The organism is Roseateles sp. GW821-FHT09H10, assembly GCF_059415865.1.
Map to the genome: position 1 here is coordinate 565,689 of NZ_JBWKOB010000002.1, position 53,809 is coordinate 619,497.

Below are 53,809 nucleotides of genomic sequence, written 5' to 3' on the forward strand. Positions count from 1 at the left end.
TGCTGGCCTTCAACAAGCAGACCGGCGCGCTGCTGTGGGCGACGCAGCTGGACAGCCACTACGGGGCCATCATCACGCAGTCGGCCACGGTGCACGGCGACCGCGTCTACGTTGGCGTGGCCTCGCTGGAGGAGGCGCTGGCCGGCACGGTGGGTTTTTGCTGCAGCTTCCGCGGCAGCATGCTGGCGCTGGACGTCAACACCGGCGCCATCGTTTGGAAGACCTATATGGTGCCGCCCGGCTACTCGGGCGGCGCGATCTGGGGCAGCGCGCCGGCCGTGGACACCAAGCGCGGTCAGGTCTACATCGCCACGGGCAACAACTACTCGGTGCCCGAGCCGGTGCGGCTGTGCGTGATCGCGGCGGGCACCAACACCGACGCCGTCAAGGCCTGCCTGGCCGCCGACAACTACTTCGACGCCGTGCTGGCGCTGGACATGAAGACCGGTGCGGTGCGCTGGGCCACCAAGGCCCTGCCAGCCGACACCTGGACGGCCGCCTGCATCGGCTTCGGCGACCCGGCCTTCTGCCCCAGCCCGACCGGGCCCGACTACGACTTCGGCCAGGCGCCGGCCCTCTTCACCGTCAAGATCGACGGCAAGGGCAAGCCCAGCGACGTGGTGGGCGCCGGCCAGAAGAGCGGCAAGTACTGGGCGATGGACGCGGACACCGGCACGGTCAAGTGGGTGACCCAGGCCGGTCCCGGCGGCACGGGCGGCGGCCTGCAGTGGGGCTCGGCGGTGGACGGCAAGCGCGTCTACACGGCCAATGCCAACAGCGACGCGGTGCCCTGGCCCGCGGCGGGTGGCCTGACCAGCGGCGTGTGGAGCGGCATCGACGCCGTCACCGGCCAGCTGCTGTGGCAGACCCGGCCGTCCGGCGGCGGCAGCACCTCGGGCCCGGTGACGACGACCAATGGCGTCGTCTTCGGCTGCTCGCTGGACCGCAGCAACGGCTATATGTATGCGCTGGACGCGGCCACCGGCGTGGAGCTGTGGAAGTTCTCCAGCGGCGGCTCCTGCCTGTCGGGCGCGGCCATCTCCAAGGGCCAGGTGTTCTGGGGCTCGGGCTACAGCAACCTGTTTGGCGCCTTCGGCGGGCCGAACAACAAGCTTTACGCGTTCGAGATCCGGTAGCGCGCCGACGGCTGACCGAGCCGGCGCCGCAACGGCGGCGCCGGCTCTTTTTTGCCCTGCTGTGGCATGCACGCTGCGGATAACGTAGAAACGCAGCCCCACCAACGCCCCACCGGATCACCATGCCCAAGGCCTACTGGATCGCGCGCGTCGACGTCAGCGACGCCGAGCAATACAAGCTCTATGTGCAGCGCAACGACGCGGTGTTTGCCAAGTTCGGCGGCCGCTTCCTGGTGCGTGCGGGCCGCTACGAGAACCCCGAGGGCGCCAGCCGCAGCCGCCAGGTGGTGATCGAGTTCCCGAGCTACGAGATGGCGCAGGCCTGCTACCGCTCGCCCGAGTACGCGCCGCAGATCACGCTGCGCCAGTCCTGCGCCGAGGCGGACATCGTCATCGTCGAGGGCTACGACGGGCCTCAGCCGGGCTGACGCAGCGGCCGCCCGCGTGATCTAACGCCGCTTCGCGGGGGTTTGCACCACCCCTGTCGGCAGGGGCTTTGGCGCGGCGTGGTACATTCGGCGTCATAGATTCGCACAAGACCGTTTTCTCAAGGTCTTATCTGCAGCCCCGCCGGCCACCCCCTGGCCCATTCTCGCGAGCGGCTCGCTACAGCCAACTCCCCGGCAAGTGTTCTTGAGTGTCTCTGTCTCCGCACGGCGCGAAGCTGGCGGAGGGATTTCTCCATTTCAAAATTCCAAAGGAAAACACCATGAACATCGAAACCGGCACTGTGAAGTGGTTCGACGACGGCAAGGGCTTCGGCTTCATCACCCCTGATGGCGGCGGCAAGGACCTGTTCGCTCACCACAGCGAAATCAAGAACAGCGGCGGCTTCCGCTCCCTGGCCGAAGGCGCCAAGGTGGAATTCGAGACCAAGCAAGGCCCCAAGGGTCTGCAGGCCTCGAACATCCGCTCGCTGTAATCGAGCAAAGGGCGCCTGGCGCCCACTCCGCGGCGGCCCTCGATGGCTGGCGCGGCCAACAGAAGAAGAAAATGAACAACAACAAGAACATCGAAGTGGGGCGCTACCTTGTATCGCCCATGACCATGCCTCGGGACGGCGGCGGTTTCACCGCCTCGGTCTCGATCCGATCCGGCCGCGGAATGGCCAGCGTGGACCGCGTCATGTGGTTCAAGCCGGAGTTCCGCAGCTCGCAGGCAGCACTGCACTACGCCACGGCCGAAGGCCTGGCCTGGGCCCGCAGCCACTGACAGCGAGCACCCGTCCCAGGGGCCCCGGCCATGTGCCGGTGCCCCGCCTCACAACTCGCAACGGAGCTTCAATTTGGCCAAGGAAGAACTGATCGAAATGCAGGGCGTCGTGGATGAAATCCTGCCCGACTCGCGATTCCGCGTGACGCTGACGAATGGCCACAAGGTCATCGCCTACACCGGCGGCAAGATGCGCAAGCATCACATCCGCATCCTGGCCGGTGACAACGTGTCGCTGGAGATGTCGCCCTATGACCTGAGCAAGGGCCGCATCACCTTCCGCCACCTGGGCGGTCCGCGTCCCACCCCTGGCGCCGGCGCACAGCGCCGCTGAGCTGGTGCGGGCATGACGCTCGCGCCCTCCCGAATCGGCCGCCATGGCATGCCTGGCGGCCGATTGCTTTTCTGCCGCCAGGCGCACACTCGCGGCATCCAAACCCGCGCGAGCCGCGTAGGCTCGCCATGCCCGTGTTGAAAGCCGGCCTCTATTTGCTGGGCGCCCTGCTGGTGGCGGGCGTGCTGGTGGCCTGCGCGCCGGTGGCCACGCTGAATGCGCTGGCCCCCGGCCACACGCACACGCTGACGGCCGGTGTGGCCTACGGGCCGGGCCCGCGCCAGCAGCTGGACATCTACAAGCCGGCGCGCGCCGCGCCGCGCGGCGGCTGGCCGGTGGTGGTGTTCTTCTACGGCGGCTCCTGGAACCGCGGCAAGCGAGCCGACTACGCCTTCGTCGGCGAGGCCCTGGCCTCGCGCGGCATCCTGACGCTGGTGGCCGATTACCGCCTCTACCCCGAGGTGCGCTACCCCGACTTCCTGCGCGACAGCGCCGCCGCCCTGGCCTGGGGCCTGGGCCATGCCGGCGAGCTGGGCGGCAACCCGCGGCGGGTCTTCGTCATGGGCCACAGCGCCGGCGCCTACAACGCGGCCATGCTGGCCCTGGACGCGCGCTGGCTCAAGCCCACCGGCCGCAGCCCGCGCGAACTGGCCGGCTTCGTCGGCCTGGCCGGGCCCTACGACTTCCTGCCCATGACCAACCCGGACGCCCAGCCGGTGTTCTTCCACCCCAACTATCCGCCTGGCACCCAGCCGCTGGAGCACGCCAGCAAGGCCGCGCCGCGCAGCTTCCTGGCCGCAGCGCGGGAGGACTCGCTCGTCAACCCGCAGCGCAACACCCAGGGGCTGGCGACCAAGCTGCAGGGCCTGAAGGTGCCGGTGACGCTGAAGTTCTATGACCGCGTCGGCCACATGACGCTGATCGCCACCTTCGGCGCGCCGCTGCGCTGGCTGGCGCCGGCGCTGGACGACGTGGCCGTCTTCATCAACGGCGTGGACGGCGAGGGCTGATCAGCCCGCCACCGCCACGCGGTTGCGTCCTTCACGCTTGGCCGCATACAGCGCCCGGTCGGCGCGGCGCATCAGGTCTTCATGGCTGGCGTCGGCCGCGCCCAGCTCGGCCACGCCGATGGAGACGGTCAGGCGCAGCGGCGTGCCGTAATGCAGCTCGATGACCAGGGCCTCGATGTGCTGGCGCAGCCTCTCGGCCACGTCCAGCGCGTCGGCCAGGGTGGTCTCGGTCAGCAGGGCGGCGAACTCCTCGCCGCCCAGGCGGGCCGGCAGGTCGATGACGCGCAGCGCATGGCGGCAGCTGTCGGCCAGCCGGCTCAGCGCGAGGTCTCCCACCTCGTGGCCGTGGCGGTCGTTGACCTGCTTGAAGTGGTCGATGTCCATCATCAGCAGCGACATGGGCTTGCCCAGGCGGCGGCAGCGCGCCAGCTCGGCCTGGGCGCGCTCGTGGAAGTCGCGCCGGTTGCTCAGGCCGGTCAGCGCATCGGTGCGGGCCTGCTGCTCCAGGCGCTGCTCCAGCTTCTTGCGCTCGGTGTTGTCGAAGACGGTGGTGCGGCTGCGCAGGAAGCGGCCCTGGGCGTCGCGCACGGCGGTGGCGCTGACGATGACGGGCAGCACGCTGCCGTCGGCGCGCCTCAGCTCGTACTCGACGTCCTGCAGCTGGCCGCTCTCCAGAAACTGCGGGAACTCCTGGTGGAAGCGCTGCTGGCTGGTCATGGTGAGGAAGTCGGTGAAGGGCCGGCCCAGCACCTGCTCGGCGGGCAGGCCCAGCCAGCCCAGCTCGGTCTGGTTCATGCGCACGACGCGGCCCTGGTCGTCCACCGAGTGGTAGCCGCAGGGCGCGCGGTCATAGAGGTCGGACACCTCGCGGCTCTTGGCCTGGATCTGGGTCATCAGCTCGACGACGGCGCGCTGGTACATGCCGATGGAGCGCAGGCACAGGAAGAGGAAGGTGCCGGTGGCCACCAGCAGCGTCAGCCAGGCGCTGACCTGGCGGTGGTAGACGGCCTCGGGGATGAGGGTGTTGAGGCGCCCGCTGACATAGCCGGCCCCCACCGCCAGCACGGCCACGCCCGCCGCCAGCGCGAAGGCCAGGCCCACGCGCGTCGAGTAGAGGTTGCTGGCCACATAGCAGCTCAGCACCAGCCAGAAGGTGCTGGCCGAGATCAGGCCGAAGGACAGCACGCCCGGCAGGCCGACGGCCCACAGCAGGGCCAGGAAGAGGCCAGACAGCCAGTGGTAGGACAGGCGGCGGCGCAGCAGATAGATGCCGCCCACCAGCAGGGCCAGCACGACGTGGGAGGTGTAGACCGGCAGCCAGCCGCTGATCAGGGATCGCGACACCGAGATGGGCACGCCGATCAGGGCCACGACGACCATGCCCTGCCAGAGATCCTCGATGAACTCGCGCTTCAGCCGGGCGAGCTGGGGCTCCAGCAGCAGGCCGATGTCCACGTCGGCCGCGGCGGCTGCCGTGGCCGATGCCTCGGCGGCAGCCGGCAGGGCGTCAGCGCGGGACAAGCTCGTCTGCATGGCAGGGGCCTCCGTCGGAAGGACTGCCATTCTGGGCCCGCCCGGCGCTCAGCCCTGGGCCAGCGCCAACGCAGTGCGCCAGGCCGTGACGGCTTCCTCATCCGTCCAGCCCTGCGCCGCATCGCCGATGACGATTTCCACCATCGCGCCGCCCTCGATGAGGTGGGAGGCCACGGCCCGCGCACCCAGCCAGAAGCCTTCGCGCCGCGCCACCTCCAGCAGGGCCTGGCGCAGCGCCTCGGGCGCGGCCGGCAGATGCAGCTGGAAGGCGTTGACCTGGGGTGGCTCGGGCGCCACGCGCCAGCCGGGCTCGGCGGCCAGCAGCGCGGCCAGGGCCCGCGCGCGTTCGCGGTAGGCCGGCATCTGGGCCAGCTGGCTGCGCAGGCCCTGCAGGGCGCTCAGCACCATGGGGTAGGCGGTGAAGAGATTGCCGCCCAGGCGGGTCTGCCAGGGGGTGATGCGGGCGATGAAGTCCTCGCTGCCGGCCAGCACGCAGCCGGCCAGGCCGCCCAGGCCCTTGTAGAAGGAGACATAGACCGAATCGGCCAGCGCGGCGATCTCGGCCAGCGAGCGGCCGTAGTGGGCCGAGGCCTCCCAGAGGCGGGCGCCGTCGAAATGCAGAGGCGTGCCGCAGTTGCGGCACCATTGGCTGAGGCGCTGCAGGTCATCCCACTCCGGCAGGCGGTAGCCGCCACGGCGCAGCGGCAGTTCCACGGTGACGACGGCCGGCGCTCCGGGCAAGGCCTCAAGCGGCACGTGCTCCAGGTCGGGCACGGTCAGGGGTACATCGCGCCTGCCGAGGCGCATGCCGCGCAGGCCCATCAACTCCTCGAAAGCCTCGGCCTCGTCGATGGCGATATGGCTTTGCGGGTGCAGGACGACCGGGCCGTCGCGGTCGCCGCAGTGCACGCGCAGGGCGGCCAGCTGGGCGGCCACGCCCTTGTGCATGAAGCGCGCGGCCGGCTTGCCGAGCAGGGCCGCGACCTCGGCCTCCAGCGCCTGGATGGCCTGGCCCTGGCCGTAGACGTCCAGCGGCTGGTCGGCTTCGGGCAGCTCCGCCAGGGCGAGCAGGGACTCACGCATGGACAGCAGCGGGCGGTGGCCGCCGAGCCAGCGCGTGCAGCGCTTGCGCAGTTCGGTGTCGGCGTGGAGGGTGGTGTTGGAGTAGCTGGCGGCGGGCATGGGCGGCAGTGTCGCCCGGGGTGGGGATGCCCCTTCCAGCGGGCCTCACTAAAATCTCGCCCTTTTTCCTCGCGCGCCCGCGCAGGTGCGCCTTCCATGCAAGCCCTCCCCCCGCAGCTTCCCGCCGCCGAGCCCCTGGCCCGGCTGCTGCTGCAATGGGGCGTCGCGCCGGTGCCGGCGGCGCCCGTGGCCGAACGCCTGGGCGGCTGGCTGGGCTGGGCCGAGGCCATCGGCCTGTCCCAGTTGCTGGCCACGGCGCCCGCGGCCGGCGCCAACGAGGCCGCCGGCCGCGAGGCCCTGGACTGGGCCCACGCCGCGCTGGACCGGCTGCAGACCGAGCTGACGGCCGCCTTCGACGACGCCCTGCTGGCGCGCGACTCCGCCGAGATCGCCCCCGAAGGCGTGCCCCTGTCCGACCTGCTGGCGCCCTACCGCCTGCACCACGCCCAGCAGCAGCGCAGCATGGCCGCCCGCGTCGCCACGCTGCGCGAACGCCTGCGCCCGCGCCTGGCCGAGGCCTCGGGGCCGCTCGCGCGGCTGGCCCAGCTGGACGCCGTGTTCGAGCGCGCCGTGGTCGCCCAGGAGCGCCCGCTGCTGGCCGGCCTGGCCGCCGTGCTGACCCGGCGCGCCGAAACCCACCATGCCACCGACCCGCGCCGCTGGCGCGCCCGCTTCTGGGCCGACCTGCAGCGCGCGCTGCGGGCGGAACTGGACCTGAGATTGCAACCGGTGCAAGGCCTCATCGAGGCCCTGCACCCCGCCGATTCCCGATGAACCGCTTCCTGAACGCCCTCTATCCCCTCGCCCTGGCCGCCGGCCTTGCAGGCATTGCCGGCGCGGCCCTGGCCGCCGCCCGCCACCACCCGGTGGCCCTGGCGATGACGCTGCTGATCGCCGCCTTCTTCGCCATCGGCGTGTGGGAGCTGACGGCCTTTCGCCGCAGCAGCCGCGAACTGGACGCCGCGCTGCAGGGCGAAGACTTCGCCGCCCGGCTGCCCGCCACCTTGCGCGCCGCCGTGCAGCAGCGCCTGGACGGCCTGCGCGTGGCCCTGCCGGGCCTGTCGCTGGCGCCGGCCCTGGCCGGCCTGCTGGTGCTGCTGGGCATGCTGGGCACCTTCATCGGCCTGGTCATCACGCTGAGCAGCACGGCCTCGGCCCTGGGCCAGACGGCCGACCTCGCCGCCCTGCGCAATGCCCTGGGCGCGCCGGTGCAGGGCCTGGGCCTGGCCTTCAGCGCCAGCGTGGCCGGCGTGACCGGCTCGGCCATGCTGGGCCTGATGGTGGCCCTGGCACGCCGCGAGCGCGCGGCCGTCGTCGCGCTGCTGGACACCGCCCTGCTCGGCAAGCTGCGGCCGCTGACGGCGGCCCACCGCCGTGAGGTCGCGCAGCAGGCCGCCGAGGCCCTGGCCGCCGAGACCGCGCGCAGCCACCAGCTCGAGCTCGTCGCGCAGCTGCAGGCCCATGCCAAGCACATGGCCGACCAGCTCGCAGCGCAGAACGATCGCTTCCACGGTGAGACCAGCAAGGCCTACACGGCCCTGGCCGCCAGCGTGGACACGACGCTGCGCACCAGCCTGGCCGAGAGCGCCCGCCTGGCCGGCGCCGCCATCCAGCCCGCGGCCGAAGCCGCCATGGCCGGCATCGCCCGCGAGGCCGCCGCCCTGCATGAGCGCGTGGGCACTCAGGTGGGCGAGCAGCTCGGCGCGCTGAGCAAGCGCTTCGAGGCTGGCGTGAGCCAGATCGCGCAGCAGCAGGCCGCTGCCGCTCAAGCCCAGGGCGAAGGCCTGGTCCAGCAGCGCGAGGCCGCGCTGAAACTGCTGGCCGACACCGCCGCCACCACCCAGCAGGCGGTGGACCGCCTGGGCGATCGCTGGGCCGCCGAGGCGCAAGCCCTGCTGGCTGCGCAGGCCGAGGCCGACAACGCCCGCGCCGCCACGCTGCGCGGCCAGATCGATGCCCTGGCCGCCCAACGCAGCGCCGCCCAGCAGGCCCTGGCCGACGCCGCCGAACGCTTTGCCGCCCAGTCGCAGGCCCTGCTGGACCGCGTCGCCGCGCAGGACGAACAGCGCCGCGCCGAAGCCCGCGCCGATGCCGACGCCCTGGCCCGGCAACGCGCGGCCAACGAGCAGCTGCTGTCCACCCAGCGCGAAGCGGCCCAGCAGCTGCTGGCCGACAGCGGCGCCCGCGCCCAGCACGCGCTGACCGAGCTGAGCACCGGCTTCGCCGCCCAGACGCGCGATCTGCTGGACCGCATCGCCGACACCCAGACCCGCCACGCCGCCCTGCAGGCCGAGCTGGAGGCGCAAGCCCGCGCCGAGGCCCGTGCCGAGGCCGAAGCCCTGGCCCAGCAGCGCACCGCCAATGAAGCGCTGCTGTCCGCCCAGCGCGAGGCCGCGCAGCAGCTGCTCGCCGCCAGTGGCCAGCGCGCGCAGGACGCGCTGACCGAGCTGACCGCCGGCTTCGCCGCCCAGACCCAGGCCGCCGTCAAGGCGCTGGCCGAGGCCCACACCCAGCTGCAATCGGCCCATGCCGCCAACGACGCCGAGCGCCTGTCCGCCTGGCGCAGCGAGCTGCAGGCCGCCGGCGCCACCCAGCTGGCCCAGCAGCAGCAGCTCGCCGACGGCCTGCTGACCCACACCCGCGAGCTGGTCGCGCAGACCGAGGCCCAGGCCAAGACCACGCTCAGCGAGGCCGGAGCCCTGCTGCAGGCCGCCGGCGAGGCGCCGCGTGCGGCCGTCGAGGTCGTTGCCGCGCTGCGCGAGCAGTTGGCGCAAAGCCAGGCCCAGGACCGCGCCGCGCTCGCCGAGCGCGCCGAGCTGATGCAGACCGTCTCGACACTGCTGGCCTCGCTGCAGCAGGCTGCCGGCGAACAGCGCGCCGCGCTGGACACCCTGCTGGGCGGCGCCGGCTCGCAGGTGCAGGCGCTGATCGGCGGCGCGGCCACACAGGTGAGCGCGCTGCTGGACGGCACCGCCTCCCACGTCAGCGCACTGACCAGCAGCGCCGCGGCCCAGGTGGAGGCCCTGGTGGGCAGTTCCGCCACGCAACTGGAGGCGCTGGGCCAGCGCTTCACGGCCCAGGCCGACGCCACCGGCCAGACCCTGTCCGAGGCTGCAACGACGATGGCCGCCAGTGCCGCCGAGATGGGCAGCCTGGGCGAGGGCTTTGGTGCAGCGGTCGAGCAGTTCCAGGGCGCCAATGCCCAGCTGGTGCAGCACCTGGCCGCGCTGGAGGAGCGCCTGTCGGCCGCGATGTCGCGCAGCGACGAGCAGCTGGGCTATTACGTGGCCCAGGCACGTGAAGTGATCGACCTCTGCCTGGGTTCGCAGAAGCAGGTGCTGGACGCGCTGCAGGGGGCCACCGCGAATGGATGAGCCGCTGGAGATTGAACAGGAAGGTGTCGGCACCCCCGCCTGGGCCGCCTTCGGCGACCTGATGGCCGGCGTGCTGGGCGCCTTCGTGCTGGTGCTGGCCGCGGCCCTGGTGGGCCAGCTCGACCTGGCCAACAAGCTGGCGGCCGAAGTGGCCCAGCGCCAGGCCGAGCAGGCGCGGCGCGAGGCGCTGGAGCGCGCCCTGGCCGGGCCGCTGGCGGACGGGCGCATCACGCTGTCGGACGGCCGCATCGGCATCAGCGGCGCGGTGCTGTTCGCCATCGGCTCCGACCAGCTGCATGCCGACGGCCGCGCGCTGATCAAAAGCCTGGCCCTGCCGCTGCGCACCTATCTGGCCCAGCGCGACGAGATCCTGATGGTGAGCGGCTTCACCGACGACCGCGGCTTTCTCACAGGCAAGGGCGGGCTCAAGGGACGACGGGCCGCTCCCGAGTCCCTTGACCCCCTCGGGGGGCAGGCCGGGCAGGCGCCCGGCCTTGGGGGCTCCAAGACCTTCGCCGACAACTGGGAACTGTCGGCCCAGCGCGCGCTGACCGTCACGCGCACGCTGATGGCCGAGGGCCTGCCGCCCGACGCCGTGTTCGCCGCCGCCTTCGGGCCGCAGCAGCCGGTGGCGTCCAATGACGAGGCCGGCGGCCGGGCGCTGAACCGCCGCGTCGAGATCGCCCCCACGCCGCGGCCGCAACGGGCCGCCGCCTCCGCGCCGTGATCGACGACCCCGTCGCCTGGGTCCAGGCCCGCGCTGATGCCGGGATGGAGGCCGACCCGGTGCGCCGCCGCGTGCTGGAGGCGCTGGCGCGGCGGGCGGCCGCCCAGCAGGGCGCGCTGCGTGAGCGCCTTGTCGCCCGGCTGGTGCAGCGCGCCGAGGCCGCACCCCTGCCGCTGCCCGCACCCCGCGCCGCGAACGCGGCAAGTCCACTGACCGAGCTGCTCGCCCAGCTGCAGGCCGGGCCCGAGCTGCGCAATGTGCATGTCCATCGCCGCACCTGGAGCGCGCTGCGCCTGACGCGCCGCCTCGCCGAGGTCAGCGCGCCGGTGCCCGAGCATCTCGGCCCGCTGAACAGCCAGGTGCTGGTGGCGCGCGCCCTGCAGCAGGTGCAGGGCCTGTCGCCCGACTATCTGCAGCGCCTGCTGACCCAGCTCGACGGGCTGGCCGCGCTGGCGCCGCTGCAGGTGGCTGGAGAAGCGGAGAAACCGGCCCGCCCGGCCGCGCGCAAGACCGCGTCTTCACGCAAACGCTGAGGGCGGGCCCTAACTCCGCGGTTGAATCGTCGGACGAGTTTGCAGACACTGCGCAGCGCCGATGACAACGCTGACAGCCATGAAGCCCATCCTCTATTTCTCGCGCAACCCCAACCCCCGTCTCGCCGTGGCGGCGGCGAAGTACCTGGGCGCGCCGGTCAGCTACGAGTTCGCCGCGCCGCTGGCCCCGGACCAATCCGACAGGTTCAGGCCGCTGAACCCCTCGCTGCGCATTCCCATCCTGGTCGAGGCCGACGGCAGCTCGCTGTTCGAGGCCGATGCCATCGCCTGCCGGCTGTCGCAGCTGACGGGTTCGGAGTTCTGGCGCACGGGGCCTGAGCTGCCGGACATGATCCGCTGGATCAGCTGGAGCCGCGACAACTTCATGAGCGCCTGCGACATGGTGCATTTCGAGCGCGGCACCAAGCAGCGCTACCGCCTGGGCGCGCTGGACGAGGGCCTCGTGAAAAGCGGCCTGCAACGCTTCCAGGAGACGGCGGCCATCCTGCAGGCCCATCTGTCCAGGCAGGACTGGCTGCTGGCCAGCGGCCTGTCCTATGCGGACTTCCGCATGGCCGTCTTCCTGCCCTACAACGACGTGGCCCGCCTGCCCCTGGCCGACTACCCGGCCGTGGCGGCCTGGCATGAGCGCCTGCTGGCCCTGCCGGCCTGGCGTCATCCTTTCGAGGGACTGGCGGCGCCCGAACTGCCGCCCATCCCGGCCTGAGCGCCAAGCATGATGCCGCCCATGGCGAAGAAAGATCCCGCGTCGCAGCTCGACCGCATCAGCTTCCAGGACTGGGCCCTCGCCGTCATCGGCGGCGTCTTCACGCTGGCGGCCCTGGTCATCATCCGCAAGGACTTCAAGACCGGCATCGTCACGCTGGGCTTCTTCGGCCTGTGCTTCGCGCATGCCGTCAGCGTCATCCTGCGCAAGCGCCGCGCGCGCCGCCAGGTGGCGATGAAGGCCTCGGTGGCCGGCGGCGTGCCGCTGCGCCAGTCGCGCCTGCGCATGGGCCTGCTGGGCGGCGCCCTGGGAGTGCTGGGCGCCCTGCATGCGGCCTTCACGACGAATCTCGTGCAGATAGCCATCGGCTGGTTCCTGGTCGCCGTGGGCGCCGTGATGCTGATCGGCCTGGCCTCGGGCCTCATCTACACGGCCTATGTGCAGTTCGACCCCGAGGGCCTGAGCTTCGGCGACCGCCACGGCAAGGCCCTGGTGCCCTGGGACGCCGTGACCGGCCTGGCGCGCACGGACATGAGCAACAACCCCGTCGTCCTGGTGTCCGTCGATGTCGATGCCATCGCGATCCTGCCTCCCTCGCGGCAGTTGCAGCTGTTCAAGCAGATCGGCCGCACGCGCGGCACTTTCGGCGCTGACTTCGCCATCATGAGCACAGTCTATGGCATCGACGCGCCGGTGCTGCTGGCGGCGCTGGAGCGCTATGTGGCCGAGCCCGGGGCGCGTCAGGAGCTGCAGCGCCTGCCGCGGCTGCGCGGCTAGGCCCAGGGGCCTTCGATCAGCGCCCGCGTCTCCTCGACGGCGATGCGCCACATCTCCAGCACCTCTTCGTCCGGCCTCTCGTAGGCGCCGCCGAAATTGCCATCGCCGGCCAGCTCGCGCGCCGCATCGGGCGGCAGCACGGCGTAGCGCTGGTAGTCCACCGGCGCCTTGCGGCCTTCGGGCTGCACGACGCCCGCCAGGCGCGTCCACGGCAGGTTCTCCATCCACGAGGCGTGGGCCGACTGCGGATCCCTGGCCTTCACATAGGCGAGGGTCCTCGGTGAGTTCCACCAGTTGTGAAAGCGCACCCGCGTGCACGGACGCGCCGCCATCCATTCGGCCACGGCCGCCGCGACGGGCTGGTTGCCGCCATGGCCGTTGACGATGAGGATGCGCCTGAAGCCCTGGTGGTCCAGGCTGTCGAGCAGGTCCTGCACGACACGCACCAGGGTCTCGACCTTCAGCGTGACGGTGCCCGGGTAGCTCATGAAGCTGGGTGTGATGCCGAAGGGCAGCACCGGGAAGACCGGCACCCCCAGCGGCTCGGCCGCCTCGACGGCGACGCGCTCGGCCAGGATGGCATCGACCGCAAGGCTGAGGTAGGCGTGCTGCTCGGTGCAGCCTATGGGCAGCAGGCAGCGGTCGTCGGCCTTGAGGAAGGCCTCGACCTGCATCCAGTTCATGTCCGCAATTCTCATTGGCAGTTCTCCGGTGTGTACTCGCGGCATTGGCCGCGCGCGAAACCTGCGGGCCGAGCGCCGGGCCGCTCCCTAGCCGGCCCGCGCTGGCAATGTGCTTGCAGCTCGATGCCGCAAGCATCGTCGTCCCTTCGGGGGATCGGTCAAGGTACTCCTTGGACGAGGGGCTTCAAATCAACCTGTGAGTAGTTGTTGAGGCCGAAGGGGCTGACCTTCATGCCCACGACGCGCTTGCTCGTGGCGATGGCCGTCGTCGGGTAGGTCAATGGCACCCAGGGCGCGTCGTCGCGGTAGAGGGCCTGGGCGCGACGGTAGAGGGCGTCGCGCCTGGCCTGATCAGCCACCTCGCGCGCCTCGGCCAGCAGGGCGTCGAAATCCTTGCGGCACCAGCGCGCCACATTGCTGCCACCCGCCACGGCCGCGCAGCCGAAGTTGGGGGTCAGGAAGTTGTCGGGGTCGCCGTTGTCCGACGCCCAGGCCAGCAGCGTCGCGTCATGCTCGCCGGCGCGGGTGCGCTTGAGCAGCTCGCCGAACTCCAGCGTGACGATCTCGACCTTGACGCCTAGGCGCGCCCAGTCGGCCTGCAGCAGCTCGGCGGTCGCCTTGGGGTTGGGGTTGGTGGCGCCGGCGCCGGCGCGAATCCACAGCTTGAGCGCGAAGCCGTTGGCGAGACCGGCAACCTTCAACAGCTCGCGGGCCTTGGCCAGGTCTTGCGGCGGGGCGCCGAACCTCTCGTCGTAGCTCCACTGCGACGGCGGGAAGGGGTTGCCGGCCGGCATGGCGGCGCCGCCGTAGACGGCACGGACGATGGATGCGCGATCGGTCGCGAGCACCAGCGCCTGGCGCACGCGGCGGTCGTCCAGCGGCTTGTGCTCGACATTCAACGCAACAAAGGTCGTGACCAGGCCGGGACCGGTCAACAGCTGGAGCTTGGCGTCGCGGCGGATCTCGTCCCAGGTCTGGGGCAGGGGGTAGAGGCCGATGTCGCACTCGCCGGCCTTGAGGCGCTGCAGCCGCGTGGCGGGATCGGGCGAGATGGAGAAGAGGAGCTTGTCCAGCGCCACCTTGCCGCGGAAATAGCCCGGGTGGGCGTCATAGCGGACGACGGCGTCCTTCACATAGCTGCGGAACTGGAAGGGCCCGGTGCCGACAGGCTTGGTGTTCATCTCTTCCATGCGGCCCGCAGCCTGCAGCTGCTGCGCGTACTCGCCGGACAGCACGCTCAAGAAACCCATGGCCAGGTCGGCCAGGAAGGGCGCCTCCGGCCTTGTGAGCTCGATGCGCACGGTGCGCGCATCCACCGCGGTGACGCTCTTGACCAGCTGGCCGAACTGCATGGCCGAGGCGTAATACCAGCCCTGGCGCGGCTGCCCATGCCAAGGGTGCTTGGGGTCGATCTGGCGCGTGAAGCTGTAGACGACGTCGTCGGCCGTCAGCGGCCGCGTCGGCTTGAACCAGGGCGTGGTGTGGAAGGCCACGCCGGCACGCAGATGGAAGGTGTAGGTCTTGCCGTCGGCGCTCAGCTCCCAGCGTTCGGCCAGGGCGGGCACCAGCTTGGTCGTGCCGGGCTCGAACTCGACGAGGCGGTTGTAAAGCGCCTCCGACGACGCATCGGCCGTGGAGTTGGCATGGAACAGCGAGTAGTCGAAGCCGTCGGGGCTGGCTTCGGTGCAGACGGTCAGGGTCTTGGCGCTGGCGTGGGCGGCCCCCAGTGCAAGGGCAAGCGCGATCAGGCGTTTCATGTCAGTCATCCATTCAGCACCACGGCACCCACGCCGAACAAAACCGAGTATTCCGGGCCGAGCGCTGGGCCGCTCCCGAGCCGGCCCGTCTGGCGATGTGCTTGCGGCTCGATGCCGCAAGCATCGCCGTCCCCTCGGGGGACCGACCAGGTTCGCGCGCGTTCAGCGCAGCGAGACTGGGCGAGGGGCATCATGGCTTCCAGGCCATGCCAACGGTCTTCGGCGCGGTGTGCACAAAGCCGAACTGCGCATAGAGGGCATCTGCCGGCACGTCGGCCAGCAGGCTGACATAGCCGCCCTCGGGCACGTTGTCGCTCAGCCAGCTCGCGATCTCACCCATGATCAGCTTGCCCAGGCCTTTGCCCTGGTGCTCGGGCAGCACGGCGATGTCGACGACCTGGAAGGCCGTGCCGCCGTCGCCGATGACGCGGCCCATGCCGACGGGTTCGTGGTTCATCATGACCTGCACCCCGAACAAGGTGTTGGGCAGGCCCCGCGCGGCAGCCTCGGCGGACTTGGGGCTCAACCCCGAAGCGACGCGCAGATGGCGGTAGGTGTCGGCCGTGGGCGTGACGTGCAGCGTCGTGTAGGGGCTCATGGCAGCCATTCAACCATCACCTGCAGGCATACCCGCATGGGCCTCCGACATGACCCCTGCGGGCTGGCCCGGGGCCGCCGGCGCGAGTGCGCTGCAACAATCCGGGCTTGGCCAAGCCTTCCCACGCATGAAGTCCACCTCCCTCGTTGCCGCCACCCTGGCCCTGCTGCTCAGCGCCTGCGCCAGCGTGCCGACGCCGGCGCCCGCCCCCGCCGCACGCGTCACGCCGGCTGAATCGACGCCCGCCGCCCCCGTGCGCGCGCCCCAGATCGACCGCAGCTACACCTCGCAGAACCAGGACAGCCGCAGCCTCTTCATCGTGCTGCACTACACCGTGCTGGACTGGGAGAAGTCGCTCAAGGTGCTGACCACCGGCGGCCAGGTGTCCAGCCACTACCTGGTGCGCGACAACCCGGCCATCAGCTACGCCCTGGTCGACGAGAACCGCCGCAGCTGGCATGCCGGCGCGAGTTTCTGGGGCGGGCACACCAACCTGAACTCCTCGTCCATCGGCATCGAGATCGTCAACGCCGGCTGGGTGGACGGCCCCGGCGGCCGCGTCTACGCGCCCTTCCCGCAGGCCCAGGTGGACGAGGTCATCGCCCTGGTGCGCGACATCCAGAAGCGCCACAACGTGCGGCCCGAGCGCATCATCGGCCACGCCGACATCGCCCCTGGCCGCAAGCAGGACCCGGGTCCCAGTTTTCCCTGGCGGCAGCTCGCCGACGCCGGCCTGATCCCCTGGCCCGACGGCCCTTCGGTCATGGTCAAGACGCTGGAGCACGAGGTCGCGCCGCGCGACGTGGCCTGGCTGCAGGAGCGCCTGAACCGCATCGGCTACAACGTGTCGCGCAGCGGGCAGATGGATGTGCTGACCCGCGAGACCATCGCCACCTTCCAGATGAAGTACCGGCCGCGCGACTATTCCGGCACGGTGGACGCCGAGACCGCCGCGCTGATCGAGGTCGCCTCCACGCCCAGCGCCATGCGCGTGGCCGGCGCTGGCGACAGCGAGACCCGGCCCTACACCTCACGCTGGTAAGACGTGCTCGCCTTCCTGCTCAAGCGCCTCGCGACCCTGGTGCCGACATTGATCGGCATCACCCTCGTCGCCTTCGGCCTGATCCGCCTCGTGCCCGGCGACCCCATCGAGGTCATGATGGGCGAGCGCCGCCTGGACCCCGAGGCCCACGCCGCCCTCGTCAAGCGCATGGGGCTGGACCAGCCCCTGCCGGTGCAGTACGCGGACTATGTCGGCAAGCTGCTGCAGGGCGACCTGGGCCAGAGCCTGGTCAGCCGCGAGCCGGTCAGCAAGGAATTCGCGGCCCTGTTCCCGGCCACGGTCGAGCTGGCAACCGCCGCGCTGATCTTCGCGGTGGGCTTCGGCCTGCTGCTGGGCGTCAGCGCCGGGCTCAAGCGGGGTTCGCTGCTGGACCAGGGTGTGATGGGCATGGCGACGGTGGGCTACTCCATGCCGGTGTTCTGGTGGGGGCTGATCCTCATCATGTTCTTCTCGGTGCAGCTGGGCTGGACGCCGGTGTCAGGCCGCATCGGCATCGAGTTCGACCCGCCCCGCGTGACGGGCTTCATGCTGATCGACGCGGCCCTGAGCGATGAGGAAGGCGCCTTCAAGTCGGCCCTGATGCACCTCATCCTGCCGGCCCTGGTGCTGGGCACCAGCACGCTGGCCGTGGTGGCGCGCATGACGCGTTCTTCCATGCTCGAGGTGCTGCGCGAGGACTATGTGCGCACGGCCCGCGCCAAGGGCCTGTCGCCGACGCGGGTCGTCGTCGTGCACGCGCTGCGCAATGCGCTGATCCCGGTGCTGACGGTGGTGGGCCTGCAGACCGGCAGCCTGCTGGCCGGCGCCGTGCTGACCGAGACCATCTTCTCCTGGCCCGGCATCGGCAAATGGCTGATCGACTCCATCGGGCGGCGCGACTATCCCGTCGTGCAGGCCGGCATCCTGATCTCGGCGCTGACCTTCATCGGCGTCAACCTGATCGTGGATGTGCTGTATGGCGTGGTGAATCCGCGCATCCGCGGAGGGGGTCACTGATGAGCGCCGTCCTCGACAAACCCATCGAGCCGCCCGGCCCCCTGCGCGAGTTCTGGCAGGGCTTTGCCGCCAACCGCGGCGCCCTCATTGCGTTGATCGTCTTCGCGTTGATCGCGCTCGCCTCGCTGCTCGCCCCGCTGATCGCGCCCCACGACCCCATCGAGCAATACCGCGACTTCATGCTGACGCCGCCCATCTGGGCCGAAGGCGGCAGCACGCGCTTCCTGCTGGGCACCGATGAGCTGGGCCGCGACATGCTGAGCCGGCTGCTGCATGGCGGCCGTGTGTCGCTGGGCATCGGTCTCGCCGCCGTCCTACTGTCGCTGTTGCCGGGTGTGCTGCTGGGCCTGCTGGCGGCCTTCTTCCAGCGCTGGCTGTCGCCGGCCATCATGCGCGTGATGGACATCGTGCTGGCCCTGCCGGCCCTGCTGCTGGCCATCTGCGTCATCACCATCCTCGGCCCCGGCCTGGTCAACACCGTCATCGCCATCGCCATCGGCGCCCTGCCGGGCTATGTGCGGCTCACGCGCGCCGCAGCCCTGGGCGAGATCGGCCGCGACTATGTGACCGCCAGCCGCGTCGCCGGCGCCGGCGTGTGGCGGCTGATGTTCATCACCGTGCTGCCCAACTGCATGGCACCGCTGATCGTCAACGCGACGCTGAGCTTCTCGTCGGCCATCCTGGAGACGGCCGGCCTGGGCTTCCTGGGCCTGGGCGTGCAGGCACCCACACCCGAATGGGGCACCATGCTGTCGTCGGCCCGCGACTACATCACCCGCGCCCCCTGGGTCGTCACGCTGCCGGGCCTGACCATCCTGGTGTCGGTGCTGGCCATCAATCTGATGGGCGACGGGCTGCGCGATGCGCTGGACCCCAAGCTGAAGAAGGTGGCGTGATGGGCTCGCGCGGATGCGATGTGTTGACGAATGGACCCATCCGGGATTTCGCCCCGGCGGCGGACTCACTTTCTTGGGCGACCTCAGCCAAACCCGATAGCCGTTTGTGCCGAGGTATTTCTCTTCCCCCCTCTGAGCCCGCCGAGGAGCGTACGGCCTTGAGGCCGCATGCGCAGCACGCATCAAGCTCTGACTCCGCGCAACTGTTTGACCAGAGCGTAGCGGCGGGAGTTTTGCGCGGGGCCTCAAGGATGGCGCACCGCAGGGAACCCCTCGCATGGCGAGGGGCGGGCGGTTCGGGGGCGCTTTCTTTGGTTACTTTCTTGTGCGCACAAGAAAGTGACTCGCCCGCGGGGGCGAACTCCCCGCTGGGCCTGGCCATCAACCCACAGCACCGATGAGCCTCCTTCACATCAAGAACCTCCGCGTCCAGTTCGGCGCCTTCCCCGCCGTCGACGGCGTGGACCTGACGCTGGAGCCGGGCGAGCTGCTCGGCATCGTCGGCGAGTCGGGCTCGGGCAAGTCGGTGACCATGCTCGCGCTGATGGGCCTCATTGATGCGCCGGGCAAGGTGGTGGCCGACGCCATCGAGTTCGAGGGCCGCGACCTGCTGAAGCTGTCAGCCAGCGAGCGCCGCGCGCTGATCGGCCGCGACGTGGCCATGGTCTTCCAGGACGCGCTGACCAGCCTCAACCCCAGCTACACCGTCGGTGCCCAGATCGCCGAGGTGCTGAAGGCCCATCTCGGCCTGCGCGGCGCGGCCGCGAAGCAGCGCGTCGTCGAACTGCTGGAACAAGTCGAGATCCCCGACGCGGCCAGCCGCGCCAATGCCTATCCGCACCAGCTGTCCGGCGGCATGAACCAGCGCGTGATGATCGCGATGGCGATTGCCTGCGGACCCAAGCTGCTGATCGCCGACGAGCCGACGACGGCCCTGGACGTGACCATCCAGGCCCAGATCATGGCGCTGCTGCTGAAACTGCAGCGCGAGCAGGGCATGGGCCTGATCATGATCACCCACGACCTCGCCGTCGTCGCCGAGATGGCCCAGCGCGTGGCCGTCATGTACGCCGGCCAGATCGTCGAGACCGGCCCGGTGCCCGAGCTCTTCGACGCGCCGCGTCACCCGTACACGAACGCTTTGCTCGCAGCCATTCCCGAACACAACAAGGGCGCGACGCGCCTGTCCGCCCTGCCCGGCATCGTGCCCGGCGCGCTGGACCGGCCCGCGGGCTGCCTGCTGAGCCCACGCTGCCCGCGCGTGCAGCAGCGCTGCCGAGGCGAACGGCCGGCCCTGGAGAACGGCGTGCGCTGCTTCTTCCCCGTCGAGGAGGCCGCCCATGTCTGAGCTCCTTCTCGAAGCCGATGACCTGGCCCGCCACTACAGCGTCAGCCGCGGCCTCTTCAAACCCAAGGCCACGGTGAAGGCGCTGAATGGCGTCAGCTTCACGCTGGCACCGAAGAAGACCCTGGCCGTCGTCGGCGAATCGGGCTGCGGCAAGAGCACGCTGGCGCGCCAGCTGACGCTGATCGAGCCGCCGACACGCGGCGCGCTGAAGATCCGTGGCACCGATGCCGCCCACGCCGACGCGGCGACCTTGAAGGCCCTGCGCCGCGATGTGCAGATGGTGTTCCAGAACCCCTTCGCCTCGCTGAACCCGCGCAAGACCGTCGAGACGACGCTGGCCGAGCCGCTGCTGATCAACACGCCGATGAGCCTGGCCGAGCGCAAGGAGCGCGTCGCCGCCCTCGCCGCCAAGGTCGGCCTGAGGCCTGAGCATCTGCGCCGTTATCCGCACATGTTCTCGGGCGGCCAGCGCCAGCGCATCGCCATCGCGCGGGCCATGATCCTGAATCCCGGCATCGTCGTCGCCGACGAGCCCGTCAGCGCGCTGGACGTGTCCATCCAGGCCCAGATCCTGAACCTCTTCATGGACCTGCAGGACGAGTTCGGCACGGGCTATGTGTTCATCTCGCACAACCTCTCGGTCGTCGAGCATGTGGCGGACGAGGTCATGGTCATGTACCTCGGCGCGGCGGTGGAGGTCGGCGACAAGAAGACGCTGTTCGCCCGGCCCCTGCACCCCTACACGCGGGCGCTGATGAGCGCGACGCCAGCCCTGCGCAAGACCGACCGGCGCGAGCGCATCGTCATCCACGGCGAGTTGCCCAGCCCGCTGAACCCGCCCAGCGGCTGCAGCTTCCACAAGCGCTGCCCGCTGGCCGTGCCGCGCTGCTCGCAAGAGGTGCCGCAGCTGCGTGAAGTGGACGGCCGGCGCGTGGCCTGCCACGTCGTCTGACTGAGATGACCCGCAGGGCATAACCGCCGCACATGCCCGGCGGCCATTCCGTGATGCGCGGAGTGTTGCTGCGGTGCCGACTGGGCCGCGTCATCTGACGCTCGCATCGCAAGAATCTTCGCGTTCAGCAAAACGCGGAGAAACAGCGATGAAAAACTTCAAGCCCACCCCCGTGAGCCTCGGCCTGGCCGGCCTGCTCTTCATGTTGCAGGGCGCCGCCCTGGCCCAGCAGACGCCCGCCCAGGACGCCAAGGCCAAGGCCGATGCACAGGCGCTGGAGAAGGTCGTCGTCACCGGCATCCGCGCCTCGCTGGAAAGCTCGCTGGACGCCAAGCGCAATGCCTCAGCCAACGTCGACGTCATCACGGCCATCGACGTGGGCAAGATGCCCGACAAGAACCTGGCCGACTCGCTGCAGCGCGTCGTCGGCGTGGCCGTTCGCACGGACTACGACGAGGCCGAGAAGGTCGCCATGCGCGGCACCAACCCCGACATGTCGCTGATCCTGTTCAACGGCCACACGGTCAGCGGCGGCGACTGGTACCTGTCCGACCAGGCCTCCAGCAGCCGCTCCACCAGCCTGTCGCTGATGCCCTCCTCGGTGCTGAACTCGGCTACCGTCTACAAGACCTCGCGCGCCGACATCCTGGACGGCGGCCTGGCCGGCACCGTCAACGTGACGACCCGCAAGCCCCTGGACAGCCCCAAGGGCTTCAGCGGCGTGGTCAGCGCCGGCGGCGTGTACGCCGACCTGCCGGGCAAGACCAGCCCGCAGATCAACGCCAGCCTGAACTGGAAGAACGAAGCCAGCACGCTGGGCTTCATCGGCCAGGTCTTCGCCGAGAAGCGCTACATCCGCCGCGACACCGCCTCGCGCTTTGCCTATGGCGCCAACTCCGGCTGGGACCAGATCAACACGGCCACCATGCTGGGCATCACCGACGCCTCGCTGGCCGGCACGCCCTACAAGGCCGCCGACCTGAACGGCGTGCGCCTGCCGGGTTCCATGTCCACCGAGTTCGTCGAAGGCGTGCGCGACCGCAAGGGCGGCATGTTCTCGGGCCAGTTCAAGCCCACCAACAGCACCGAAGTCGGCATGACCGGCTTCTATTCCAAGATGAACGCGGCCAACTTCGGCCGCGCCACCATGGGCGCCATCTACCAGATGCTGGCCGGCCAGGCCGGCCCGCTGGGCGGCACCGCGGCCACCAGCGCCAACGGCCAGCGCGTCTACGCCTCGATCAAGAACCCGGTCATCGTCGAGGAAGAGACCATCTACGGCCACAAGCTGCGCGTGCTGAAGTCGGCCGAGATCTCCTACGCCAACGGCCTGCCGGCGCAGTACGTCGGCGACTCGGAAGGCTTCTACCGCAGCGGCGCCTATGCCAGCTCCGGCTTCCTGGACTTCGACGCCAAATGGGCCGTCACTGACAAGCTCACGCTGAAAGGCCTGTTCAGCACGACCAAGGGCATTGGCCACACCGACATGGACCGCGGCCTGACCTATTCGCGCTACGGCCAGGGCATCAAGTACGACATCACAGACCTCGAGAAGGCGCCGGACTTCAGCTGGATCAATGCCGGCAGCGGCACCATGCCCCTGGCCAGCACAGCGGCCGCCGGCACGCCGGGCTACCGCCTGACTGGCCGCAGCGGCATGAACCGATATCACACCATCGACAGCGAAAAGAGCTTCGCCCTCGACGGCGAGTACAACCAGGACGCCGGTTTCTTCAGTTCGATGAGCTTCGGCTTCCGCAACGCCGACCACCGCCGCCAGTACGGCCTGTCCACCGTCGCAGCCAAGACCGGCACCATCACCGCACCGGACCCGTCCGCGGCCGTGGCCTATCCCGGTGACTTCGGCCAGTTCCTCGGCGGCAACTTCGACAACACGGGCTTCTACTTTCCTCGCGAGTACCTGACGACCTACTTCAACACGAATCTGGCAAAGGAGACCAACTCCCAGTGGGAGCGCCGCATCTCCGGCTCCATCGACCTGCGCGAAATCCAGAGCTCCGCCTATCTGATGCAGAACCTGGACGGCGAGAAGCTGTCGGGCAATGTCGGCGTGCGCCTGGTGCGCACCACCGTCACCTCGCGCACGCCCGTGCCGATTCCGGCGGGAGCCTGCGTGCGCATCGAACCGGGCAAGCCCTATGTGCCCTGCGCCGCTTACCCGGACGCCATCCTCGACGTCAGCGAAGGCCAGCCTTACTACGACAACACTCCCTTCAACGGCACGACCGGCGTGATCTACCGCAAGGAGACCACCCGCCGCGTCTTCGACGACATCCTGCCCAGCCTGAACCTGCGCTACGAGATTGCCTCGGGCGTGATTGGCCGCCTGGGCCTGTCCAAGACCATCGGCCGACAGAACTACAACCTCTACGGCGCCACCTACTCGGCCCAGGCCTGCAATTCGCAGGGCTGCACGGTCACCGGTCCCAACCCCAACCTGAAGCCGCTGAGCGCACGCAACCTGGACCTCTCGGTGTCCTGGTTCTACGACAAGCGTGCCGTGGTGACGCTGTCCGGCTTCAGCTCGCTGATCGATGGCTATGCCAAGACCGGCGGCACCGCGTCGGGCCAGACCGTCGAGTTGTACGACGGCACGACCAACACCTACCGGACCTACATGATCAACAGCTCCACGCAGCAGAAGGCGCGCATCCGCGGCCTCGAGCTGGGCTGGGAGCAGCCGCTCCTCTGGGGCTTCGGCTTCCAGTCCAACGCCAGCTACACCGAGACGCGCGTGGAAGACGGCCGCCCGATGACGGGTGCTTCCAAGGTCGCCGGCAACCTCGGCGTGTACTGGGAAAACGACGTGTTCAGCGCCAAGCTGGTCTACAACTACCGCAGCGAGTACGTCTCGAGCACCACGGCGCCGGCGCCCACGGCCAACAGCCAGGGCAACTCGACCATCGGCGGCATCCTGATGCCTTCCGCGCCGACGATCGCCGCACCGGTGTCGAAGGTGGACTTCACGGCCAACTACAACATCACGCCGGAACTGCAGATCGCTTTCAGCGCCCTCAACCTGACCAACCCGGTCCGCGCCACCTATCGCTACAGCGAAGCGGAGCAGCAGAAGGTCGACGCGTCAGGCCGCCAGTACTACCTGGAGGCGCGCTACAAGTTCTGATGGAACAACGGCAGCGCGATCAAGGCCGGCTCCCGCCGGCCTTTTTCATGCGCGTCTTAGCGATTGCGCTTCTTCGACACCTCGTTGCCGATGACGCCACCGGCGGCGGCGCCTACGGCGGCCCCGGCAGTCGTGCCGGTCACGACGCCGCCGACAACCGCGCCGGCCGTGGCACCGACGACGGTGCTGGTCTCACGCGCCGACATGCCGGCACAGGCCGTCAGGGCCAGCGTGGCGGCGGCGGCCAGGGAGACGACCGTGACGCGCCAGTAGGCGCCGGTGGAAGGGGTATTCAGTTCGGTGGTGCTCATGGTTTGCTCCTGAAGGGATGGCAATCCCGTGAGCCAACTTTCGGCGCTGGCCGCCGCGGCCGGAACCAGCCTGAGGGCCGAATGGAAGTGGGAACCGGCCTACCCTCGCGCAGCAAAAAGCCACCCGCAGGTGGCTTTGGTCCTACAGCTCCTGTCGGAGCACGACGTCAGCGCCTCATTTGGGTGCCGAGGCGGCCGCATCGGCCGTGCACTTCTTGATGTGGGCCTTGGCGGCGGCACCATGCAGCTTCTTGTCGGTCGCCGACTTCTCGCAGGCCGCAGCTGCCGGCGTGGCGGCTGCACCCCCGCCGGCATCCTTCTCGCATTTCTTCAGGAAGCTGGTCTTGGCGGCGCCCGCCAGCTTCTTCTCCGCGGCCTTGGCATCACATTCGGCATTGGCGGCCATGGCCTGGCCGGCCATGCCGGTCAGCGCGACGAACAGACCGGTCCACAGGATCTTCTTCATGCAGCTCTCCTTCCTCGGGCTTGAGGCGAGTCGATTCAAGCATGCGCCCATGACGCCCGCCAAGCCCTGTTTCATCGGCGTCACAAAATGCGCCGCGGGTGGTGCAGGGCCTCGTGCGCGGCATGCAGACGGCGCACCAGCACGCGGATGAAGCCGCGGTCGAAGCGGTGCTGGCATTCGGGGCTCAACTGACCCACAGACTCGGGCGTGAAGCAGATCGTCGTGCACTCCTGGCTGACGCGGATCTCGGCGCTGTGGCGGCGCAGGTCGGGGTTGGGCGCCAGATAGGCCATCTCGCCCACCGACGTGCCCTGGCCCAGCGATGCGACGAGGCGCCCCTCGCGGAAGACCTGCACCTCGCCCTGGGCAATGATGTGGAAGCTGTTGCCCTCCTGGCCACGCCGGAACAGCGCATGGCCGACGGGGTAGCGCTTCCAGCGCGCCCGCCTCACCACCTCCCACAGCTGCACATCGCCGAAGTCGGCAAAGAACTCCAGCGAGCGCAGCAGGTTGAAACGCTCGGAGTCGCGCACCTCGCCGAGGCGGTTCAGCGGCACCTGCTGGCTGGCGACCAGGGCCGACAGGGCCTGGGCAAAGCTCTCCCAGTCGGCGAAGCGCTCGTGCGGGTTCTTGGACAGGGCACGCAGCACGACGGCATCCAGGCCCTCGGTGACGCCCTGGCGCTGGCCCATCAGCGGCAGCGGCGGCTGGTGGTAGATCTGGTGCATCAGCGCCATCTGGTGCGGCGCATCGAAGGGCGGGCGACCGCTGATGAGGTGGTAGAGCACGGCGCCCAGCGCATAGATGTCGGCCCGGCAGTCGACGTCGCCGCCCTCGATCTGCTCGGGCGGCATATAGGCCAGCGAGCCGACGCGGTGGATCTGGGTCGCGTCGGCATGCAGGTTCAGGGCCGAGCCGAAGTCGCTGACCTTGACGTCGACGACCTGGCCGCCGGGGTCCAGCACGGCCAGCAGATTGGCCGGCTTCACATCGCGGTGGATGACCCCCTGGCGGTAGACATAGCTCAGGGCCATGGCGCACTTGAAGCCGAGTTCGACGACCTGGTCCAGCGGCAGCAGGCGGTCGCTGCGGCAGAAGTGCTTCAGCGTGACGCCGGGCACGTACTCCATGACGAGATAGGGCGCCTCGCCCTCGGAGACGGCGTCGACGATGGCGACGACATTGGGGTGGTGCAGCCGCCCGGCCAGGGCCGCCTCGGCGCTGAAGAAGCGGTTGCTGAAATCGCTGTTCGGCGCATCCGGCGGCGGCGCCCAGGCGCGCATGCGCTTGATGGCGACGTCCTGGTTCTGGAAAGGATCGCGGGCCAGGAAGACATCGCTGGTCGCCCCCTCGCCCAGGCGCTTGAGCACCTGGTAGCGGCCGATATGCGGAGGCAGGTCTTCAGCGAGGGCGCTCATCGCGGGGCATGATACGGACGACCCACGGAGGTGCACCCCCTTGTTTTCTCACGTATTTCTCGCCACGCGTGACTTTGAGCGCGCCCTGGCCTTCTACCGGCCGCTGCTGGCCCTGCTGGGTGTCACCGAACGTTTCTGCGACCTGTCCCAGGGCTGGGCCGGCTGGCAGAGCAGCCCCGGGCCGCGCCCGCTGCTGGTGCTGGGCAAACCCTTCGACGGCGAGCACGAGCCCGGCAACGGCCAGATGGTGGCCCTGCTGGCGACGAGCCGGGCCCTCGTGGACCAGGCGCATGCCCTGGCCCTGGCCCAGGGCGGCCGCTGCGAAGGCCCGCCCGGACTGCGGCCCCACTACCACCCCAACTACTACGGCGCCTACTTCCGCGACACCGAGGGCAACAAGCTCTGTGTGGCCTGTCACGACGCCCCTTCACCCTAGGTCAGCGCAAAGCCCCGGCCATGCGTTCTGGCTGTCCGAGGCCCGCCTCCTAAAATCGCCCCCATGATCCAAGCCAAGCAGGCGCTGCTCGCCGCACTCGCCGACTCTCTCCAGGAAATCGCCCCGGGCTCCAACGCCCCCGTGGCCTTCGAATCCCCCAAGCAGGCCGCCCATGGCGATTTCGCCTGCACGGCCGCCATGCAGCTGGCCAAGCCGCTGAAGGCCAACCCGCGAGAGCTGGCCACCCGCCTGATCGCCGCCCTGGAGGCCAAGCCGGCCTTCCAGCAGTGGGTTCAGGCCCTGGAGATCGCCGGCCCGGGCTTCATCAACATCCGCCTGAAGCCCGAGGCCAAGCAGGCCGTCGTGGCCGAAGTGCTGGCCGCCGGTGCCAAGTTCGGCCACCGCCCGGCCACCGGCAAGCACGTGATGATCGAGTTCGTGTCGGCCAACCCGACCGGCCCGCTGCACGTCGGCCATGCCCGTCAGGCCGCCCTGGGCGACTCGCTGTGCTCGGTGTTCCAGAGCCAGGGCCACGACGTGACCCGCGAGTTCTATTACAACGACGCCGGCGTGCAGATCGCCACGCTGGCCCGCAGCACGCAGCTGCGCCTGAAGGGTTTCAAGCCGGGCGACGACTGCTGGCCGACCGATCCCAAGAACGAAGAGAGCAAGAAGTTCTACAACGGCGACTACATCCAGGACATCGCCGACGCCTTCCTGAAGAAGGAAACCGTCAAGGCCGACGACCGCGAGTTCACCGCCTCGGGCGACATCGACGACCTGGACAGCATCCGCCAGTTCGCCGTGGCCTATCTGCGCCATGAGCAGGACCTGGACCTGCAGGCCTTCGGCCTCAAGTTCGACAACTACTTCCTCGAGAGCAGCGTCTACGCCGGCGGCCAGCTCGACGCGGCCGTGCAGCGCATGGTGGCCAGCGGCAAGACCTACGAGAAGGACGGCGCGCTGTGGTTCCAGTCCACCGACTACGGCGACGACCAGGACCGCGTCATGCGCAAGTCCGAGGGCGGCTACACCTACTTCGTGCCGGACGTGGCCTACCACGTCAACAAGTTCGAGCGCGGCTACACCCAGTGCATCAACATCCAGGGCACCGACCACCACGGCACCATCGCCCGCGTGCGCGGCGGCCTGCAGGCACAGAACCTGGGCATCCCGCAGGGCTTCCCGGACTATGTGCTGCACAAGATGGTCACCGTCATGAAGAACGGCGAGGAGGTCAAGATCTCCAAGCGTGCCGGCAGCTACGTGACGCTGCGCGACCTGATCGACTGGACCAGCCGCGACGCGGTGCGCTTCTTCCTGATCAGCCGCAAGGCCGACACCGAGTTCATCTTCGACGTCGACCTGGCGCTGAAGGCGAATGACGAGAACCCGGTGTTCTACGTGCAATACGCCCACGCGCGCATCTGCTCGGTGATCCGCAAATGGGGCGGTGATGTGTCGGCAATAGCCGGCGCCGACCCCAGCCTGCTCACCGCGCCGACCGAAGAGGCGCTGATGCTCAAGCTCGCCGCCTACCCCGACATGCTGACCGGCGCCGCCGCCGGCATCGCCCCGCATGACGTGGCCTTCTACGCCCGCGACCTGGCCGGCGCCTACCACTCCTATTACGCCGCCGAGCGCGTCATGGGCCAGGCGCCCGAGCTGAGTCGCGCCCGCGTCGCCCTGCTGGCCGCCACCCGCCAGGTGCTGGCCAATGCCCTGTCCATGCTCGGCGTCAGCGCGCCCGAGCAGATGAACCGCGATATTCCCGACACCACGGAGACCGAATGAGTTCTGCTTCCAAACCCGCCGGCCAGAAGAACCAGAAGGGCGGCTTTGTCCTCGGCCTCATCGTCGGGCTGCTGGTCGGCCTGGCCGTTGCGCTGGGCGTGGCCCTCTACATCACCAAGGTGCCCATTCCCTTCGTGAACAAGGTGCCGCAGCGCACCGCCGAGCAGGACGCCCAGGAAGCCGAGCGCAACCGCAACTGGGACCCGAATGCGCCCCTGGCCGGCAAGGCCGCGCGCAGCGCCAGCGGCGTCGTCAACGCGCCGGCCGTGACCTCGCCACCGCCCGCCACGACGACGGCCAGCACTGCCGCCGCGACCGCCAGCGCCGCCGCCGCAGCGGCCCTGCCCCCGCCCAAGCCGGCCGCCGCCAAGGCCGAAGCGCCGGCAGCCGCCTCCGCCCCCACGGCGGTTGCCGGGGCCGACGCCTATGTCTACTTCGTGCAGGCCGGCGCCTTCACCCGCCCCGAGGAGGCCGAGGCCCAGAAGGCCAAGCTGGCCATCCAGGGCTTCACCGCCAAGGTCATGGAGCGCGAGCAGAACGGCCGCACCGTCTTCCGCGTGCGCCTGGGGCCCAATGACACCCGCGAAGCCGCCGAGGACCTGCAACGAAAGATTGAGGGTGCCGGCTTCGAGGCCAATCTCGTTCGTGTACAACGCTGACCGCAATACCGCCTGAAGGATGACTGCCGCCATGAAGCGCCGTGATTTCTCCGCTCTGATCGCCTCCGCACCGCTCGCCGGTGCCGCCTCCCAAGCCCTCGCCCAGGGCGGCCCCGTCGAAGGCCGCCACTACGCGGTGCTGAACCCGCCCCTGCCCGTCACGCCCGGCAAGATCGAGGTGGTCGAGTTCTTCTGGTACGGCTGCCCGCACTGCTATGCCTTCGAGGGCGCCGTCGAGGCCTGGGCCAAGCAGCTGCCGGCCGACGTCGCCTTCCGCAAGGTGCATGTGGCCTTCCGCGCCAACGTCAAGATCCACCAGCGCATGTTCTATGCGCTGGAAGCCATGGGCAAGGAAGCCGCCGCCCGCCCGGCCATCTTCAAGGCCATGCATGAGCAGGGCCTGACGCTGGACGACGCCAAGAGCCAGGCCAAGTTCCTGAGCCCGCTGGGCATCGACCCCGCCAAATACCAGGAGGCCTACAACTCCTTCGGCGTGGTCACCAAGTGCACCCAGGCCGAGAAGCTGTCCGAGGCCTACCGCATCGACGGCGTGCCCAGCATCGGCATCGCCGGCCGCTTCCTGACTTCGCCGAGCGACGCCAACAAGGGCCTGGCCCAGCGTCTGCCCGAACAGGAGCTGGGCCAGCGGGCCCTGCAGATCGCCGACTTCCTGATCCAGCGCGCCAGGACCAAGGCGTGAGCACCGCGCCGGGCCGCCCCAAGCAAGCTCGCTCCTGCTCGGCGGGACAGGCCACCAGGCTGAAGGGTGGCTTCATGACCCGCCGCGATGCCGCCGCGGCGCTGATGGCCGCCGGCCTGGCACCCGCCGTGCTCGCCCAGGGCGGGCCGGTGGAAGGCAAGCATTACGCGCGCCTGGCCCAGACCCTGCCCGGCACGCCCGGCAAGATCGAGGTCATCGAGTTCTTCTTCTACAAGTGCCCGCACTGCAACGCCTTCGACCCGTTGCTGGAGGCCTGGGTGCACAAGCTGCCCGCCGACGTGAGCTTCCGCCGCGTGCCGGTGGGGCAGCAGCTCGTGCTGAAGCTGCACCAGCGCATGTTCTACGCGCTCGAGTCCATGGGCGCGCTGACGCCGCCCGTGCACAGCGGCATCTTCAACGCCTTCCATCGCGGCGGCGTCGAGGCCCATGACGAGGCGGCCATCGCCGCCCTGGTCGGGCAGCTGGGCGTGGACGCGGTCAAGTTCAGGCAGGCCTTCAACTCCTTCGGCATCCAGGCCAAGGTGCAGCAGGGCATGAAGCTGGCCGAGCTGGCCGGGGCCAGCGAGGTGCCGGCCCTGGTCATCGCCGGCCGCTGGCGCACCAGCCCCAGCCAGGCCGGCACGCCGGGCCAGAGCGAGGCCGCCCAGGGCCAGCAGGCCCTGGCCGTGGCCGACCATCTCGTCAAGATGGCACGGGGCAGCAAGGTTTCCTGACACGCTTGCCGCGCGGGAAAGGCTCGCGACGGAAACCGGCCCCTAGAATGGCCTGCAACTTCCGTGCCGCCATGTCCCGCCACCTGATCCCGCTCGCTCTCGTGCTTGCCCTGTTCATCAGTGGTGGCACCGCCCACGCTGAGAAGGCCGACCGGCTCAAGCCCATGGTCTTCACGGCCGACAAGGAAGGCCGGATCGACAGCGTCAACCAGCGCACCGAGCTGTTTGGCAACGTCATCATCACCAAGGGCAGCCTGATGCTGCGGGCCGAGAAGGTCGACGTGCGCGAGACCCGCGACGGCTACCACCAGGCCTATGCCAGCGGCGCCACCGGCCAGCCGGTCAGCTTCCGCCAGGCGCGCGACACCCCCGGCGAGGCCATCGAAGGCCATGCCGACCAGCTCGAGTACGACACCCGCACGGAGACCGTGCGCTTCATCGGCAATGCCAATGTGCGCCGCACCCGCGGCTCGACGGTGGCCGACGAGGTCACCGGCGCCGTCATCGTCTATGACAGCCGCACCGAGGTCTTTGCGCTGGAGGGCGGCAACGCCTCGCCCAACCCGAATGGCCGCGTGCGCATGGTGCTGATGCCGCGCGCCCAACCCGACGCCCCCGCTTCGGCGCCGCCGGCCGTGCTGCCCCTGCAGCCGTCGACGACGATCACGCCGACGAAAAAGCCCTCATGACGACGGCCGCCGAGAGCGTCACCCGCGCGGCCGCGGAATGCGGCAGCCGCCTCGAGGCTGAGGCGCTGGCCAAGACCTATGGCGTGCGCAAGGTCGTCAAGAACGTCCATGTGCGCGTCGACTGCGGCGAGGTCGTCGGCCTGCTCGGCCCCAACGGCGCCGGCAAGACGACCAGCTTCTACATGATCGTCGGCCTGGTGCGCTCCGATGCCGGCGTCATCCGCATCGACGGCGCGGAGGTGCAGCGCCTGCCCATCCATGCGCGCGCCCGCCTGGGCCTGAGCTATCTGCCGCAGGAAGCCTCCATCTTCCGCAAGCTGACCGTCGAGCAGAACATCCGCGCCGTGCTGGAACTGCAGCAGGACGAACGCGGCAAGGGCCTGTCCAAGGCGCGCATCGACGAGCTGCTGAACGGCCTGCTGCACGACCTGTCCATCGAGGGCCTGCGCGACAGCCCGGCGCCGGCCCTGTCGGGCGGCGAGCGCCGCCGCGTCGAGATCGCCCGCGCCCTGGCCACCCAGCCGCGCTTCATCCTGCTGGACGAGCCCTTCGCCGGCGTCGACCCCATCGCGGTGCTGGAGATCCAGCGCATCATCAGCTTCCTGAAGGCGCGCGGCATCGGCGTGCTGATCACGGACCACAACGTCCGCGAGACCCTGGGCATCTGCGATCGCGCCTACATCATCAGCGAGGGCGCCGTGCTCGCCGAAGGCACGCCCGACGAGATCGTGGCCAATGCCGACGTGCGCAAGGTCTATCTCGGCGAAAACTTCAGAATGTAGGCCCGGGCGCCATGAAGCAAACGCTCCAGGTACGCCTCAGTCAGCATCTCGCGCTGACGCCCCAGCTGCAGCAATCCATCCGGCTGCTGCAGCTGTCGACGCTGGAGCTGCACCAGGAGGTCGAGCAGATGCTGGCCAGCAACCCGCTGCTCGAGACCGAAGAGGAATTCACCGTCAGCGCCCCCGAGCTGGCCGCCAATGCGCCGGCCGAATCGGGTGCCGAAAGCGGCAATGACAGCGGTGCCGAATCCGCCGACACGCCCGAAGCGCCCGAGCTGAGCGGCGAGGACTTCGGCGGCACCGAGCGCGAGGACTGGGAGAACGGCACCGAGCGCGACGACTTCGACGGCATCCGCGAGCTGCCCAGCGGCTCCGGCAGCGGCGGTGAGGATGACGGCGAGCGCGAGAGCCAGGAGTCGGCCGAGACGACGCTGGCCGAGCACCTGGCCCAGCAGCTGGCCGGCCACCACCTGTCGCCCGAGGACCGCGCCGCCCTGCATGTGCTCATCGAGTCGCTGAACGAAGACGGCTATCTCGAGGATGCGCTGGAGGAGATCGCCGCGGCCTTCACGGAAGACCCCGAGGAGCTCGAGGACCTGCAGGACCGGCTGCGCATCGCGCTGCGCCTGCTGCAAAGCCTGGAGCCCGCCGGCATCGGCGCGCGCGACCTGTCGGAATGCCTGACGCTGCAACTGCGCGCATTGCCCAAGAGCCCGGCCCAGGTCATCGCCATCTTGATCTGCAAGGGTCATCTGGAGCTGCTGGCCCGGCGCGACATGCGCCGGCTGATGAACGAGACCGGCGCCGACGAGGCCCTGCTGCGCGAGGCCCAGGGCCTGATCACCCAGCTCGAGCCCAAGCCCGGCCGCCGCTTCGCCCAGGGCGCCGCCGCGGCCATCGTGCCCGACGTCATCGTGCGCAAGAGCGGCCGCGAGTTCCGCGTGCTGCTCAACCCCGAGGTGGCGCCCAAGCTGCGCATCAACGAGCTCTACGCGAATGCGCTGCGCGCCACGCGCGGCGGCATCAGCAACTCGCCGCTGGGCGGCCAGCTGCAGGAGGCGCGCTGGTTCATCAAGAATATCCAGCAGCGCTTCGACACCATCCTGCGCGTCAGCCAGGCCATCGTCGAGCGCCAGCGCGGCTTCTTCACGCATGGCGAGCTGGCCATGAAGCCCCTGGTGCTGCGCGAGATCGCCGACGAGCTGGGCCTGCACGAGTCCACCATCTCGCGCGTGACGACGGCCAAGTACATGGCCACCAGCTGGGGCACCTTCGAGCTGAAGTATTTCTTCGGCTCGGGACTGTCCACCGAGACCGGCGGCGAGGCCTCCAGCACGGCGGTGCGCGCGCTGATCAAGCAGTTCGTCGCGGCCGAAGACATCAAGAAGCCGCTGTCGGACAGCGCGCTCGCGGCCATGCTCGAGGAGCAGGGCATCCAGTGCGCGCGGCGCACGGTGGCCAAATACCGCGAGGCGATGAAGATCGCGCCGGCGAATCTGCGCAAGGCGCTTTGAGCTGACGCCTCAGTCCACCGGCAACTCCGCCTTCCGCCACTCCCGCGGCGACTGCCCCGTATGCGCCCGGAAGGCGCGTGACAGCGCCGCCTCGCCGCCGTAGCCCACATCCATCGCGATGTGCTTGAGGGCCTTGCCTTCGCGCAGGCCCTTTTGCGCCAGGCCGATGCGCCAGCGCTGCAGGTAGACGCCCGGCGTGCAGCCGACGACGTCGCGGAAAGCATTGGCGAACACCGTGCGTGACATGCCGGCGGCCGCCGCCAGTTCCTCCAGCGGCCAGTCGCGCCGCGGCGCCTCGTGCAGGGCCACCAGGGCGCTGCGCAGCTTGGGATGGGACAGGCCAGCCAGCATGCCGGACTCGACCTGGCCCTGGCTCATCAGCTCGCGCAGCACCCAGATCAAGAGCACCTCGAACAGCCGGTCCAGCATCAGCTGGCGGCCGCAATGCGTGGCCTCGGCCTCCGCGAACAGCTGCTCCAGCACCGGCGCACAACCAGGCACAGAGGCCAGCGGCAAACAGACCCAGGGCGGCAGCGCCGCAGCGATGGGGTGGCCGGCGCCGCCCTCGAAGGCCATGTGGGCGCACAGGAACTGGGCGCCGCAGCTCGGGTCGGTCACGAAGCGATGCGCCAGCGGGCGCGGGTAGAGCAGCAGGCTGGGCTCGGCAATCCGCAGCGGCTCGGGCGTGCCGTCGTTGTGCACCTCCACGCCGCCCTCGCGGATCAGGTGCAGCTGGCCGCGCCCCGCCTGCGGTTCCAGGCTGTTGACGCCGCACAGCGGCCCGACCTGGAAGGTCTCGGCGCGCACGGCGAAGTGGGTGAAGAGGGCGGCAAGTCGATCGGCCATGTTCGGTACGAAATGCAAAGTTAAACGTACTTTATGGCATTTCAGGTACGCGCATCGTCGGCACAGTTCATCCCTGTCGCAAGACAGAAACCACCCACCTCACCGACACCGACAGGAGCCCCCCATGACCCGCCAACCCGCTTTCAACCGTGCCGTCCTGCAACTGCTGACCGGTGCCGCCGTCTTCGTCGCCGCCGCCTCGGCCCAGGCCCAGTCCCATGTCAGCGATCTCGAGACCGGCCAGAGCGTCAGCGTGACGTCCACCGTGTCGCGTGCCGAGGTGCTGGCCGATCTGAAGATCTTCCAGGAGTCGGGCCTGGCCGCCGCCGAGCGCATCGCCAGCGAGACCGGCCAGCCGAACAGCCCCGCCCTGCAGGCCGCCCGCGAGCGCTATGCCGCGCTGCGCCAGGGTGAGCGCTACGCCACCCTGGTGGCCGAGTACGCAGCCCGCCGTGGCGAAACCGTCCGCCCCGCCGCCAAGGCCTGATCACCCCTTCAGCTTCCAGGAGAACCCGCCATGTCCGCCTTCACCCGCCTCGCCCTCGCCGCCTCCATCGCCCTCGGTGGCTTCGCCGTGCAGACCCAGGCCACGGCCGCCCCGAATGCCTCCGCCGCGGTTGCCAGCCAGTATGTGGCCGCCGCCGACGGCACGCCCCTCTATGTCAAGGACTGGGGCCCGAAGAACGGTGCTGTCGTCGTCTTCAGCCATGGCTGGCCGCTGAATGCGGACAGCTGGGAGGCGCAGATGCAGTTCCTGGCCGACAAGGGCTATCGCGTCATCGCCCATGACCGCCGCGGCCACGGCCGCTCGGGCCAGCCCTGGGCCGGCAACACCATGGACCAGTACGCCGACGACCTCGGCGCCGTGCTGACGGCCCTGGACGTCAAGCGCGCCACGCTGGTGGGCTTCTCCACCGGCGGCGGCGAGGTGGCCCGCTACATCGGCCGCCACGGCACGGCGCGCGTCGCCAAGGTCGTGCTGGTGGGCGCCGTGACGCCCATGCTCGGCGCCAGCCCCAGCAACCCGAGCGGCGTGCCCGAAGCCGTGTTCGACAGCCTGCGCAAGGCATCCCTCGACAACCGCGCCCAGCTCTACAAGGACATCGCCGGCGGCCCCTTCTTCGGCTTCAACCGCCCCGGCGCCAAGGCCTCCGCCGGCCTGGCCGACAGCTTCTATGTGCAGGGCATGCAGGCCGGCTCCAAGGCGACCTACGACAGCATCGAGGCCTTCTTCCACTCCGACTTCCGCGCGGACCTGAAGAAGGTCGATGTGCCGACCCTGGTCATCCATGGCGCCGACGACCAGATCGTGCCCATCGAGACGACGGGCCGCGCGACGGCGAAGCTGGTCAAGGGCGCACGCCTGATCGAGTACGCCAACGGCCCGCACGGCATCACCGACACGCACAAGGACCGTCTCAACCAGGACCTGCTGGACTTCGTGCGCCAGTGAACGCAGGCCGCGGCCCTGCGGCCCTGGTTTTCGTCTCGGAAATGAAAAAAGGCAGGGTCGCAACCCTGCCTTTTTGCCGTGCGCGCGGAGCGCTTACTTGCGGCGGCGGGCGAAGCCGGCGGCAGCCAGGGCCAGGCCGCTCAGCAGCAGGCCGGCGGGCTCGGGCAGGCGGGTGCCCTGGCCGCTGAACGTCAGGTCGTCGATGACGCCGACGCCGCCGACCAGGCGGAAGGCGTAGATGTCGGCCATGGCGCGCGAGATGCCGCGGAACTCGCCGCCATTGCCGGCGTTGGGCGTGCTGATGGCGGCCAGGGCGTGGATGTCATAGGACTCCAGCACGGCGTTGGAAGCGTCCAGGGCTTCGATCAGGAAGGCGCCCGAGCTGCAGCCGATGTTGTTGCCGAACAGGCAGTAGTTGACGAAGCCGCCCACATTGGCCACCGGGCCGTCGTTGAAGGTGAAGGTGATGCTGGCGCCGGCACCGTTGTTGATGAAGGCATAGGTCATGTTCGACCAGAAGCCGTTGTCGCCCAGGCCATAGCCGCTGGCGGAAAGGCCGGCGCTGGGGGCCGCAGCGGTGAACACCACATCGGCGCCGACCAGGGCGCCCACTTGCACGGGGCCGCTGGTGAACTGCTGCGGCTGGTCGCTGAAGTCGATGACGGAGGCGGCACCGAAACCGGCGCTGGTCGTCACCAGGGCGGCCTGGCTGGCACCCGTCAGGGCGAGAGCCGCGAGGGCTGCGATACGAGCGAATTTGGACATGACTGCCTCCTCAATGAATTGATTTCTAGGGATGCAGGAACCGAGCCAGCCTATTTTTTTCATAAAAATCAACAACTTACGTCTTTTCAAAAATTTCCAGGAAAAGAATGTAAAGTTTTTCGACAAACTAGGGGTGTGCGCGGCGTCAGTCCTTGGACGGCCCCTTCTCGGGCGCCAGCGGCTCGAACACGAAGCGCATGCCGCGCGTGTAGCTCTCAGCCTTGGTGCCGGCATGGCGCTCGCCGTCGATGCTGCGGTTCTGGAACACCAGCTCCGGGTGCTTCAACTCGGGCAGCAGGGCCTGGTAGCGCTTGATGCCGGCCAGAAAGCCCGGCCACTCATGCTCGGCGCCGGTCACATAAAGGCGTGCCCTGATGGACTTGCCCGTCGCGGCATAGGCCTTGGCCTGGCCGATGATCCAGTCGCCGCCCACGACGACGGCCGGGCTGGCCGCGATATAGCCCTTGAAGAGCTCCGGCCTGGCATACATCGCGTGCAGCGTGAACAGGCCGCCGAGCGAGCTGCCGGCGAGATAGCGCTGCGCCGGGTCGGCCCGGTAGTCGCGCTCCATGAGCGGGAAGATGTCCTTCTCCAGCGCGGCGATGAACTTGTCGGCGTTGCCGGTGCCGAAGGCCAGCGGCCCTAGCTTCACCGGCGACAGCTCCCAGCCGCGCAGATCGCCGTAGTCGAGCTTGTCGCCGGCATAGCCCAGGCCCACCGTGATGAACTCCGGCACGACCTTGTCGTAGTTCAGGTTGTTGTACGAAGCCACGACGGTGGCGAAGTCCCAGTAGCCGTCGGTCACATAGAGCACCGGGTAGCGGCGCTTGGGCTCCTTGGCAAAGGAGGCCGGCAGGTGGATGTGCAGCTGGTAGGTCCGGCCGTCGGCGTTCTTGGGCAGGGCGCGCAGCTGGGTGTTGGGGATGGTGTGTGCGGGGTAGGCCGGCGCCGGGTCGGCGGCCTGCACCTGAAGCGCGCTGAACAGGAAGGCCAGGGTCAGGACGGTTCGCTTCATGGCTCGCGTGAAGTTTGGGATAACGCTGTCCAGTTTATGGGCGGCGACAATGCAGCCGTGAGCCTGCCCAACAAACTTTCCCTGTTCGTGTCGTGCGCCGGTGGCGTCGAACCCCTGCTCGAAGAAGAACTCAAGCGCTTCCTGCCGCCCGGCGTGCGCAGCAAGGTGGAGCCCCTGCGCGGTGGCTGCGGCCTGGTCGGCGGCCTGGAAGACGCGATGCGCATCAATCTCGAGAGCCGGCTCGCGCAGCGCGTGCTGATCGAGCTGATCGAAGGCCCCTACCGCCACGAGGAAGACCTCTACGCCCTGGCCCGCCGCGTCGACTGGCGCGACTGGATCACGCCGCGCGAGACCATCCGCGTGGACACCATCGCGCAGCGCTCGCCGCTGAAGAGCCTGAACTTCACGACGCTGCGCATCAAGGACGCGATCTGCGACCAGCTGCGCGAGCACACCGGCGAGCGCCCCAGCGTGGACACGCACTCGCCCGACCTGCCGGTGCTGCTGCATGTCGGCCCCGAGCGCGCGGCCATCTATGTCGACACCTCGGGCGAGCCGCTGTTCAAGCGCGGCTGGCGCGTCGACAAGGGCGACGCGCCGCTGAAGGAGACGCTGGCCGCCGCCATGCTCGCCGCCGCCGGCTGGCGCGGCGAGAGCGCGCTGCACGACCCCTGCTGCGGCTCCGGCACCATCCCCATCGAGGCCGCACTGATCGCCTGCGACTCGGCACCCGGCCTGGCGCGCCGCTTCGCCTTCGAGCGCCAGATTCCGTTCTCGACGCCAGCCATGAAGACGAGCTGGGCCCAGCTCACCCAGGCGGCGCGCGCCCGCATCCATGCGCCCGCCGTGCCCATCTACGCCAGCGACGTGGCCTTCCGCATGGTCGACTTCGCGCGTCGCAATGCCGAGCGCGCCGGCGTCGCCGCCTACATCCAGTTCAACGGCGGCGACGCGCTGGAGCGGCCCGCGCCGCAGCTGCCCGAGGGCATGCCGGGCGCCATCGTCATGAACCCACCCTACGGCGAACGCATCGAGGTGCGCGGCAAGGCGGCAGCAACGCAGCCCCCCGCCGCCGGGTACGGCGACGGCCCCCCGGGGGGGCCAGGCCGCCCTTGGGAGCGGCCCGGCGAGCGGCCTGCCCGCGACGCCGGCCGTAACGAAGAGCGCGACGCCGGCGACGATTTCTTCCCGCGCCTGGCCGCGCACTGGAAGCGGCAGTACACCGAGAACCCGGCCGGCTGGACGGCCTGGATGCTCAGCCCCGACATGAAGCTGCCCACCAAGATGCGGTTGAAGGAATCGCGCCGCGTGCCGATGTGGAATGGCCCCATCGAGTGCCGGCTGTTCCGCTTCGACCTCGTCAAGGGCTCGGCGCGCAAGCCGGCTGAAGGCGATGCGGCTGCGTGAGCTGATCGCCGCCGCGGTGCTGGGGCTGTCCGCCCTGGCCGCGCAGGCCCAGTCCTGCACCCTGGTCTTCGGCCAGGGCCGCAACCCACCCTTGAAAGGCGGTCCCGACTGGGACGGGCTGAACCAGCGCTTCAATGCCGCCGTCGCCACCGCCCTCGATACCGAGGGCCGGCGCATCATCCCGATGACGGCCTCCGCCGTTCAGATCGACCCCGAGGCGGCCGGCCTGGCCCTGCTGCAGGAGGCCGACCGCCTGCGCTGCATCACCCTGGTCGAGACGGCGCTGTTTGCCGACGAGAACGACACCCTGGTGCTGCGCCTGCGTGTCTACCCGCTGCTGCCCACGCTGGGCGAGAACGGCGGCATCGCCGGCATCCGCATCGGGCCGCCGCTGTTCGTCACCCAGCGCGACCTGTCACTGGCGGCGATCACGCGCCTCAAGCCCGATCTGGTCGGCCAGCAGATGGCCGCCGAATACCTTCAGCACGACCGGCGCTGATGCAGCGCGAGCGCTGCAAGGCGGTCCGTTAGGCCGCCTTTCAGGGTTGATACGCGCCGCTCAACGCTCCATCAGACTCTCGTCCATGTGCTGCCGCACAGGGCTGAGTAGGTAATCGATGACACGGCGTTTACCGGTCTTGATCTCCGCGGTCAGATTCATGCCGGGCGCCAAATTGATGCGCTTGCCGTCGACGTTGATCGCCGACCGGTTCAACACCAGGCTGGCTGGAAAAATCGCACCGCGCTTTTCGTCCTGCACAGCATCTGCCGTGATGCTTTCGACGCTTGCGTGAACCGTGCCGTAGCGCGTGTACGGGAAGGTCTCCAGCTTGATCGTTGACAAGAAGGCGAGTGAAAATTCTGCAGCACACCATGAGGCGCAATTGCTCGTTTCTGCAATGGCAAGCTTCAGTCCCCCCATGCCATTGGCTGACCAGAGGCATATCGACATCCGTATGCAACAGCAGTTCGCAGCGTCAATCTAGCCATTCAGTGCCCCCCGCTTCGGTCTATTGCGGAAAACGTCTCACAGCCGCTGGGGTCGCCTTAGTTGCTACCTTCGCGGCGACCGGCATCGCAAATGGAGCGGTAGTCGAACAAGTTGTGGTTACCGAGTATGCGGTTCGTCCCGACCGCGGCATGTCATTGGCGAATGCTTTGGATAAGGCGTCACCAGTCCGTATCGATGGCCGCTTGCTGCATGGGAAGGCCGATTGGAAGATAAGTTGGAAATACCGGCTAGCTAGCTCGTCGCAGGGTTGTCAGATCCTTCACGTAGAGACGCGCCTGGGGGTAGCGATCACTCTGCCTAGGTTGGTTTCCGAAGAGCGCCACGTTCAATCTCAATTCAAGCAATACTTGACGGCACTCCGGAGGCATGAAGACGGCCATGTCGATCTCCTGCGGCGTGGCGCCCTTGAAATCGACAATGCCATTTCCTCGGTCTCGGAGATGGAAAGTTGCAGCCTTTTGAAGTCAAGAATTCAAGAGGTGGCCGAAGAGAAGCTACGACATGTGCGCCGCATGAACCACCTCTACGATCTGGAAACAAGACATGGCGCGACACAGGGTGCGCGAATTACCAGATAGCGTTCGAGACATCCCATCGAGCGCGACCTCGACATGAAGTCACTGCCCCGCGTCAAGCCCGATCTTGTCGGCCCGCAGATGGCGGCCGAGTACCTTCAGCACGACCGGCGCTGATGGATGAACAGACCGGCCAACGCCAGCGCGCACATCGCGATGGGCACGAGGCTGGCCCAGTTCATCCACTGCCAGCCGCCCGTCGTCACCAGGGCGCCCGATGAGAACGAGGTCAACGTCATCGTCGCGTAGACGCCCGTGTCCAGCAAGCCCTGGGCGCGCGTCTTCTCCTCGGGTCGGTAGGCCTGGGTGAACAGCGTCGTGCCGCCGATGTAGAGGAAGTTCCAGCCCACGCCCAGCAGCAGCAGGGCGCCGAGGAAGTGGTCCAGGTCCTGGCCGGACAGCGCGAAGGCCACGCAGCCGAGGTTGAGCAGCACGCCCACGGCCATGACCGGCAGCACGCCGACACGCTTGATCAGCGGTCCGGTGAAGAAGCTCGGCACGAACATGCCCAGCACATGCCATTGCAGCACCTTGCCGGCATCGGCAAAGGGCAGGCCGCACTGGCCCATGGCGATGGGCGTGGCCGCCATCAGCAGGTTCATGACGCCGTAACCGAGCGCACTCGCGGCCAGGGCGACCATGAAGACGGGCTGACTCAGCAGCTCGGCACCATTGCGGCCGCTGGCACCGGGCGCGGGCTGGGCCAGCGGGGGAAAGTCGATCAGGGAGATCACCAGCAAGCCCGCCAGCGCGACACCGATCAGCAGCAGATAGGTGCCGGCAAAGGGCGCGACCAGCAGGCTCTTGCTGGTGCTGGCCAGCCACGGCCCGAGCACGGCGCCCAGGCAGCCGCCGCCCAGCACCCAGGAGATGGCGGCCTCGCGCTGGTCGGGCGCGACGAGCTCGGTGGCGGCAAAACGGTAGAGGGCACCGCCCGCCGTGTAATAGCCCGCCACCAGCGTCGCGAGGACGACGCCCCAGAAGTTCTGGTTCAGCACGCTCCAGAAGGACACGGCACAGCTGGCCGCCGCCACGAGCAGGCCGATCTGAAAAGCCCGCCGGCGCCCGAAGCGCAGCTGGTGCCGGCCCACCATGCGCGCCATCAACGCGCCGCCGGCGACATAGGCGCAGATGGGCAGCGTCGCCATCCACGGCCGCGGCGCCAGCGCCAGGCCGACCAGGCCATTGATGGCCATGAAGCAGATGTTGTTGGTGAGGAAAAGGCCCTGCGCCAGCACGAGCAGCGCGAGCTTTCTGTTCATGACAGGGCCAGCCAGGACAGCACGGCGAGCGGTGCGGTGTCGGCTCTCAGCACGCGCGGGCCCAGCGTCACGGCGGCAAAGCCGCGGGCGCGGGCGGCGTCTTCCTCGGCGTCGCTCAGGCCGCCCTCGGGGCCGCTGAGGAAAAGCGCTCGCTGCTGAGGAAAGGCGGCCAGCGGCGAGGCCGCGCGCGGGCTCAGCAGGCCGCGCCATTCATCGCCAGGGTCGGCCAGCGCGGCCAACCAGGCCGACAGCGACATGACGGGCTCGATGCGCGTCGGCACCGTCCGCCCGCATTGCTCGGCCGAGGCGATGGCGACACCCAGCCAGTGGCTGCGCTTCTTGTCGGCCCGCTCGCCATTCAGGCGCAGCACCGAGCGCTCGCTCATCAGCGGCTGGATGGCCGCCGCGCCGAGCTCGGTGGCCTTCTCGACGAGGAAGTCCATGCGGTCATTGGCTGGCATGACGACGGCCAGCGTCACGGCGCGGGCCAGCTCGCGCAGCGGCTGCCCGGAGGAGATGAGGCGTGCGCGCACCTCGCTGCGCCCCATGGCCGTCACCTCGGCCTGCCACTCGGGGCCGCTGCCATCGAAAAGGGTCAGGGCGTCGCCGGGCTGCAGGCGCAGCACCTGCACATGGCGGGCGGCGCCAGCCGGCAGAGCGAAGTCGCCGTCGGTCGCGACGAGAGGGGTATCGACGAAGAAGCGGGGCAAGGCGGGACGATCCGGGTCTGAGACCCGTCAGTGTCCCAGATCAGCGCAGGATCAACGCAAACCCAAGGCGTCGCGCACGGCCTGCGCGGCGGCTTCGCCCTTGGCCTTCTGCACACGCTCCACCATTTGCAGGGCCAGAGCCTGCAGGGCCGCGAGGCTGTCGGCGCGCTCGACCTCGAGGGCGAAGGCATAGCCCTTGAAGGGGCCCAGCAGCTTGGTCGCCTCGCCGCTCAGATAGGTGTACAGGGCCGCGCGGTCCAGCAGCGGCGAGTGGCCGGCCGCCGCCGGGGCAGGCGCCGCCGGAGCCAGGGGTGCTGGCGCGGTCGCCACGGCTGCCGGCGCTGCCGACACCGCCGCTGGCGGCTGCGCGGCAATGGGCTGGCCCGCGGCGTTCTGGGCCGCGATCAGCCCATGCTGGCGCAGGGTTTCGAAGTCAGCCTCGGCGGCACCGGCCACGAGGCGCACCCACTCGCTGGCCGGCTTGCTCGCGTCCAGCACGAGCAGCAGGTTGCGCGCGGTGCGCGACAGCGGAAGGGTGCGCGCACGAATCTCGGCGCGACCAGCATCGGTCTTGGAATACAGCAGCTCGATCACGTTTTCTGGCCTCACCCCTGGTCGGCATCACAGCCCGCAGGGCATCGGGAAGCAATCAGCTCTTGTCCCGCAATTCCCTGCGCAGGATCTTGCCGACAGGCGTCTTGGGCAGTTCGGTACGGAACTCCACAATCTTCGGACGTTTGTAGCCCGTCAGGTTGGCTTCGCAGTAGGCGCGAACGTCCGCTTCCGTGACATTCGGGTCTTTCTTCACGATGACGACCTTCACGGCCTCGCCGGCCTTGCTGTCCGGCACGCCGACGGCGGCGCATTCCAGCACACCGGGCATCTGCGTGAGGACGTCCTCGACCTCGTTCGGATACACGTTGAAACCGCTGACCAGGATCATGTCCTTCTTGCGGTCGACGATCTTGAAATAACCGCGTTCATCGACGGTGCCGATGTCGCCGGTGCGGAAGAAGCCGTCGGCCGTCATGACCTTGGCGGTTTCGTCCGGGCGCTGCCAATAGCCGGCCATGACCTGCGGGCCCTTGATGGCGATTTCGCCGGGCTGGCCCATCGGCACTTCGTTGCCGTCGTCGTCGAGCAGCTTGAGGTCGGTCAGCGGCATGGGCAGGCCGATGGTGCCGCTGTAGGCGTCGCTGTCGGTCGGGTTGCAGCTGGCCGACGGCGAGGTCTCGGACAGGCCATAGCCCTCGACGATGGGGCAGCCGGTCTTCTCCAGCCACAGCTTGGCCGTGGCCTGCTGCACGGCCATGCCGCCGCCGACCGAGATGACGAGCTTGCTCCAGTCCACCGTGCCGAACTCGGCATGGTTGGCCATGGCCATGAACAGCGTGTTGACGGCCGGGAAGCTGTGGAAGCGGTGGTTGGCCAGCTCCTTGAACACGGCCGGCAGGTCGCGCGGATTCGGAATCAGCACGTTGGCGCCGCCCATGTGCATGGACAGCATCATGTTCGTGTTGAACCCGAAGATGTGATACAGCGGCAGGGCGCAGATGGTGACGACCTGCTCGCCAGCCGGGATCTTCTTCAGCGCGGGCTGGTACCAGGCTTCGCTCTGCAGGATGTTGGCCACCAGGTTGCGGTGCAGCAGCACGGCCCCCTTGGACACGCCGGTGGTGCCGCCGGTGTACTGCAGCACGGCGATGTCGTCCGGGCCCAGCTTGGGCGCCTTGTAGGTCAGGCCGCGGCCCTTGGCCAGCGCATCGTTGAACTTGACGGCGCCCGGCAGCTCGAAGGCCGGCACCATCTTCTTCACCTTGCGCACGACGTAGTTGACGATCGTGCCCTTGAGCATGCCCAGCATGTCGCCCATGGCGGCCAGGATGACGTGCTTGGTGGGCACGTTCTTGATGACCTGCTGCAGCACCGAGGCGAAGTTCTCGATGATGATGATGGCCTTGGCGCCCGAGTCCTTGAGCTGGTGCTCCAGCTCTCGCGGCGTGTACAGCGGGTTGACGTTGACGACGACATAACCCGCCCTCAGCACGGCAGCCACGGCCACCGGGTACTGGAAGAGGTTGGGCATCATCAGGGCGACGCGGTCACCCTTCTCCAGGCCCAGGCTCTGCAGATAGGCGGCCATCGCGCGCGAGGCCTCGTCCACCTGGCCGAAGCTCATGCTCTTGCCCATCATCAGATAGGCGGGCTTGGCGGCGTTCTTCTTGAACGAGGATTCCAGCAGGTCGACCAGGCTGGGGTAGAGCGACACATTGACGTCGCGCGGCACGGCGGCCGGGTAATGCTTCAGCCAGATCGGCTCCATGGCCTTGTCTCCTGTTTTGCTTGCGGCGATTCTGACCGAAGGCTGACAGCCCTCGGGTCAGGGGATTCGATAGCGCTCTCTAGGGGGAGCGTTCCGCGGGATTATTCGACGGCCTTCAGCATGTCCTCGACGACCTTCTTGGCGTCGCCGAAGACCATCATGGTCTTGTCCATGTAGAAGAGCTCGTTGTCCAGGCCCGCATAGCCGGCCGCCATCGAGCGCTTGTTGACGATGATGGTCTTGGCCTTGTAGGCCTCCAGGATGGGCATGCCGTAGATGGCGCTGCCCTTCACATGCGCGGCGGGGTTCACGACGTCGTTGGCGCCCAGGATGATGGCCACGTCGACCTGGCCGAACTCGCCGTTGATGTCTTCCATCTCGAAGACCTGGTCATAGGGCACCTCGGCCTCGGCCAGCAGCACGTTCATATGGCCCGGCATGCGGCCGGCCACCGGGTGAATGGCGTACTTGACGGTGATGCCCTTCTCGGTGAGCTTGGCCGCCAGCTCCTTGACGGCATGCTGGGCGCGCGCCACCGCCAGGCCATAGCCCGGCACGATGACGACGCTCTCGGCGTTGCCAAGCACGAAGGCCGCGTCGTCGGCGCTGCCGCTCTTCACATTGCGCTGCGCGCCGCCGCTCGACGCCGCAGCTGCGGCGTCGCCTCCAAACCCGCCCAGGATGACGTTGAAGAAGCTGCGGTTCATCGCCTTGCACATGATGTAGCTCAGGATGGCCCCCGAGCTGCCCACCAGCGAGCCGGCAATGATCAGCATGCTGTTGTTCAGCGAGAAGCCGATGCCCGCCGCCGCCCAGCCGGAATAGCTGTTCAACATCGAGACCACGACCGGCATGTCGGCGCCGCCGATGGGGATGATCAGCGTCACGCCGAGCACGAAGCCCAGGGCGACCACCAGCCAGAAGTCCATCGCGCTCTGGCTGTGCCAGAAGCCGAAGATGAAGAACACGGCCGCCAGGCCCAGCAGGGCGTTCAGCGCGTGCTGGCCCTTGAAGACCACCGGCGCGCCCTGGAACAGGCGGAACTTCGATCCGCCCGACAGCTTGCCCCAGGCGATGACGGAGCCGGTGAAGGTCACCGCGCCGATGAAGGCGCCCAGGGCCAGCTCGATGCGGTTGCCGCCGGGGATCAGGCCGCCCTTGGCCGTGATCTGGAAGGCCCAGGGCTCATAGACCGCGGCCACCGCGATGGCCACGGCCGCCAGGCCGATCATGCTGTGGAAGAAGGCCACCAGTTCGGGCATCTTGGTCATCTCGACCGTCTTGGCCTTCCAGGCGCCGAAGCCGCCGCCGACGACCAGGCCCAGCAGCACCCAGCCCAGGCCGACGAAGGAACCGCCGGCCAGCTTGACGATGAGGGCCGCCGTCGTGAAGGCCGCGATGGCCATGCCGATCATGCCGAAGAGATTGCCGCGGATGGACGTCGTCGGATGCGACAAGCCCTTCAGCGACTGGATGAAGCAGACGCTGGCGATCAGGTACAGCAGCGTGACGAGGTTCATGCTCATTGCTTGCCCTCCGTAGCCGTGGCCTTCTTTTCCTTCTTCTTGAACATCTCCAGCATCCTTCGCGTGACCAGGAAGCCGCCGAAGATGTTGACCGCCGCCAGCGCCACGGCGATGACACCCATGGTCTTGGCGAAGTCGGTTTCCGTCAGGGCCGCGGCCAGCATGGCGCCGACGATGACGATGGCCGAGATGGCATTCGTCACCGCCATCAGCGGCGTGTGCAGGGCCGGTGTCACCGTCCAGACAACGTGGTAGCCCACGTAGATGGCCAGCACGAAGATGATGAGATTGATGATGGTGTGGTCTACGGCGTCCATGCTCAGCTCCGGGTCACTTGACCGTCTTGCGTGACGCGGCAGGCCGCGACGATGTCGTCATCCAGGGGCACCTGGAAGGCGCCCTCCTTCGAGATGACCAGCTTCAGGAAGTCCAGCACATTGCGCGCGTAGAGCGCCGAGGCGTCGGCCGCTACCAGGGCCGGCAGATTGGTCTCGCCGACGATGACGACGCCGTGTTTGGTGACGGTCTTGCCGGCCTCGGTCAGCGGGCAGTTGCCGCCCGCCGGTGCCGCGATGTCGACGATGACCGAGCCTGGCTTCATGGCCTTGACCATGTCCTCGGTGACCAGCACCGGTGCCGCGCGGCCGGGGATCAGCGCCGTCGTGATGACGATATCGGCTGCCGCCACGCGCTTGGCCACCTCGACCTTCTGGCGCTCCAGCCAGCTCGGCGGCATGGGGCGGGCATAGCCGCCCACGCCCTCGGCGGCTTCCTTCTCCTCGGCCGTCTCGTAGGGTACGTCGATGAACTTGCCGCCGAGCGACTCGACCTGCTCCTTCACCGAGGGCCGCACGTCGGAGGCCTCGATGACGGCGCCCAGGCGCTTGGCGGTGGCGATCGCCTGCAGGCCCGCGACACCGACGCCGAGGATGACGACGCGCGCCGCCTTCACGGTGCCGGCCGCCGTCATCAGCATGGGGAAGAAGCGCTGGTAGCGGTCAGCCGCGATCATGACGGCCTTGTAGCCGGCGATGTTGGCCTGGCTGGACAGCACGTCCATGCTCTGGGCCCGCGTGGTGCGCGGCGCGGCCTCGAGGGCGAAGCTGGTCAGCCCGGCGCCCGCCAGGGCCGTGAGACCTTCGCGGTCGAAGGGATTGAGCATGCCGACCAGGGCCGTGCCCGGCTTCATCAGCGCGAGCTCGTCGCCGCCAGGTGCACGCACCTTCAGCACCAGCTCGGCGCCGAGGGCCGCCGCCTGGTCGACGATCTCGCAGCCCACGGCCTCGTAGGCGGCATCGGTGACGCTGGCCGCGACGCCTGCCCCGCTCTCGATGCGTAGCGTGTGGCCAGCGGCCTTGAGTTTCTTGGCCGTCTCGGGCGTGACGGCCACCCGTGTCTCTCCGGCCGCGCGTTCGCGCGGGACGCCGATCTGCATGCGAGCTCCTGTCGGGGGCTAGGGGGTGCGCGGCAGCTTACACAATGGATGCGCCACCCTGGTGCGGGAATTCGAGAGGAAGTTTCATGGCTGGTACAGATAGGTTTCGCCCCAGCGTCACTGTCGCGGCGGTGATTGCGCGCGGGGACCACTACCTTTTGGTCGAGGAAGACACCCCCGAGGGCCTGAGGCTGAACAACCCGGCAGGCCATCTGGAGCTGGGCGAAACGCCCATCGAGGCCGTCGTGCGCGAGGCGCTGGAGGAGACGGCGCGCGCCTTCACGCCCGAGGCTTTCCTCGGCGTCTACCTGGCCCGCTTCGTCCGCCCGGCGCGATTAGAGGATGTCACCTATGTGCGGCTGGCCTTCAGTGGTGCAGTCGGCGAGGAAATCGCCGGCCGCGCGCTGGACCAAGGCATACGCCGCACGCTGTGGCTGAGCCTGGACGAGATCCGCGCCTGCCCCGAGCGCCACCGCAGCCCGCTGGTGCTGGCCTGCATCGAGGACCACGCCGCCGGGCGTCGGCTGCCGCTGGACAGCGTGAGTTCCGACGCATCCCTGGCCGCTCCACGCCGCCTGGGCTAGGACCACAATCCCGCGACATGCCGCATCCACCCTTGCGATTCCCCTGCCGACGCCGCAGCGCCTGCCTGGCCCTGCTGGGCTGGGCCGCGGGTGCCGGGGCCCAGCCGCTGCCGCTGCAGATCGCCAGCTGGGACCGCGCGACCAACCCGCTGATTGGCGTCAGCGAAGCCGTGCTGGCGCGCCTCTACGCCGACGCCGGCCAGCCCGTGCAGTTCGTCGACCTGCCCGCCCGGCGCGCCGGCCTGATGCTGGCCAGCGGCGAGACCGATGCCAACACCCACCGGGCGCGCGACTACCTGGAGGCCAACCCCGGCGTCATCGCCGTGGCCACGCCGCTGGGCCAGGTGCAGCTGCGTGCCTACACGCGCGACCCGACGCTGCGCATCACGGGCTGGGCCGACCTGCCGCGCTGGCGCGTCGCCCATTTGCGCGGCATCGTGCGCGTGGAGCAGCTGATGCCGGCCGGCGTGCACCGCGTCGAGGCCGGTAGCCTGCGCGAGCTGTGGCGGCTGCTGGCGACCGACGCGGCCGATGTCGCCATCGTCAGCGAACTGGCCGGCAGCCCGGCCCAGAGGCCCGTTGGCATCGCGGGCATCGCCGGCCTGCAGCGCCTGGACCTGGTGCTGGACGAGCACACCGTCCACCATGTGTTGGCCGCGCGGCACGCGGCCCTGGCCCAGAAGCTCAATGCCGCCCTGCAGCGCCTGCAGGCCAGCGGCGAGCTCGAGACCCTGCGCCAGGCCACGCTGCAGGCCCTGCTGAAGCGCCAGGGCGGCGGCTGACAATGCGGGCATGACATCGCCCGATTTCATTGAGGTCTACGACCAGGCCCTGAGCCCCGAGGCCTGCCGCGCGCTGATCGAGCGCTTCCAGGCCAGCAAGCACCTGCAGCGCGGCGAGACCGGCAGCGGCGTCGACCTGGCCATGAAGGACAGCTGGGACATCGCCATCAGCCGCCATCCCGAATGGGCCGACGCCTGCGCCCAGCTCAACAGCGCCGTGCTGAAGGGCTTCCGGCACTATCTGCGCCGCTACGCCCACCTGGCCCTGGCGCCGCTGAAGCTGCAGATGCAAAGGCCCGACGGCACGCTGGCCCTGCTGGATGCCGACGGCGTCGCCGCGCTGAACGACGAGATGCTGATGGGCCTGGTCGCCAAGGTCTTCCGCCCCGGCGCCATCAATCTGCAGCGCTACACGGCCGACCAGGGCGGCTACCCCTACTGGCATTGCGAGCAATACCCCAAGCGGGACGAGGGCGAGGCCCTGCACCGCGCGGTGCTGTGGACGATCTACCTGAACGACGAGTTCGGCGAGGGCGAGACCGAGTTCCTCTACCAGGACCGCAAGATCCAACCGCGCACCGGCAGCCTCTTGATCGCGCCGGGCGGCTTCACCCACACCCACCGCGGCAACCGGCCCCAGGGCGGCGACAAATTCATCGCGACGTCCTGGGTGCTCTACCAGCGCGCCGAGCAGTTGTTCGCCGGCTAGCGCGGTGCAGCGTCCACGCGGCTGAGCCCAGCAGCGCCAGCCCCAGGCAGCGCAGCACGATCTGCGCAACCAGCGACGCCCAGCTGCGTGCATCGTGGAACCAGGCCAGCGACGGCAGGCCATGCATGATCCAGGCGGGTTGCGGCCGGCACTCGGTGGCGGCCCAGTCACGCCCGCGCTGGACGTCGGCCGGCGTGTCGCGCAAGCGCGGCGAGTCATCCAGCGGGCCATAGGTGCGGACGTTGTGATAGGGCCTGCCGTTCCAGCGGTACTGCAGCTGCAGGATCGCGTAGCCGCGGCCGCTGGAGCCCGCCTCCACCCATTCCCCCGCCAGGCATTGCGCCTGGACCGCATGGAACAGCGGCTCGCGCAGCAGCCAGACGAGAGCGAGGGCGACGACGCTGAGTCCGCAGGCCAGCAGCAGGAAACGGAGGACGAAGAAGTCGCGCATGGGAGGACCGGCGCAGTGTAGGCATGCCCGCACGGCGCGCCGGCCATGGCCCATTTGGGACAATCGCCTCCATGAGTTCCGCAGATCAGAAGCACCGCGCTAAACATCGAGTGGTCGTCGGCCTGTCCGGCGGCGTGGACTCGGCCGTCACCGCCCACCTGCTGAAAGCACAGGGCCACGAGGTCATCGCCATCTTCATGAAGAACTGGGAAGACGATGACGACGACGAGTACTGCTCGACGCGCCAGGACTTCCTGGACGCCGCCTCGGTGGCCGACGTGCTGGGCATCGACATCGAGCACGTCAACTTCGCGGCCGAGTACAAGGACCGCGTCTTCGAGAGCTTTCTGCGCGAATACCAGGCCGGCCGCACGCCCAACCCCGACGTGCTGTGCAATGCCGAGATCAAGTTCAAGGCCTTCCTCGACCACGCCATGCGCCTGGGCGCCGAGAAGATCGCAACGGGTCACTATGCGCGGGTGCGCGAAGTGGATGGCGAATTCCAGCTGCTCAAGGGCCTGGACCCGCTGAAGGACCAGAGCTATTTCCTGCACCGCCTCAGCCAGGCGCAGATGAGCAAGGCCATGTTCCCGGTCGGCCACCTGCCCAAGACCGAGGTCAGGCGCATCGCCGCCGAGATCGGCCTGCCCAACGCCAAGAAGAAGGACTCGACCGGCATCTGCTTCATCGGCGAGCGGCCCTTCCGCGAGTTTTTGAACAAGTACCTGTCCCACCAGCCCGGCCCCATCAAGGACGAGCGCGGCCGCAAGCTCGGCGAGCATGTGGGCCTGTCCTTCTACACGCTGGGCCAGCGCCAGGGCCTGGGCATAGGCGGCATCAAGGACAAGGGCGCCCAGCGCGGCGGTGGCGAGCATGGGCCCTGGTTCGTCGCCGCCAAGGACATCCCGAACAACACGCTGATCGCCGTGCAGGGCCACGACCACCCGCTGCTGCAGAGCCCGGCCCTGCTCGCCGACGACCTGAGCTGGATTGCCGGCCGCCCCCCCGCCCTGGCCGAGGCGGCCGCCAAGACGCGCTACCGCCAGGCCGACGCGCCCTGCAGCGTCGGCTTCGATGCCAGCGGCCACCTGACCCTGCGCTTCCCCGACCCGCAATGGGCGGTCACGCCGGGCCAGAGCGCCGTGCTCTATGACGGCGAGGTCTGCCTGGGCGGCGGCGTCATCGCCCAAGCCCTGGCATGACGAAGTTCGACCGCCTGCTCGCCCGCCTGGCCGAGCCCGGCGTCGTGCTGAGGCTGGCGGCCCTGGTCGTCTGCGCGATGGAGCTGGTCAGCGCCGGCGCGGCCCTGTTCGGCGCCCGCACCGAGCCCTATGACGGCCTGGTGGCCTGGGGCTGGCGCGCGGCGGGCGGCGCCGCGAGCGACCGCGGCCTGCTGCTGCTGTGCGTGGGCCTGCTGCTGGCCTTCGTCGCGCTGATGTGGCGCCTGGCCAGCCAGGGCGGCGGCGTCGTCACCGTGAACCGGCGCCTGGCCTGGCTGCTGCTCGTCGACCTGCTGGCCTTCGGCGTCACGCCCGGCCTGCCCTTCCTCGTCACGGCCCTGGCCGCCGTGCTGCTGCCGGCCCGCCTGGCCCTGGGTTTCGGCTTCGCCCAGGTGCTGCTGAACACGGCCATCTACGCCGTGCCCCAGGCCACGGCCTGGCTGGACCAGTTCGGCCTGCTGTCCTCCATGCTGGCCCTGCACGGCCTGGCCTTCGGCCTGGGCCGCATGGCCGCCGCCGAGGCCGAGAAGCGCCGCTGGCTGCAGGCCGTGCTGGCCGAGCAGATGGCCGGCGAGCACCTGCTGGCCGAGCAGATGCGCTACAGCGAGCGCATGCAGATCGCCCGGGAGCTGCACGACCTGATGGGCCACCACCTGACGGCGCTCAACCTGCAGCTGCAGCTCGGCGGCGCGCTGCTGGCCCGCACGGACTCCGGCGGCGCCGGCCAGGCCCTGAGCCGGGCCGAGGGCGTGGCGGCCCAGTTGCTGGCGGACGTGCGCGAGGCCGTCTCCCAGCAGCGCAGCTCCCAGCGCATCGACCTGTCCGCCGCCCTGCAGGCCCTGGCCGAGGGCATCGCCAGCACCCGCATCGAGCTGACGCTGGACGACGCCGCCCGCGACCTGGGGCCCCGCGCCGCCCATGCGCTGCTGCGCTGTGTACAGGAAGGCGTGACCAACAGCGTTCGTCATGCCGGAGCGCGTCGCGTGCAGGTTGAACTGCGGGGAGATGGGGATGAGGTCGCCGTCAGCATCGACGATGATGGGCACGGCGCGCCGAACTGGCACGCGGGTCGCGCCGAGGGCTTTGGCAACGGTCTTTCGGGCATGGCCGAACGCATGGCCGAACTGGGCGGGCAGATGTGCGTGACCCGCACGAGCCCGGGATTCCGAATCGAGTTGAGATGTCCACGATGGGTGTGATCAAGATCCTGCTGGTGGAAGACCAGCAACTGGTGCGCGAAGGCCTCAAGGGCCTGCTGGCCCTGCACGACGAGCTCTACGTCGTCGGCGAGGCCAGCGACGGTGCCGAGGCGCTGGAATGGCTGTCGGCCGCCGCGGCCGAGGACATGCCCGACGTCATCCTGTCCGACATGCGCATGCCGCGCCTGGACGGCATCGGCCTGATCCGCGCCCTGGCCGCGCGGGCCCTGCGCCTGCCGACCGTGCTGCTGACCACCTTCGACGACACCGCCGCCTTCGACGAGGCCGTGCGCGCCGGCGCCCGCGGCTTCCTGCTCAAGGCCATCAGCCCCGAAACCCTGGCCCAGGCCCTGCGCGACGTGCACGCCGGTGGTACCGCCCTGCGCCCGTCGCTGACGACGCGCATGGAAGCCAAGGGCGGCGAACGCGCCTTCACGGCGGCCGATCATCCCGATCCGCTGTCGCCCAAGGAGCTGCAGGTGCTGCGCCTGGTGGCCAGCGGCCGCAGCAACACCGAGATCGCCGGCCTGCTGGGCAACAGCGAAGGCGTCATCAAGAACCACTGCTCGGCCATCTTTTCCAAGATGGGCGTGCGCGACCGCACGCAGGCGGTGCTCAGGGCGATCGATCTGGGCTGGATCTAAGCTCAGCCGGAGCCACAGACACAGCGCTCCTGGGTGGGGTAGTTGCGCCAGCCTTCGGGCGCATTCGGAATCCTGCGCTCGCTGACGACTTTGGAAGGCAGGGGATGGCAATGGCGGCGACATGCCTCCACGGCGCTGGGCTCCAGCCCGCGCTGATAGCCCAGCCACTGGCCCAGCCCGACGAGCAGAACGACCAGGGCCAGTGACAGCCAGCGGACTCGGCCAGAGGGCATCAAGCTGCCACTCTCCTACCTGGCCGCCTTCGCCGGCGCCGCCAGATGCAGCACCCAATAGCGCTGCAGCCTGCCCGGCCCCGCCACGCAGGCCAGGCCGAACTCCTGGAAGTCAGCCGCCATCAGGTTCTCGCAGTGCGCCGGGCTGGCCAGCCACTGGGCCATGGCCTCG

General features: G+C 69.3%; 59 protein-coding genes (2 of these 59 only partly in view). 37 read left to right on the forward strand and 22 right to left on the reverse strand.

The window, feature by feature from the left end; translation table 11 throughout:
• From AC07OY_RS10520 to AC07OY_RS10545, 6 genes are all read left to right on the forward strand, one after another.
• A protein-coding gene (locus AC07OY_RS10520) for an outer membrane protein assembly factor BamB family protein (RefSeq protein WP_495042516.1) crosses the window boundary here: on the forward strand, window positions 1-1,136 show its 3' portion. The gene continues 400 nt to the left of window position 1, outside the view; the window shows 1,136 of its 1,536 coding nt (coding positions 401-1,536); the start codon falls outside the window, past its left edge; it ends in the stop codon at window positions 1,134-1,136.
• Window positions 1,137-1,258: 122 nt separating this feature from the next.
• Complete coding sequence (locus tag AC07OY_RS10525) at window positions 1,259-1,564, forward strand: DUF1330 domain-containing protein (protein WP_495042517.1); 306 nt, start codon at window positions 1,259-1,261, stop codon at window positions 1,562-1,564.
• Between the two features lie 287 nt (window positions 1,565-1,851).
• A complete protein-coding gene (locus AC07OY_RS10530; protein ID WP_492659074.1) occupies window positions 1,852-2,058 on the forward strand; it encodes a cold-shock protein in 207 nt (68 codons plus the stop codon).
• 71 nt (window positions 2,059-2,129) lie between these two features.
• On the forward strand, window positions 2,130-2,348 hold the full coding sequence (locus AC07OY_RS10535) for a hypothetical protein (RefSeq protein WP_495042518.1): 219 nt from the start codon (window positions 2,130-2,132) through the stop codon (window positions 2,346-2,348).
• 73 nt (window positions 2,349-2,421) lie between these two features.
• Entirely contained in the window at window positions 2,422-2,682 is a 261-nt protein-coding gene (infA, locus tag AC07OY_RS10540) for a translation initiation factor IF-1 (protein ID WP_495042519.1), read from the forward strand.
• A gap of 128 nt (window positions 2,683-2,810) precedes the next feature.
• Window positions 2,811-3,692, forward strand: a complete 882-nt coding sequence (locus tag AC07OY_RS10545) for an alpha/beta hydrolase (protein WP_495042520.1) — start codon at window positions 2,811-2,813, stop codon at window positions 3,690-3,692.
• Here AC07OY_RS10545 and AC07OY_RS10550 read toward each other — a convergent pair whose 3' ends face one another.
• Together AC07OY_RS10550 and AC07OY_RS10555 are read right to left on the reverse strand one after the other, a co-directional pair.
• On the reverse strand, window positions 3,693-5,213 hold the full coding sequence (locus AC07OY_RS10550; protein WP_495042521.1) for a GGDEF domain-containing protein: 1,521 nt from the start codon (window positions 5,211-5,213) through the stop codon (window positions 3,693-3,695). It lies immediately after the preceding gene.
• Between the two features lie 60 nt (window positions 5,214-5,273).
• On the reverse strand, window positions 5,274-6,407 hold the full coding sequence (locus AC07OY_RS10555; RefSeq protein ID WP_495042522.1) for a threonine aldolase family protein: 1,134 nt from the start codon (window positions 6,405-6,407) through the stop codon (window positions 5,274-5,276).
• Between the two features lie 96 nt (window positions 6,408-6,503).
• On the opposite strand from AC07OY_RS10555, the gene AC07OY_RS10560 reads away from it, so the two are divergent.
• The 6 genes from AC07OY_RS10560 to AC07OY_RS10585 all read left to right on the forward strand — a co-directional run bounded on the left by AC07OY_RS10560 (window position 6,504) and on the right by AC07OY_RS10585 (window position 12,545).
• Window positions 6,504-7,181, forward strand: coding sequence for a DUF3348 family protein (locus tag AC07OY_RS10560; protein ID WP_495042523.1), 678 nt, complete (start codon window positions 6,504-6,506; stop codon window positions 7,179-7,181).
• Window positions 7,178-9,781 (forward strand): hypothetical protein, encoded by a 2,604-nt coding sequence (locus AC07OY_RS10565; protein WP_495042524.1) that lies wholly within the window; start codon window positions 7,178-7,180, stop codon window positions 9,779-9,781. The genes AC07OY_RS10560 and AC07OY_RS10565 overlap by 4 nt, the downstream gene beginning before the upstream one ends.
• Window positions 9,774-10,508, forward strand: coding sequence for an OmpA family protein (locus tag AC07OY_RS10570; protein ID WP_495042525.1), 735 nt, complete (start codon window positions 9,774-9,776; stop codon window positions 10,506-10,508). Before AC07OY_RS10565 ends, AC07OY_RS10570 begins: the two co-directional genes overlap by 8 nt.
• A complete protein-coding gene (locus AC07OY_RS10575; RefSeq protein WP_495042526.1) occupies window positions 10,505-11,041 on the forward strand; it encodes a DUF2894 domain-containing protein in 537 nt (178 codons plus the stop codon). Before AC07OY_RS10570 ends, AC07OY_RS10575 begins: the two co-directional genes overlap by 4 nt.
• A gap of 79 nt (window positions 11,042-11,120) precedes the next feature.
• Window positions 11,121-11,768: a glutathione S-transferase family protein gene (locus AC07OY_RS10580; protein ID WP_495042527.1), complete on the forward strand. Its 648-nt coding sequence runs from the start codon at window positions 11,121-11,123 to the stop codon at window positions 11,766-11,768.
• Between the two features lie 21 nt (window positions 11,769-11,789).
• On the forward strand, window positions 11,790-12,545 hold the full coding sequence (locus AC07OY_RS10585; protein WP_495042528.1) for a hypothetical protein: 756 nt from the start codon (window positions 11,790-11,792) through the stop codon (window positions 12,543-12,545).
• On the opposite strand, the gene AC07OY_RS10590 is transcribed toward AC07OY_RS10585, so the two are convergent.
• The 3 genes from AC07OY_RS10590 to AC07OY_RS10600 all read right to left on the reverse strand — a co-directional run bounded on the left by AC07OY_RS10590 (window position 12,542) and on the right by AC07OY_RS10600 (window position 15,592).
• The gene (locus AC07OY_RS10590) at window positions 12,542-13,243 is read right to left on the reverse strand and encodes a creatininase family protein (protein ID WP_495042529.1); all 702 of its coding nucleotides are present in this window, start codon (window positions 13,241-13,243) and stop codon (window positions 12,542-12,544) included. The genes AC07OY_RS10585 and AC07OY_RS10590 overlap by 4 nt on opposite strands.
• A 143-nt stretch (window positions 13,244-13,386) precedes the next feature.
• Entirely contained in the window at window positions 13,387-14,985 is a 1,599-nt protein-coding gene (locus AC07OY_RS10595) for an ABC transporter substrate-binding protein (protein ID WP_495042530.1), read from the reverse strand.
• Window positions 14,986-15,175: 190 nt separating this feature from the next.
• A complete protein-coding gene (locus tag AC07OY_RS10600; protein WP_495042531.1) occupies window positions 15,176-15,592 on the reverse strand; it encodes a GNAT family N-acetyltransferase in 417 nt (138 codons plus the stop codon).
• Window positions 15,593-15,710: 118 nt separating this feature from the next.
• Between AC07OY_RS10600 and AC07OY_RS10605 the strand changes: the two genes are divergently transcribed.
• The 6 genes from AC07OY_RS10605 to AC07OY_RS10630 all read left to right on the forward strand — a co-directional run bounded on the left by AC07OY_RS10605 (window position 15,711) and on the right by AC07OY_RS10630 (window position 23,983).
• Window positions 15,711-16,625 (forward strand): N-acetylmuramoyl-L-alanine amidase, encoded by a 915-nt coding sequence (locus AC07OY_RS10605; protein ID WP_495042532.1) that lies wholly within the window; start codon window positions 15,711-15,713, stop codon window positions 16,623-16,625.
• Between the two features lie 3 nt (window positions 16,626-16,628).
• Window positions 16,629-17,642, forward strand: coding sequence for an ABC transporter permease (locus tag AC07OY_RS10610; RefSeq protein WP_495042533.1), 1,014 nt, complete (start codon window positions 16,629-16,631; stop codon window positions 17,640-17,642).
• Window positions 17,642-18,538 carry an ABC transporter permease subunit gene (locus AC07OY_RS10615; RefSeq protein ID WP_495042534.1) on the forward strand — a complete coding sequence of 299 codons (897 nt, stop codon included), beginning with the start codon at window positions 17,642-17,644 and terminating at the stop codon, window positions 18,536-18,538. The genes AC07OY_RS10610 and AC07OY_RS10615 overlap by 1 nt, the downstream gene beginning before the upstream one ends.
• Before the next feature lie 397 nt (window positions 18,539-18,935).
• Window positions 18,936-19,886 (forward strand): ABC transporter ATP-binding protein, encoded by a 951-nt coding sequence (locus AC07OY_RS10620; RefSeq protein WP_495042535.1) that lies wholly within the window; start codon window positions 18,936-18,938, stop codon window positions 19,884-19,886.
• Window positions 19,879-20,838, forward strand: coding sequence for a peptide ABC transporter ATP-binding protein (locus tag AC07OY_RS10625; RefSeq protein WP_495042536.1), 960 nt, complete (start codon window positions 19,879-19,881; stop codon window positions 20,836-20,838). The genes AC07OY_RS10620 and AC07OY_RS10625 overlap by 8 nt, the downstream gene beginning before the upstream one ends.
• 148 nt (window positions 20,839-20,986) lie before the next feature.
• A complete protein-coding gene (locus AC07OY_RS10630) occupies window positions 20,987-23,983 on the forward strand; it encodes a TonB-dependent receptor (protein WP_495042537.1) in 2,997 nt (998 codons plus the stop codon).
• A 56-nt stretch (window positions 23,984-24,039) separates the two neighbouring features.
• On the opposite strand, the gene AC07OY_RS10635 is transcribed toward AC07OY_RS10630, so the two are convergent.
• The 3 genes from AC07OY_RS10635 to AC07OY_RS10645 form a co-directional block, all read right to left on the reverse strand.
• Entirely contained in the window at window positions 24,040-24,294 is a 255-nt protein-coding gene (locus AC07OY_RS10635) for a glycine zipper domain-containing protein (RefSeq protein ID WP_495042538.1), read from the reverse strand.
• A gap of 175 nt (window positions 24,295-24,469) precedes the next feature.
• Window positions 24,470-24,760, reverse strand: coding sequence for a hypothetical protein (locus AC07OY_RS10640; RefSeq protein ID WP_495042539.1), 291 nt, complete (start codon window positions 24,758-24,760; stop codon window positions 24,470-24,472).
• Window positions 24,761-24,840: 80 nt separating this feature from the next.
• Window positions 24,841-26,178, reverse strand: coding sequence for a serine/threonine-protein kinase (locus tag AC07OY_RS10645; protein WP_495042540.1), 1,338 nt, complete (start codon window positions 26,176-26,178; stop codon window positions 24,841-24,843).
• A gap of 40 nt (window positions 26,179-26,218) precedes the next feature.
• On the opposite strand from AC07OY_RS10645, the gene AC07OY_RS10650 reads away from it, so the two are divergent.
• The 8 genes from AC07OY_RS10650 to AC07OY_RS10685 all read left to right on the forward strand — a co-directional run bounded on the left by AC07OY_RS10650 (window position 26,219) and on the right by AC07OY_RS10685 (window position 33,486).
• On the forward strand, window positions 26,219-26,614 hold the full coding sequence (locus AC07OY_RS10650; RefSeq protein WP_495042541.1) for a VOC family protein: 396 nt from the start codon (window positions 26,219-26,221) through the stop codon (window positions 26,612-26,614).
• Window positions 26,615-26,677: 63 nt separating this feature from the next.
• Window positions 26,678-28,408 (forward strand): arginine--tRNA ligase, encoded by a 1,731-nt coding sequence (gene argS, locus AC07OY_RS10655; RefSeq protein WP_495042542.1) that lies wholly within the window; start codon window positions 26,678-26,680, stop codon window positions 28,406-28,408.
• A complete protein-coding gene (locus AC07OY_RS10660; protein ID WP_495042543.1) occupies window positions 28,405-29,067 on the forward strand; it encodes an SPOR domain-containing protein in 663 nt (220 codons plus the stop codon). Before argS ends, AC07OY_RS10660 begins: the two co-directional genes overlap by 4 nt.
• A 31-nt stretch (window positions 29,068-29,098) precedes the next feature.
• The gene (locus AC07OY_RS10665) at window positions 29,099-29,767 is read left to right on the forward strand and encodes a thiol:disulfide interchange protein DsbA/DsbL (protein ID WP_495042544.1); all 669 of its coding nucleotides are present in this window, start codon (window positions 29,099-29,101) and stop codon (window positions 29,765-29,767) included.
• Window positions 29,768-29,841: 74 nt separating this feature from the next.
• The gene (locus AC07OY_RS10670; protein ID WP_495042545.1) at window positions 29,842-30,501 is read left to right on the forward strand and encodes a thiol:disulfide interchange protein DsbA/DsbL; all 660 of its coding nucleotides are present in this window, start codon (window positions 29,842-29,844) and stop codon (window positions 30,499-30,501) included.
• A 71-nt stretch (window positions 30,502-30,572) separates the two neighbouring features.
• Window positions 30,573-31,190, forward strand: coding sequence for a lipopolysaccharide transport periplasmic protein LptA (lptA, locus tag AC07OY_RS10675; RefSeq protein ID WP_495042546.1), 618 nt, complete (start codon window positions 30,573-30,575; stop codon window positions 31,188-31,190).
• Window positions 31,187-31,972, forward strand: a complete 786-nt coding sequence (gene lptB / locus AC07OY_RS10680) for an LPS export ABC transporter ATP-binding protein (RefSeq protein ID WP_495042547.1) — start codon at window positions 31,187-31,189, stop codon at window positions 31,970-31,972. Before lptA ends, lptB begins: the two co-directional genes overlap by 4 nt.
• A gap of 11 nt (window positions 31,973-31,983) precedes the next feature.
• Window positions 31,984-33,486, forward strand: a complete 1,503-nt coding sequence (locus AC07OY_RS10685) for an RNA polymerase factor sigma-54 (protein WP_495042548.1) — start codon at window positions 31,984-31,986, stop codon at window positions 33,484-33,486.
• 9 nt (window positions 33,487-33,495) lie between these two features.
• Here the strand turns inward: AC07OY_RS10685 and AC07OY_RS10690 are convergent, their stop codons facing one another.
• A complete protein-coding gene (locus tag AC07OY_RS10690) occupies window positions 33,496-34,332 on the reverse strand; it encodes an AraC family transcriptional regulator (protein ID WP_495042549.1) in 837 nt (278 codons plus the stop codon).
• A gap of 124 nt (window positions 34,333-34,456) precedes the next feature.
• Between AC07OY_RS10690 and AC07OY_RS10695 the strand changes: the two genes are divergently transcribed.
• Both AC07OY_RS10695 and AC07OY_RS10700 read left to right on the forward strand, forming a co-directional pair.
• Window positions 34,457-34,819: a hypothetical protein gene (locus AC07OY_RS10695; RefSeq protein ID WP_495042550.1), complete on the forward strand. Its 363-nt coding sequence runs from the start codon at window positions 34,457-34,459 to the stop codon at window positions 34,817-34,819.
• 30 nt (window positions 34,820-34,849) lie between these two features.
• Window positions 34,850-35,785: an alpha/beta fold hydrolase gene (locus AC07OY_RS10700; protein WP_495042551.1), complete on the forward strand. Its 936-nt coding sequence runs from the start codon at window positions 34,850-34,852 to the stop codon at window positions 35,783-35,785.
• A 93-nt stretch (window positions 35,786-35,878) separates the two neighbouring features.
• Here AC07OY_RS10700 and AC07OY_RS10705 read toward each other — a convergent pair whose 3' ends face one another.
• Together AC07OY_RS10705 and AC07OY_RS10710 are read right to left on the reverse strand one after the other, a co-directional pair.
• On the reverse strand, window positions 35,879-36,550 hold the full coding sequence (locus AC07OY_RS10705) for a hypothetical protein (protein ID WP_495042552.1): 672 nt from the start codon (window positions 36,548-36,550) through the stop codon (window positions 35,879-35,881).
• Between the two features lie 145 nt (window positions 36,551-36,695).
• Window positions 36,696-37,565, reverse strand: a complete 870-nt coding sequence (locus AC07OY_RS10710) for an alpha/beta hydrolase (protein ID WP_495042553.1) — start codon at window positions 37,563-37,565, stop codon at window positions 36,696-36,698.
• Window positions 37,566-37,622: 57 nt separating this feature from the next.
• Here AC07OY_RS10710 and AC07OY_RS10715 point away from each other — a divergent pair, with 57 nt between their 5' ends.
• Complete coding sequence (locus AC07OY_RS10715) at window positions 37,623-38,972, forward strand: THUMP domain-containing class I SAM-dependent RNA methyltransferase (protein ID WP_495042554.1); 1,350 nt, start codon at window positions 37,623-37,625, stop codon at window positions 38,970-38,972.
• Window positions 38,959-39,471 carry a hypothetical protein gene (locus AC07OY_RS10720; RefSeq protein ID WP_495042555.1) on the forward strand — a complete coding sequence of 171 codons (513 nt, stop codon included), beginning with the start codon at window positions 38,959-38,961 and terminating at the stop codon, window positions 39,469-39,471. The genes AC07OY_RS10715 and AC07OY_RS10720 overlap by 14 nt, the downstream gene beginning before the upstream one ends.
• A gap of 60 nt (window positions 39,472-39,531) precedes the next feature.
• On the opposite strand, the gene AC07OY_RS10725 is transcribed toward AC07OY_RS10720, so the two are convergent.
• Window positions 39,532-39,816: a beta-barrel domain-containing protein gene (locus tag AC07OY_RS10725; protein ID WP_495042556.1), complete on the reverse strand. Its 285-nt coding sequence runs from the start codon at window positions 39,814-39,816 to the stop codon at window positions 39,532-39,534.
• An 8-nt stretch (window positions 39,817-39,824) separates the two neighbouring features.
• On the opposite strand from AC07OY_RS10725, the gene AC07OY_RS10730 reads away from it, so the two are divergent.
• Window positions 39,825-40,562 carry a DUF922 domain-containing protein gene (locus tag AC07OY_RS10730; RefSeq protein ID WP_495042557.1) on the forward strand — a complete coding sequence of 246 codons (738 nt, stop codon included), beginning with the start codon at window positions 39,825-39,827 and terminating at the stop codon, window positions 40,560-40,562.
• Between the two features lie 95 nt (window positions 40,563-40,657).
• Here AC07OY_RS10730 and AC07OY_RS10735 read toward each other — a convergent pair whose 3' ends face one another.
• The 7 genes from AC07OY_RS10735 to AC07OY_RS10765 form a co-directional block, all read right to left on the reverse strand.
• Window positions 40,658-41,821, reverse strand: coding sequence for an MFS transporter (locus AC07OY_RS10735; RefSeq protein WP_495042558.1), 1,164 nt, complete (start codon window positions 41,819-41,821; stop codon window positions 40,658-40,660).
• Window positions 41,818-42,531 carry a 16S rRNA (uracil(1498)-N(3))-methyltransferase gene (locus tag AC07OY_RS10740; RefSeq protein WP_495042559.1) on the reverse strand — a complete coding sequence of 238 codons (714 nt, stop codon included), beginning with the start codon at window positions 42,529-42,531 and terminating at the stop codon, window positions 41,818-41,820. The genes AC07OY_RS10735 and AC07OY_RS10740 overlap by 4 nt, the downstream gene beginning before the upstream one ends.
• Before the next feature lie 51 nt (window positions 42,532-42,582).
• On the reverse strand, window positions 42,583-43,125 hold the full coding sequence (locus AC07OY_RS10745) for a hypothetical protein (protein ID WP_495042560.1): 543 nt from the start codon (window positions 43,123-43,125) through the stop codon (window positions 42,583-42,585).
• Window positions 43,126-43,180: 55 nt separating this feature from the next.
• Complete coding sequence (locus tag AC07OY_RS10750) at window positions 43,181-44,854, reverse strand: long-chain-fatty-acid--CoA ligase (protein ID WP_495042562.1); 1,674 nt, start codon at window positions 44,852-44,854, stop codon at window positions 43,181-43,183.
• A 101-nt stretch (window positions 44,855-44,955) separates the two neighbouring features.
• Window positions 44,956-46,380 carry an NAD(P)(+) transhydrogenase (Re/Si-specific) subunit beta gene (locus AC07OY_RS10755; protein ID WP_495042563.1) on the reverse strand — a complete coding sequence of 475 codons (1,425 nt, stop codon included), beginning with the start codon at window positions 46,378-46,380 and terminating at the stop codon, window positions 44,956-44,958.
• On the reverse strand, window positions 46,377-46,697 hold the full coding sequence (locus tag AC07OY_RS10760; protein ID WP_495042564.1) for an NAD(P) transhydrogenase subunit alpha part 2: 321 nt from the start codon (window positions 46,695-46,697) through the stop codon (window positions 46,377-46,379). Before AC07OY_RS10760 ends, AC07OY_RS10755 begins: the two co-directional genes overlap by 4 nt.
• 2 nt (window positions 46,698-46,699) lie before the next feature.
• Window positions 46,700-47,815 (reverse strand): Re/Si-specific NAD(P)(+) transhydrogenase subunit alpha, encoded by a 1,116-nt coding sequence (locus tag AC07OY_RS10765; protein ID WP_495042565.1) that lies wholly within the window; start codon window positions 47,813-47,815, stop codon window positions 46,700-46,702.
• Window positions 47,816-47,901: 86 nt separating this feature from the next.
• On the opposite strand from AC07OY_RS10765, the gene AC07OY_RS10770 reads away from it, so the two are divergent.
• Genes AC07OY_RS10770 through AC07OY_RS10780 form a run of 3 tightly spaced genes read left to right on the forward strand, consistent with a single transcriptional unit; the run spans window position 47,902 to window position 49,890 of the window.
• A complete protein-coding gene (locus AC07OY_RS10770) occupies window positions 47,902-48,399 on the forward strand; it encodes an NUDIX domain-containing protein (RefSeq protein ID WP_495042566.1) in 498 nt (165 codons plus the stop codon).
• 32 nt (window positions 48,400-48,431) lie between these two features.
• On the forward strand, window positions 48,432-49,181 hold the full coding sequence (locus AC07OY_RS10775) for a substrate-binding periplasmic protein (RefSeq protein WP_495042567.1): 750 nt from the start codon (window positions 48,432-48,434) through the stop codon (window positions 49,179-49,181).
• A 10-nt stretch (window positions 49,182-49,191) separates the two neighbouring features.
• Window positions 49,192-49,890, forward strand: a complete 699-nt coding sequence (locus tag AC07OY_RS10780) for a 2OG-Fe(II) oxygenase (protein WP_495042568.1) — start codon at window positions 49,192-49,194, stop codon at window positions 49,888-49,890.
• On the opposite strand, the gene AC07OY_RS10785 is transcribed toward AC07OY_RS10780, so the two are convergent.
• The gene (locus tag AC07OY_RS10785; protein ID WP_495042569.1) at window positions 49,835-50,341 is read right to left on the reverse strand and encodes a hypothetical protein; all 507 of its coding nucleotides are present in this window, start codon (window positions 50,339-50,341) and stop codon (window positions 49,835-49,837) included. The genes AC07OY_RS10780 and AC07OY_RS10785 overlap by 56 nt on opposite strands.
• 71 nt (window positions 50,342-50,412) lie before the next feature.
• Between AC07OY_RS10785 and mnmA the strand changes: the two genes are divergently transcribed.
• From mnmA to AC07OY_RS10800, 3 genes are read left to right on the forward strand one after another with little or no spacing between them, the layout of a single operon-like run.
• Window positions 50,413-51,543, forward strand: a complete 1,131-nt coding sequence (mnmA, locus tag AC07OY_RS10790) for a tRNA 2-thiouridine(34) synthase MnmA (RefSeq protein WP_495042570.1) — start codon at window positions 50,413-50,415, stop codon at window positions 51,541-51,543.
• The gene (locus AC07OY_RS10795) at window positions 51,540-52,760 is read left to right on the forward strand and encodes a sensor histidine kinase (RefSeq protein ID WP_495042571.1); all 1,221 of its coding nucleotides are present in this window, start codon (window positions 51,540-51,542) and stop codon (window positions 52,758-52,760) included. Before mnmA ends, AC07OY_RS10795 begins: the two co-directional genes overlap by 4 nt.
• Window positions 52,742-53,404: a response regulator gene (locus tag AC07OY_RS10800; RefSeq protein WP_495042572.1), complete on the forward strand. Its 663-nt coding sequence runs from the start codon at window positions 52,742-52,744 to the stop codon at window positions 53,402-53,404. The genes AC07OY_RS10795 and AC07OY_RS10800 overlap by 19 nt, the downstream gene beginning before the upstream one ends.
• Before the next feature lie 2 nt (window positions 53,405-53,406).
• Here AC07OY_RS10800 and AC07OY_RS10805 read toward each other — a convergent pair whose 3' ends face one another.
• Window positions 53,407-53,637: a hypothetical protein gene (locus tag AC07OY_RS10805; RefSeq protein ID WP_495042573.1), complete on the reverse strand. Its 231-nt coding sequence runs from the start codon at window positions 53,635-53,637 to the stop codon at window positions 53,407-53,409.
• Between the two features lie 15 nt (window positions 53,638-53,652).
• Window positions 53,653-53,809, reverse strand: the end of a protein-coding gene (locus AC07OY_RS10810) for a CAP domain-containing protein (protein ID WP_495042574.1). Its footprint extends 341 nt past the window's final position; only the last 157 of its 498 coding nucleotides appear in the window; its start codon lies beyond the right edge, outside the window — the gene reads right to left on this strand; it ends in the stop codon at window positions 53,653-53,655.

Bases quoted from the DNA above. Each gene is read 5' to 3' on its own strand.
- AC07OY_RS10525 (WP_495042517.1), top strand. From the start codon at position 1,259: ATGCCCAAGGCCTACTGGATCGCGCGCGTCGACGTCAGCGACGCCGAG.
- AC07OY_RS10535 (WP_495042518.1), top strand. From the start codon at position 2,130: ATGAACAACAACAAGAACATCGAAGTGGGGCGCTACCTTGTATCGCCC.
- AC07OY_RS10545 (WP_495042520.1), top strand. From the start codon at position 2,811: ATGCCCGTGTTGAAAGCCGGCCTCTATTTGCTGGGCGCCCTGCTGGTG.
- AC07OY_RS10555 (WP_495042522.1), bottom strand. From the start codon at position 6,407: ATGCCCGCCGCCAGCTACTCCAACACCACCCTCCACGCCGACACCGAA.
- AC07OY_RS10560 (WP_495042523.1), top strand. From the start codon at position 6,504: ATGCAAGCCCTCCCCCCGCAGCTTCCCGCCGCCGAGCCCCTGGCCCGG.
- AC07OY_RS10565 (WP_495042524.1), top strand. From the start codon at position 7,178: ATGAACCGCTTCCTGAACGCCCTCTATCCCCTCGCCCTGGCCGCCGGC.
- AC07OY_RS10570 (WP_495042525.1), top strand. From the start codon at position 9,774: ATGGATGAGCCGCTGGAGATTGAACAGGAAGGTGTCGGCACCCCCGCC.
- AC07OY_RS10580 (WP_495042527.1), top strand. From the start codon at position 11,121: ATGAAGCCCATCCTCTATTTCTCGCGCAACCCCAACCCCCGTCTCGCC.
- AC07OY_RS10585 (WP_495042528.1), top strand. From the start codon at position 11,790: ATGGCGAAGAAAGATCCCGCGTCGCAGCTCGACCGCATCAGCTTCCAG.
- AC07OY_RS10590 (WP_495042529.1), bottom strand. From the start codon at position 13,243: ATGAGAATTGCGGACATGAACTGGATGCAGGTCGAGGCCTTCCTCAAG.
- AC07OY_RS10595 (WP_495042530.1), bottom strand. From the start codon at position 14,985: ATGAAACGCCTGATCGCGCTTGCCCTTGCACTGGGGGCCGCCCACGCC.
- AC07OY_RS10600 (WP_495042531.1), bottom strand. From the start codon at position 15,592: ATGGCTGCCATGAGCCCCTACACGACGCTGCACGTCACGCCCACGGCC.
- AC07OY_RS10605 (WP_495042532.1), top strand. From the start codon at position 15,711: ATGAAGTCCACCTCCCTCGTTGCCGCCACCCTGGCCCTGCTGCTCAGC.
- AC07OY_RS10615 (WP_495042534.1), top strand. From the start codon at position 17,642: ATGAGCGCCGTCCTCGACAAACCCATCGAGCCGCCCGGCCCCCTGCGC.
- AC07OY_RS10620 (WP_495042535.1), top strand. From the start codon at position 18,936: ATGAGCCTCCTTCACATCAAGAACCTCCGCGTCCAGTTCGGCGCCTTC.
- AC07OY_RS10625 (WP_495042536.1), top strand. From the start codon at position 19,879: ATGTCTGAGCTCCTTCTCGAAGCCGATGACCTGGCCCGCCACTACAGC.
- AC07OY_RS10630 (WP_495042537.1), top strand. From the start codon at position 20,987: ATGAAAAACTTCAAGCCCACCCCCGTGAGCCTCGGCCTGGCCGGCCTG.
- AC07OY_RS10635 (WP_495042538.1), bottom strand. From the start codon at position 24,294: ATGAGCACCACCGAACTGAATACCCCTTCCACCGGCGCCTACTGGCGC.
- AC07OY_RS10640 (WP_495042539.1), bottom strand. From the start codon at position 24,760: ATGAAGAAGATCCTGTGGACCGGTCTGTTCGTCGCGCTGACCGGCATG.
- AC07OY_RS10645 (WP_495042540.1), bottom strand. From the start codon at position 26,178: ATGAGCGCCCTCGCTGAAGACCTGCCTCCGCATATCGGCCGCTACCAG.
- argS (WP_495042542.1), top strand. From the start codon at position 26,678: ATGATCCAAGCCAAGCAGGCGCTGCTCGCCGCACTCGCCGACTCTCTC.
- AC07OY_RS10660 (WP_495042543.1), top strand. From the start codon at position 28,405: ATGAGTTCTGCTTCCAAACCCGCCGGCCAGAAGAACCAGAAGGGCGGC.
- AC07OY_RS10665 (WP_495042544.1), top strand. From the start codon at position 29,099: ATGAAGCGCCGTGATTTCTCCGCTCTGATCGCCTCCGCACCGCTCGCC.
- AC07OY_RS10670 (WP_495042545.1), top strand. From the start codon at position 29,842: ATGACCCGCCGCGATGCCGCCGCGGCGCTGATGGCCGCCGGCCTGGCA.
- lptA (WP_495042546.1), top strand. From the start codon at position 30,573: ATGTCCCGCCACCTGATCCCGCTCGCTCTCGTGCTTGCCCTGTTCATC.
- lptB (WP_495042547.1), top strand. From the start codon at position 31,187: ATGACGACGGCCGCCGAGAGCGTCACCCGCGCGGCCGCGGAATGCGGC.
- AC07OY_RS10685 (WP_495042548.1), top strand. From the start codon at position 31,984: ATGAAGCAAACGCTCCAGGTACGCCTCAGTCAGCATCTCGCGCTGACG.
- AC07OY_RS10690 (WP_495042549.1), bottom strand. From the start codon at position 34,332: ATGGCCGATCGACTTGCCGCCCTCTTCACCCACTTCGCCGTGCGCGCC.
- AC07OY_RS10695 (WP_495042550.1), top strand. From the start codon at position 34,457: ATGACCCGCCAACCCGCTTTCAACCGTGCCGTCCTGCAACTGCTGACC.
- AC07OY_RS10700 (WP_495042551.1), top strand. From the start codon at position 34,850: ATGTCCGCCTTCACCCGCCTCGCCCTCGCCGCCTCCATCGCCCTCGGT.
- AC07OY_RS10705 (WP_495042552.1), bottom strand. From the start codon at position 36,550: ATGTCCAAATTCGCTCGTATCGCAGCCCTCGCGGCTCTCGCCCTGACG.
- AC07OY_RS10710 (WP_495042553.1), bottom strand. From the start codon at position 37,565: ATGAAGCGAACCGTCCTGACCCTGGCCTTCCTGTTCAGCGCGCTTCAG.
- AC07OY_RS10720 (WP_495042555.1), top strand. From the start codon at position 38,959: ATGCGGCTGCGTGAGCTGATCGCCGCCGCGGTGCTGGGGCTGTCCGCC.
- AC07OY_RS10735 (WP_495042558.1), bottom strand. From the start codon at position 41,821: ATGAACAGAAAGCTCGCGCTGCTCGTGCTGGCGCAGGGCCTTTTCCTC.
- AC07OY_RS10750 (WP_495042562.1), bottom strand. From the start codon at position 44,854: ATGGAGCCGATCTGGCTGAAGCATTACCCGGCCGCCGTGCCGCGCGAC.
- AC07OY_RS10755 (WP_495042563.1), bottom strand. From the start codon at position 46,380: ATGAGCATGAACCTCGTCACGCTGCTGTACCTGATCGCCAGCGTCTGC.
- AC07OY_RS10760 (WP_495042564.1), bottom strand. From the start codon at position 46,697: ATGGACGCCGTAGACCACACCATCATCAATCTCATCATCTTCGTGCTG.
- AC07OY_RS10765 (WP_495042565.1), bottom strand. From the start codon at position 47,815: ATGCAGATCGGCGTCCCGCGCGAACGCGCGGCCGGAGAGACACGGGTG.
- AC07OY_RS10770 (WP_495042566.1), top strand. From the start codon at position 47,902: ATGGCTGGTACAGATAGGTTTCGCCCCAGCGTCACTGTCGCGGCGGTG.
- AC07OY_RS10780 (WP_495042568.1), top strand. From the start codon at position 49,192: ATGACATCGCCCGATTTCATTGAGGTCTACGACCAGGCCCTGAGCCCC.
- AC07OY_RS10785 (WP_495042569.1), bottom strand. From the start codon at position 50,341: ATGCGCGACTTCTTCGTCCTCCGTTTCCTGCTGCTGGCCTGCGGACTC.
- mnmA (WP_495042570.1), top strand. From the start codon at position 50,413: ATGAGTTCCGCAGATCAGAAGCACCGCGCTAAACATCGAGTGGTCGTC.
- AC07OY_RS10795 (WP_495042571.1), top strand. From the start codon at position 51,540: ATGACGAAGTTCGACCGCCTGCTCGCCCGCCTGGCCGAGCCCGGCGTC.
- AC07OY_RS10800 (WP_495042572.1), top strand. From the start codon at position 52,742: ATGTCCACGATGGGTGTGATCAAGATCCTGCTGGTGGAAGACCAGCAA.
- AC07OY_RS10805 (WP_495042573.1), bottom strand. From the start codon at position 53,637: ATGCCCTCTGGCCGAGTCCGCTGGCTGTCACTGGCCCTGGTCGTTCTG.